The organism is Pseudomonas sp. GW821-FHT04D07, from assembly GCF_059420225.1.
Genome location: NZ_JBWKTH010000003.1, coordinates 172179 through 229849, shown reverse-complemented (window position 1 = coordinate 229849; position 57671 = coordinate 172179). Strand labels below are relative to the sequence as shown.

Genomic DNA, 57671 nt, shown 5'->3' with positions numbered 1-57671 from the left:
GCGTTTGCCCATGGGAGTCAGACCTAAAGCCGAATATCTGGTATTTGCAGCTGAGTGAAGAATCAGTCCAGTGTACTAGTGCACCAGAAATGAAAGTAAAAAAACCGTGGTGGAAAGTTTGGTAGCTCTCCAACAGACAGCCACACCATGAACCCGCTCTGTTTAAGACTATAAGATGGCACACCAACCGTTAAACTCAGTCCGCTGCAATCATCGGAGCATTTCGTGCGCAGGCACACTTGCTTGGCAGCGGGCTCAGCTCTCGCTACAGGCGTCGCCCAGCGCTAGGACTAGCGTGTGCTTCGCTGATGAGGCATTCGGTAGTTTGAGACCGATGCTTCATCTACGTTTAGTCAATTTCTACCGGGCGATAAAACGACAGCCCCAAACCGGTTGACTCAAGTAGTATCGAGTGCTAATGCTTGACGCTTACCGTCTTCATCCCGACGCTTTTTTGATTGACTCGTATCGGCCCTCATTTTTTTGCCCCGAGCGTCGCAATGTAATGAGCGACAGCTTCGGCATCGGCATCAGACAGTGAATGAGTGACCTGCTTCATCAGGGCACCACGCGGGCGCTGGTCAGTCTGTTGAAAAACCTTGATCTGGCGAATCATGTAGTAGGCATGTTGACCCGCCAGACGCGGAAACTGACCATTGCCCTGGCCGTCGGCACCGTGGCAGGAACTACACTGAGCGATGCCCAACTCAGGCAAGCCCTTGCGAAAGATCAATTCACCGCGCGCATCAGGCTTATCGTCGTCAGCCTTCATGGGGCTCTGACTGGAAAAGTAGTCGGCCAGTTCGCTGATCTGGGTCTCTGTCAAATGGGTAAACCCCCACATGTATTGAGTCCCGGTTACATCGCTGCGTGCATGGCCCTTGAAGTCCGCCAGCTGTAACTTCAGGTACTCTTTTTGCTGGCCGGCCAACTTGGGAAACATCGGCGAGATGGACTCCCCCGTCAGCCCGTGGCACATGGAACAAACCTTGTCGACCATGGCGATACCGGGCATGGGCGAGTTTTTTTCCGATGCCTGCTCGTTCGTACCAGTGCAGCCCGTGAGCGCAACCACGCAGAGGGCAAGAAAAAAACGCGATCGTTTGAAAGTACCCTTCATGCCCACTGCGTCCATGGTCTACACCCCTGCGTTCAACTGATCAAAACGCGTACCACATATAAAGATACGTGGTGTCGTTTTCACTGGCATCACGGCCATTGCCGTCATAGTTGTTCGTTGCGCCCAAATAGCGGGTGAAATAGTTGTATTGGAGCCCGACCCTCAGGTTCTGCATCGGTAACCAGAATACCTCTGGCGTCCACATTCGTGTATCGGGTGAAAAGTTGGCGCTGTCCGGGTACGCCGTGGCATCCGAGCTGCCATTGACATTGGTATACGCCAGACTCGCACCATATTTGGAACGGTACACATAACTGCCCTTCAATTTGAATGATCGCAGGGTTGCAGGTCCGTCAAAGAGGGTCTGGGTGCCATCCCTGATTTCTTCCTTGATATAGCGTATCTGTGCCGTGAAAGCATGAGGTTCCAGGAGGTACTGATACTGGCCATCGAAGCCGACGTCCCGGTACTCGGTGCTGCCCTGGCCGTGGATCGGATTGTTGGAACCATCCATGGGCAGAATTTTGGCGTTCATCGCAAAGGCTCCCACCATCACGTTTTGGGCCCCCCACTCGTAGGTATAGGCCAGTCTGGCATAAGGGCTTGAGCCATCCATGTACGTCAGCGGATGGTAGGTGTCACCCTTCTTGTTGCCCAGACTCAGAAACTGCCACGTGTCTTTGGCTGTCTGGTAGGAGGTCAACTCCAGATACAACGACTTGTTCAAATAAACATACGCACCGATACCCGCGACCTGTTGAGCCAATCCCCCCTCAATCAGGGTAGCGGTCGGGACCCCGCCGAAGGCGCCCAAGGTTGAACTGACATAGGGATAGCCCCAGGCCGGCGTGCTGTTCCAGACATCCTGAACCGTGGGGTTGTTATTCAATGTGACCCCCCAGATGACATCACTCGAGGTATCCACCCGGCGGTCCGCATAACGCAGGTCAAAGTTGTCCGAGCCCAGGTGACTGACCCAATTACCCGAAGCATCCTGGTGGTCATACGAGCTGTAGGTGAATTGGGCAAAGCCGCCGATAACGTCAGTGATTTTTCCAGCGAGGAACACACTGCCAAAATCGAGTACGAATTGCTTGTCTTTGGGTGAAATCGAGCTGCCCGCACCGTCGCTGTTGTTGCGCGTTGAGGTGAAGTCGCCGACGATCATCGCTGCCAGAGGGTTGGTTCGTACGCCATTGGTGTAACCCGTCAGTTTGAACAGGCGCCCATAAGGTGTCAGCTCGGGAAATTGCCCACCCGCATGACAGGCAACGCAGCTTTGCCCTGTCTGACGTGCAAAGGAAGGCAGGGCCTGGGCCGACTGACAGAGCACCAGGAGCACTAGCGCCCCCAACAGGGCTCCCGGTAGCCTGAACGACCTGAAAAAAAACGACCGCGCCACCGCTTTCTTCCCGCCTGCTTCGCCGTCCTTCGGATACATTTCAATTCCCTCTGGAATGAGGCTGCCAAGTGACATGACCGTCCGTGGAGCCTAGCCAGACGCTGGCCATTTACACGTTCAGTCGAGCGTTTCGTCGTTCAAGCGCTGCAACGCGCATCACGTCCATTGCGTCTGGTCATATTCAGCGGCCTGCGGGCGTGTAATGCAGACACTGTCTCCTGGGGCATTACATCCTTTGTTGACGAAACTCAAAGAATCCTCTTGTAGTGCTCAACTAATCCCGGCAGCACCAATTCAACGATGGGCTGGCACCCGCTCTGGCTGAGAAAAACTTAACGGTGTGTCCGGGATTAGTTGACCACTACATACATTCGAAAGTTGAGGGTGCTGAACATCGGTCTAAACTCTGGGCCTCAGTTGTGCTCCGCAGGGAGGCTAGCGTGCCATGCAATCCACCATCAAACTGCTCGATCAGCCCACCCAATATATGTTCTTCACTGGCAAGGGCGGGGTTGGCAAAACGTCGGTCTCCACCGCGGTATCCATCGCCTTGGCTGATGCAGACAAGAAAGTACTGCTGGTTAGCACAGACGCCGCCTCGAACCTTGATGAGATGCTTGGTGTCGAGCTGAGCAATCAGCCTGTAGCTGTGCCGGATGTGCCTGGAATGTTCGTGCTCAACATCGATCCCGGGACCGCAGCCATCGACTACCGAGCCCGGGTAGTCGAGCAAATGGGCTCCCAGGCCAGCGATCAAGATATTGCTCTGGTGCGCGAGCAACTCTCGGGGGCATGCACGACCGAAATCGCAACCTTCGATGAGTTCTCCCACCTCCTGTCAGAGGGCGGTGCGGCCTATGATCATGTCGTGTTCGATACCGCGCCCACGGGGCACACGCTCAGACTGTTGAGCCTGCCAAAAGCGTGGAGCGGATTTCTGGAAGGCAATGATCGTGGTGCGTCATGCCTGGGGCCGCACTCGGGGTTAAAAATGCAGGAGCAGCTTTTCAATCAGGCGTTGACGGCGCTCAACAATCCAGCCCTGACCACCGTCGTGCTAGTGGCTCGACCGGACAAAGGCGCGCTCGCTGAGGCCGCGCGATCATCTGACGAGCTTCGCGAATTGGGTCTGGAAAACCAACGTCTAGTGGTGAACGCTGTATTCAAACGCAGCGACTTGAATGACCCGATCGCAGCAGCCATCGAAGCCATCGGCCAGCAGGCGCTCGACGAGATGCCAGCTTCGCTGCGCCAGCTTGCAGTCGACTACATTCCGCTCAAGGCTGTGGATTCCGTTGGCTTGCCGGCACTACGCGGACTGCTTGCCCCGGAGTTTACTCGGCCAATAAGCACTTTAACCCACGAGCCCTCACGCCTCGAACATCACAAACTCTCGGAACTGGTTGCCGAGCTTGCGAATGACGAACGCGGGTTGATCATGGTCATGGGCAAAGGGGGGGTTGGCAAAACAACCATTGCCGCCGCTATCGCGCTTGGCTTGGCGCAGCACGGCAAGTCCGTGCATCTGAGCACGACGGATCCTGCGGCGCATCTGACGATGACCCTCAACGCCGATGTTCAAGGGATCAGCGTCGGCCGCATCGACCCTAAGGTCGAAACCCAAAAATACGTCGACAAGATCGTAGCTTCCCGCGCTTCGACCCTGACGGAAGATGAAATAGCCTTGCTCATTGAGGATCTGCGCTCGCCCTGCACCGAAGAGGTCGCCGTCTTCCACGCTTTCTCCCGCGTGGTTTCTCAGGCCAGAACCTCGTTCGTGGTGCTGGACACCGCTCCCACGGGTCATTCGCTGCTATTGATGGATGCCACAGGCGCCTATCACCGTCAGATGGTTAGGGAATTCAAAAGCCATGCCTCCGACCACATCGTCACGCCATTAATGCGCCTGCAAGATGCGGACTACACCAAAATCCTCCTCGTGACGCTGCCCGAAGCCACGCCAGTATCTCAGGCGGCAGCGCTGCAAGATGACTTGCGCAGGGCCAGCATCGAACCGTTTGCATGGGTGGTCAATAAGTCGCTATTGGCCACAGACACCACCGACCCGCTGCTGCGAGCGCGCCTGGATAGCGAGCAAAAACAGATGACACGAGTAGCCGACCAAACCAGCCATGTTGTCATTGTGGTGCCCTGGACAGCGAAGCCGCCTGTTGGCGTCGCTGCGCTAAAGCACCTGCTGGATTGATACGCCAGCGTTGGCTCCACGCCCTGTCTGTACTGGAGAAAGACCGTGCTAAAAACTGTCATCGTCTCAATCGCTCTCTCGGCGCTTGCTACAAGCCTTCAGGCTCAGCCCCTGGATCCTTCGAACGCCGACGCGCAACGACAAGCAGAGGTGTCGGGTCACGGTAAGGATGTAATGCCGTTCAGCCTCGCAGCGACAACCCATATCTTCACCAAGACTGCTGGAGGCGGAATTCAACAGGTCGTCGCCAAAAAACCTGAAGATGCGACCCAAGTGCAGTTGATTCGCCAGCACCTTCAAGACATTCAGCAGCGATTTCTCAAGGGAGATTTTTCAGGTCCAGCGCATGTCCATGGCCAAGACATGCCTGGCCTGGCGGACCTGAAAGCCGCCAAGCCTGGGCAGATTGCGATTAACTACAATGACATCGAAGGTGGCGCCGAATTGGTCTTCAAGGCCTCAGATCCCGCCTTGATCGCGGCGCTTCACAAGTGGTTTGACGCCCAGCTTTCCGACCATGGCAAGGACGCGATGGAAGGAGACGCACATCATGGCGATATGATGAACAAGTGAACGATTAAGTGTTCAGCAACGCCTCCTCGCAGCTCGACATCAATCCAATCCTTCTTCCTGGAGCGCCTTTTGAACCGCTGGGCGCTGACGCACCGGACAGTACAAAGCTATTTCGACGGGTCAATTTCTATTTGCTGGACTTGCCCTTACCAGACCGGGCACCAACTCCCCGTTAAATTGATACCGCTGCCAAGCGCCTAAATTCTCTCGGCGACCTATATTCCAGCGCGCTGTGCGGATACTGCTCGTTGTAATGCTCGAAGGCAATCGTCAGATTGCGCAGTTCTGTTTCTCGATCTGGCTTCTGCATGTGTGCCACGTAATCTTGTTTGATCGTCTTCACGAAACTCTCCGCCATACCGTTGCTTTGCGGAGTGCGTACCGGCGTGGTCACCGGCTGCAAGCCGATCTGGCCGACAAACTTATCAAGGACGCCATCGCCCTCTACGACATCTGGGGCGAGCCCGCCCGTATTTGAGCACATTCGGTCTGTCGTTCAGTTTCCTGCTGTCACTCGTGCCCGGCACCAATGAAACCCTGACCCGATTGCCGATCTCGCATCCGCTGGCCGATCATCCGATGGCGTCTGAAGTGCTGACCACACTAGCGGTTTGGTTAGGCCTCTTCATCATGGGACTTGCTGCGCAATGTTGGCGGATCTATTCGCATAACAAGGCTTTGGTACGTACATAAAACGGGATCACCAGGCGGCTATGCCTGCGTTCGACACCGATTGGCGGCAAGGAAAATTCGTGACGCGGTGCGGCAGCCGCGCACGAAAATCCGCAAATCGCGCCGTGCGCTACCTACGTTTATCTACGCGCCACAAGCTTTGTTGATCACGACACCGGTGTTGACACATATTGCGGCGGCCTGCTGCTTTTCATCCCAATTCAGTAGGGTGCAAAATGGCGGGAGATTCATGCAAAACCAGGCCGAGGGCCGTTCTCCGTGAATTTTCCTGCGGACTGTTATACAAAAGCAGCCGGAGTTATACAGCTGAATGGTTGTCGAAATAGATAGTCAGGCGTCAATCGAAAGGAAGGCATGAAAATGACACGCATCCGAGTTGAGGGTTTTACTATCTCGCTTGACGGATACGGAGCGGGTCCGAATCAGGACTTGAATCATCCGCTCGGCGTGGGCGGGGCAGATTTGCACCAGTGGTTAATCCCGACACGCACGTTCCAACGAATCCTATTTGGTGCCGACGGCGGCACAACGGGGATCGATGACGATTTCGCTGCGCGGGGCTTCGAGAATGTGGGTGCCTGGATTCTCGGAAGAAACATGTTCGGACCGATTCGCGGTTCCTGGCCCGACATGAACTGGAAAGGCTGGTGGGGGGACAACCCACCCTATCACGTACCAACTTTCATCCTGACTCATCACCCCCGCCCGCCCCTCCAGATGGAAGGCGGAACCACGTTCTACTTCGTCACGGGTGGTATTCACGAAGCGCTTGATCGGGCCCGCGATGCAGCCAACGGAATGGATGTGCGAATTGGCGGCGGACCCGACACCATCCAGCAATATCTGCGTATGGGCCTCATCGATGAGCTGCACATCGCTATTTCGCCGGTCCTGCTGGGCGAGGGAGAGCGACTGTTCGAGGGGATTGACGTGCGCGCTCTAGGATACGAATGCGTTCAGTTCGTTGCGTCGGAGAAAGCCACCCATGTTGTACTCCGGCGCCAAGGGCACAATGACGGCTGACAACCGATCGAATAGCCGTTTGCTGGGCGGAGCCGACGTCTGAACGTCCGGTTGACAATACCGGCGAATGCCCCTTCATGGCCGAAAGCGAGCACGAAACAATATAAATCTATCCCGTTTTCACTACATTTTACTGAATCCAACAAGCGTTGCTTTCAAATAATTAAGTTGGGCACTGGTGAAACCAAGATTATGATCTAACCCTCGATTACGGATTTCGGTGATCTGACTGTCTTTATCAATATTGCCAATTTGTGCAAAGCCCTCGCGATGCAGAGCAATGACTTGCGGATTACCTTGAACACCCGCCTCTTGGTGAGCTTTTAACACAAAGTCCACCGGCCGTCTTATATCAGCTGAAAACACCAGCTTTATGATGATGCCGCCGTCATCCGTGGAGTTTTCATTGCCAAACTCGCGCACTTTACCCAGAGAGGATGAGATCCAGTAGCGATAGTTAACTGTATTATGGTAGTCAAATACTGGCTTAAATGGGTTAGGAGCGCCATTAATAGCATTCCATTCAGCCTGGGATATTTTCCGATAATACGTATTAGGCACGCAGACGCCGGAGACCTTAAGCATTTTATCAAAATTAGATGAATTAAATAGCTTATTCCCCACCCAGAAATCTTGCAGCTCATCTCTTGTTTCTTTTAACATCCGTTTCTGGTTTTCAGCATTACGCCACTGCACGTATAGATTTTTCGGCATATGGGGATTGTGAGCAATATGGCCTTGATTATGCACCTCCGTCATAGACGGATTCCATTTCTTTGTCTTGTTACCTTCGCGCATCAGGTTCCCCTTTCAAAGTGCCGGCCATAATGAACTTTCATTTATAAAAAACTTATGAAGCTCTCATAAAATTAACCCCGCTTGACAAATTCTAGCTTCAAACGCACGGACTCGCTATGCGGTTTTTTTCTGGCTTCGCTAGCACCAGAGAGCCAGGCAGTGAGTTTCGCTGACCCAAACAGCCTTCGACTACATCGTTGGTAAATGGCGCTTTGTTGACCGCGATAGCGCGTCAGAGAACAGGTTCCGATACACCAGGGGACTCGCCCGTCCTGCCGCTTTCGAGGATGCGCTTGACACCCCAAAGCCGTCATCTACGCTCCCCAATGACCGCACCCAGGGACCGGGTGGCCCGGACGCCCTTTTAGGGCGCGGTCATCACTGCCAACCTCAAGGAGCAACAAAATGTCTGGAGCGACCCAAACCATTGACGTGCTTGTCACCGTTGATGCCGATTACCTGATCAACAACCCTGGCAATGTAGGCGGCGCAATCGCCATGCTGGTCAGCCGCGATAAAGTCGACAGCCATGCCAGCGGCAACACCGCCGACGGCGGCGACGAGCTGTGGATCGACGTCCATCCCGGCGACAACATCCGCTGGCGTGCCACCACCCTGTCGCGCAACTTCGACCGCGTCGCCCTGATCGTCAACGTCCAACAAGGCAACCCCCACCAGGGCGGTGACTATCCGGGCTCCATGTCGACCCCTATCCACTACAATATCCCGGGTATCCCGGTGCCCTATCTGGACAAAAACGCCCCCCACGGCATCGCCAAGACCGATGTGACCTACACCTTCTGGCAGGCCACTGCCGAAAACGGCGGGAAACTCTGGTACACCGTCACATTAGTCCTGCTGGACCGTAACCTGAACCAGATCGGCCCAAACTACACTTGGGACCCCTACATCACCGTCAATTGATCGCTAGCTGAACCGTTGGGATGTTGCGTACAGTCCCGGCTGGTATGCCATTCGCCTTCGACGATGGCGCCGACCGGGACTGGCCGCTGGAGCTGCTTTATAATGCCTGGCGCCTCCATCAAGCCCCACCCAACGATCAGGAACTGCAATGTCCACCCTCAGTTTTCGGAATGCCGCGCCGTCAGACGCTTCGCGCTGCTATCAAATCGAGTCTTGCGCATATGAAGGCGACGAGGCCGCAACCCTGGAAAAGATTTCAACGCGCATCGCCCAATACCCCCGGGGGTTTCTGATTCTGGAGGATGCCGGTGAGGTCATCGGCTTCATCAACAGTGGCTGTGCTCATCAGGTGGTGATGTCCGATGAGGCCTTCAAGGAACTGCTGGGGCACTCCGCCGAGGCACCGAATGTCGTGATCATGTCGGTGGTGGTCGATCCCGCACGGCAGGGTCAAGGCCATTCCACGCTGATGATGCGCGAGTTCATCCAACGCATGAAGGCGCTGGACAAGAAGACCATCCACTTGATGTGCAAGGAACAGCACGTGGCGCTGTATCAGCGCATGGGCTATCGCTACGTTCAGCCCTCGCCTTCCGACCACGGCGGCATGGTTTGGCATGAGATGGTCATGGAGCTCTAAGCTGCGCAGAGCCCCATACGGGGCCTCGTTACGAGGAGGTTGAGCAACGGGCACCTTCCCCGTTGCCGGGACCTTTCAGCAAGCCCTCAATGAAGCAACCCAAGGATATAAGCCTTAACCGCTGCCTCGGTCTTGTTGGCCGCATTCAACTTACGCATCGTATTGACCAGATGAAACTTTACGGTGCGCGCATCAATCGACAGGACACAACCAATCTCGCTGTAGGTTTTCCCGATAGCCGTCCACTTCAGCACTTCCTGCTCACGCGAGGTCAGTTCTTGAGTGGCTTCGGGCACCCACTTGGGGGTGATCAAGTGGGCCATTGCGGAATGCACATTCATCGCCACCCACATCATTTTTTCTTCATTCGACAGCATTTCCTTTTCGCTCAACCGATCGGCAGAGCGCATCAAGGACAGCAAGCCGACCGAACCAAAACCGCCATGTACCGGCATGCACCAACCGTTACATAACCCCGCCTGTTGCGCCTCCTCCCAAAACTCAGGCTGGCCAATGGGGTTGGTCGCGGACCAGATCAGCGGCGTGCTACTTCGCAAACCGTGCCGCACCGTTGGATCGATTGCAAAGTAATTATTGCCGACGTACTTCTCTTCCCAAGCTTTCGGAAAGTTCGACAAGAGATAAAAACCAGGATCGGTTATGGGAATAGGTATGCGCATCCCATAGGAGCAATGTTCAAACCCCAAATCAGAGGCTATCTGTTTCAATCCTTCAAACAGTATAAGTTCCGATTTTGATTCCGTACACAAGCTAAAAATCCTTTCGCGAAACTCGTCCAAAATTCTCATCCTGTTACATATTGGTACGAAAGTGCCATTCCAGACTCGTGACACAGTGCGTAGGATTCTCCATTGTCCCCCTTCCACTGCACCAAAAAACTTGATGGTTCATCACTTAGCTCCCATCCTTGTGAGTAGTGCGATCATTTCGCAACCTATAGATATCAATCGAGAACGACTATGCTGACTCCAGACGGATACATTCGCATGACATTCAGCGATTTCTGCACCCTGTCGCTGAAGCAGGATATTGCCTGGCCTGACCCCTCATTGCTGGAAGAACTTCGAGGCCTGGGTGTCAGCGTCGAATCGGCCGGGTACTGCGAGTGGGCCGGGGACCGCACGATACCACGGGTCAGTCTAGGCTGGGGGTGGCTGCGGCACGCCAATACCGCCGCTCCCGTATTAGCCCCCGGCGGCATCAGCTCCAACGTCATGTTGCGCACCCCCAACGGCTATGATCTGGGCGCCAAATTGACTGAAGAACTGCTCGCTTCCTGGCTCCACAGCCAACCCTGGCAAGGTGGCGTCCCTCAGCCCTGCTGAACGCACCCTGCCCAAAAGGGCAGCTTATCCTGATCAACCTCTTGTGACTAACTAAGGGTTCACTTTCAACCGTCCGAGAGTCGCATGCTACAGACCATAACCGGTACAGCCACGGAGCTAGGCTCTCGCGTAGAGATGGCACTGGCATCATATCGCCATAAGATCTTCCTCGAAAAACTAGGTTGGCCGCTCCCCTCGAAAAATGGAGAGGAAGTGGACCAGTTTGATCGAACCGACACTGTTTACGTTGTTGCAAAGAATCAACAGGGTGATATTTGCGGGTGCGCCCGCCTACTGCCGACGACGCGCCCTTACCTGCTCAGCGAAGTGTTCCCCGAACTAATGGGAGACATTCCCCTGCCACACGCCGCGGATACCTGGGAGCTCTCTCGTTTTTCCGCAACAGCGCTTAACGAACCCAACAGCAATACACTCCAATCCTGGAGAAACACTTGCACCCTGGTGGCGGAAACTGTCTCAGCAGCCATCCAACTCGGGGCCACACGTTTAATCGCCTTCTCCGCAGTGGGCAACGAACGCCTCTTGCGACGCATGGGTGTCAGCGTTCACCGGGTGTCGACACCGCAATTGATCGATGGCAAACCAGTACTGGCATTCTGGATTGAAATTGATGAGCAAACGAAAAGCGCGCTCAATATAACCTGCCACCCCACCACGCCCCCGATTAAAACAAACTCATAGCGTTCACTGAAAGTACGTATTTCGTTTGTCGCACGCCACAGACTCGTTCCTGGTCATATCGCAACGTCCCAGCTGGCCGTCTATCAAGCTGTTCAAGTCAACAACTAGAGATCACAAATTCGCCTTTTTTCAGTGTTGACGATATCGACTTAAACCGCGCAGGAAGCCTTTGAAGAATGAATAGTCATCATCACCCGCTTGTGACCCCCCTCCCTTTATCCACTGCCCAGCGCGGGGTGTGGGTAGCACAGCGCATAGACCCGAGTAACCCTCGCTATAACTGTGCAGGGTACCTTGAGATTGTGGGTCCTGTTGATGTTGAGCTTTTTCAGCAGGCAATCGCCCTTGCCTTACAGGAGACAGAAGCGCTACGGGTACGATTCGTTGAGGAACAGGGTGAGCCCTGGCAGGTCATCGAACCACACGGCACTCAGCCACTGACGGTGATTGACCTGAGCGAACAGGCCGACGCTCAGCAAGCGGCCCAGTCCTGGATGAAGCGAGACCTGGGCACTGCCCAGGACCTCACTCACTCGCAACTGCACTTGCATGCGCTGTTCAAGCTGGGGCCCGAGCGCTCATTCTTTTACCTGCGCTATCACCATATCCTGATGGATGGCTACGGCCAGACGCTCTATTGGCGGCGGATCGGCGAAATATACAGTGCATTGTCGGCACAAAAGGAATGCCCCGTTTCCAACGCCTGCCCCTTGTCCGTGATCCTTGCAGACGAAGCCCAATATGAGGCGAGCGCCAAGCATGAAGAAGATCGACAGGCGTGGCTGGACAAACTGCAGCAACCGCCGGCCCCCCTGCAACTGTCCGAGAGCGTCACACTTTCCAACCGCGGCATGCGCCGTCTGAGTACGCCACTGCCAGCGCTGCTGGAAGCAGGCTTGCAAGCCCGGGCCAAGTCCATCGGGACACGCTGGTCGGTGCTGATCATTGCGGCCATAGCGATCTATATCCGCAAGCTGAGCAGCAGCAATGACCTGCTGCTCACGCTGCCGGTTTCAGCCCGGTTGAACGCCGCGGCGCGCTCAACACCCAGCATGCTGGCCAATGAACTGCCACTGCGCCTGAACGTGACCGCCCATTCGTCCTTCAAGGACCTGGTTCACGACGTCACACGTAACCTCGGCTTCGTTCTGGCCCACCAGCGTTATCGTGGCGAAGCCCTTCACCGGGATCAACAGCGTGGCGGTGCGCGCACTCGACTGAGCGGACCGGTGATCAACGTCATTTCGTTTGACCAGGACGTTCGCTTTGGTGACTGCGTGACGGTGCCGCATTACCTGTCGACCGGCCCGGTGGAGGATCTGCTGATCGGCTGTTATGGGCGAGCCGATGGCAGCGGGCTACAACTGTTTTTCGACGCCAATCCAGAGCGCCATAGCCAAATCGACCTGAAAGCGCACCAGGATCGTTTTCTGCAAGTATTGAACGCGCTCCTGGAGGCGGAACCCGACCTGCCCGTCCATGCGATCGATGGCCTGTTACCCGCTGAACACAGCCTGTTGGCGAAGTGGAATGCGACTGAACGTCCCTACGACCTGACTCGTAGCCTTGATGAACTCTGGGACGAACAAGCGCGGCGAACGCCTGATCGCATCGCGGTCACAGCGCCTGCCGGGACGCTCACCTATAGCGAGTTGCAAAGCGCCATCAACCGTTTGGCCGCTCATCTGGTCGCCTTGGGCGTGCAGCCCGGACAGCGCGTGGGGGTCTGCGACGTTCGTTCGCTGGAGATGGTGATTTCCCTGTTCGCCGTGCTTAAAACCGGTGCTGCTTACGTCCCACTCGATCCGGAACTGCCAACCGAGCGTCTGGCCTTTCAGATCGCGGACGCGCAATTGGTCATGGTCCTGACCCGCAGCACCCTGAGCAGCACCCTCGCGGGACTGCAGGGCAGTGACTGCACGATCCTGTGCGTGGATCGAACGTTGCCTGACTTGCCCCATCCGAACGCCCCCTTGAAGCACGTCACTCGACCGGAACAAGCCGCCTATGTGATCTACACATCGGGGTCGACCGGGCAACCCAAAGGTGTCGCGGTCCCCCATCAAGGGGTGGTGAATCGCATTCTTTGGATGCAAGAACAGTACTCGCTTCAAGCCGACGATTGCGTACTGCAAAAAACCCCCTTCACCTTTGATGTCTCGGTATGGGAGTTTTTCTGGCCGCTGCTGTTCGGCTGCCAACTGGTCCTGGCCGAGCCGGGGGCCCACCGGGACCCGCGTCACATTGCCCAACTGATCCGTGACCACAGGGTGACCACCCTTCACTTCGTGCCCTCCATGCTTGATCTCTTTCTCGAAGAGCCCGACTTGTCAGATGCAAGTCCGTTACGTCGTGTGTTTTGCAGCGGCGAGGCGTTGCGCGCCGGCACCGTGAAAGCCTTCTTCGACACCTTCACGCCATCGACCGAAATCGCCTTGCACAACCTGTACGGTCCCACTGAGGCGTCCATCGACGTTACCCATTGGACCTGCTCCGCCGCCGATACGCAGGGCTCGGTACCGATTGGCTACCCCGTTGCCAATACCCAGTTGCATATCCTTGATGAAGCCAGGTGTCCAGTGCCGATCGGAACGGTGGGCGAACTGTATATCGCTGGCGTACAGGTTGCCTTGGGCTACATCAACAGGCCGGAAATGAACGCCATGCGTTTCTTGCCCGATGCCAGCGGTCAGGGCCAGATCTACCGCACCGGTGACTTGGCGCGCTATCGTCGAGATGGCGCCATCGAATTCCTTGGCCGCCTGGATGACCAGGTCAAGATCCGCGGATTTCGTATCGAGCCCGGGGAAATTGAAAGCGTCTTGATGAGTCATCCCCGCGTCGCAGTGGCCGCCGTCACAGCCTGGCAGCCGCCGCGGGGAGAGCCCCGCCTGGTGGCCTATATCGTAAATACCGCCGGTGAGCCCCCGTCGACGAAAGAACTGGTCGAGCACCTGTCACTCAGCCTGCCTGAGTACATGGTTACGCAGCATTTTGTGTTCCTCGACGCATTGCCCCTTTCGCGCAATGGCAAGCTTGACCGTAGCGCGTTGCCGGCACCGCTGATCGAGCAAGTCCGCGCCGCGTTGCCCCTCGAGACGCCCGAGGAGCACCTGCTTGGCGCTATCTGGCAAAGCCTGCTGGGCATCGACTCGCCCGATCCCGAGCTGTCATTCTTTGCGCTGGGGGGCGACTCAATGCTCGCCATTCGCGCCCGTTCACTGGCCGAGCAGCAAGGTTACAGCTTCAACGTCCAAGACGTTTTCAACTTCCCGACCCTGCGCCAACTGGCCACACGCTTGCGGCCGTTCAACAAGGAAACACCGCTCACCCGTGCCCAACCTTTCGATCTGTTGCGCCCGCAGGATCGCTCGCGACTGCCTTCCGGCCTGGTGGACGCTTATCCCTTGTCGGCGATGCAAGGCGGGATGATTTACCACGCGGAACTGGCCAGCGACAGCTCGGTCTACCGCGTGGTGACCAGCCTGCATATCGCGACCCGCCTTGATCAAGTGCTGCTGCGCAACGCCATCGACGCCACCGTGCAAAGGCATCCGGTACTCCGAACGCGCTTCGACCTTTCAACGTTCAGCGAACCGTTGCAGTTGGTGCAGGAGCACGCCACAGCGCCACTTGAAGTGATCGATACCCTGCTGGGGCAGTCTGCGGCGGCCATCGACAGGCACCTGGCAGCCTGGGTCGATAAAGCCAAACACCATCACTTCGAACTTTCCAACGCCTCGTTGATGGCCTTCACCGTTCACCTGCGCGAGCCCAATGCCTTCCAACTGTCGGTGATCGAGCACCACGTCATCCTCGACGGATGGAGCGATGCGGCGATGCTTGAGGAAATTGTCGAACGATATGCCGCGGCACTGGCAGGTCAGGACCTGTGGCTGCCTCAACTACCCTCGTCCTACCGCGACTTCGTGGCGGCCGAGCGCGAAGCCTTGCTTGACGAGTCGGCACGTGACTTCTGGCGCAGGAGCGTGGCAGGCAGCGATCCCACCCGCTTGCCACGTGCCAGTGACAAGCCCTTGGGCAAGAACGCCACTCGACACCAGGCGTTCGAAGTCAGCGTGGCGCCTGCACTGCTGGGCCAGTTGCAGCAATTGGCGCGTGCACAAGCTCTGCCCTTGAAAAGCTTGCTGGCGGCGGCGCACTTGGCGGTACAACGCCTGGTGGGCAACACCGAGCAGGTGGTTACCGGGATGGTGGTCAATGCCCGGTTGGAAGAGGATGGTGGGGATGCCGTACTGGGGGTGTTCCTCAATACGCTGCCACTGAGCGTCGATACCCGAGAGCAAAGCCTGCTCTCGTTGGCGCAGCGCGCCTTCGCTTTCGAACGCGATGCCGCCCCCTACAGGCGCTTTCCCTTTACCGAAATACAACAACTGGCCGACGGCCTGCAGCTGGATAGCTATGTCAACTTCATTGATTTTCACAGCCTATGGAAACGCCGGGACGCAAACGGGGTACTGATTCGTCACGGCATCGGCGTGGCAGAGACCAACTACCCGTTGGCAGTGAACTTCCTGATTGATCCGGTCGAAGGTCATCTGCGGGCCTGGCTGGACTGCGACCTGAGTAGCCTGGATGAGGCGTTCTGCAACCGGCTTGCCGGTTATTACGCCAAAGCACTGAGCGCTTTGGTGCAACAGGGTGACCGCCGCATCACTGAGCTGGTACTGATGGAGCCGGCGGAATACGCCACCCTCGACGGCTGGAATCAGACGGTTGTCGACTTCGACGCAAGCGCTACCGTGCACAGCCTGTTCGAGCGCCAGGTGGACCTCACACCTGATGCCATCGCACTGGCCCACCGCGATAGCGAAATCAGCTACCTGGCACTCGATGCGCAAGCCAATCGCCTGGCTCACCATCTCATTGCAGGTGGGCTCAAGCCAGGCAGCCTGGTAGGCGTCAGCCTTTACCGGGGTATCGACATGGTGATGGCCATCCTCGCCGTGCTCAAGGCGGGCTGCGCCTATGTGCCACTTGATCCTGAGTATCCCTACCAGCGTCTCGCGTTCATTGCCGAAGACTCCGGCCTGGCAGCCCTGATCACGGAACGAAGCTGCCAGATTATCGACCGGGTCCAGCACAGCGTACTGATCGACCGCGACAAAACGGCCATCTTACAGCGCCCAAGCCAGCGTCCCGACCTGGAGCTGGAAGCCGAAGCCACGGCCTATGTGATCTACACGTCCGGCTCAACCGGCTTGCCCAAGGGCACGGTCATTCGTCATCGCAACGTCAGCAACTTTTTTGCAGGCATGGATCAACGTGTCGGCTGCAAGGCGCAAGACACCGTACTGGCGCTCACCAGCATGTCCTTTGACATCTCCGTACTGGAGCTGCTGTGGCCTCTGGCGCGAGGAGCCAAGGTAGTTATTGCCGGGGAGCGGATCATCCAGAACCTGGTACCGGATCCCCAGGCCGCGGTCCGCCCGCTTGGGCTGAGCCTGTTCTTCTTTTCGGCAGGTGCCGCCGATGATCAACGCCAGGAAGGTTATCGCCTGCTGATGGAGGGCGCAAAAGCAGCAGACGCCATGGGGCTGGAGGCCATTTGGACACCGGAACGGCACTTTCACCAGTTTGGCGGGCTCTACCCCAACCCTTCGGTCATGTCCGCCGCGCTGGCGGCAGTGACCCAGAGGATCGCCATACGCTGCGGCAGCATCGTGGCGCCCTTGCACGATACGCTGCGAATGGCCGAAGAGTGGTCGCTGGTCGACAACATCTCACAGGGGCGGGTTGGATTGGCCTTCGCTTCAGGCTGGAATGCCAATGACTTTGCCTTGGCACCCCAGGCGTATGGCAATCGAAAACAGCAGATGCTTGAGCAAATCGATGAGTTCAAGCGTCTCTGGCGCGGCGAGTCGGTCGAGCGGATCAATGGCAACGGTGACCGTGTAGCCTTGCGCATTTTCCCACGGCCCGTGCAGTCGGAGCCCCCTCTGTGGCTGACCTCGGCCGGTGCTCTGGAAACCTTCGAGCGCGCGGGGGCCAGCGGCGCGAACCTGCTGACCCACCTTCTGGGTCAGGACATCGACGAACTGACGCGCAAGATCAGCACCTATCGCAACGCCCGAAAAGCGGCAGGACATGCCAGCCCCGGACACGTGACGGTCATGGTGCACACTTACCTCGACGAAGACGCCGAACTGGCCCGCAGCAGAGCCCGCGGGCCCTTCAGAGAATACCTGCGTACGTCCACCGAGCTGTGGCGACTGTTGTTTTCCAGCATGGGGGTCGAGTACCCCGAAGTCATGACCGAGGAAGACATCGACTCGGTTCTGGATATGGCGGTTGATCGCTATTTCGACCGATCAGGCCTGTTCGGCTCGCCAGAATCGGTCAGTCCCACCTTGCGCGCCCTGGCCAGTGCCGGTGCGGATGAAGTGGCGTGCCTGGTGGACTTCGGCATTGCCACCGATGACGCGCTGCTAGGCATTGCGGCGCTGGGTCGGCTCAAGCAATTACACGATGCCCAAGTGGCCGATGCCAGGCATTGCTTCGCGCAGTTGTGCCGTCGGCATGCGGTGACACTGGTGCAAGGCACGCCTTCACTGATTGCCGCGGTCTGCGCCGAACCGCAAGCACTGGCGGCCCTGGAAAGCACCCGGGCAGTGCTGGTGGGAGGGGAAGCATTTCCCGCTGGACTGGCTGATCGTTTGTTGACCGCCCTGCCCCATACACGCCTGTTCAATATGTACGGCCCTACCGAAACCACCATCTGGTCGACCGTACACGAGTTGCCGCGCAACCAGCATGGCAGCCTGATCCCGATCGGCAAACCCATCGCCAACACCGAGGTGTTGATATTGGATGCCCAGATGCAGCGCCTACCCATCGGCGTGGCGGGTGAGCTCTGGATCGCAGGCGAAGGTGTGTCCGGAGTTTACCTTGGGCGTCCGGACCTGACCGCCGAACGTTTCCCTGCCCATCCGCAGGGTCGCGGGCAGATTTATCGCACAGGTGACCGGGCCCGTTGGCGGCCGGACGGCACCCTGGAGCTGCTCGGTCGGATCGACCGTCAGGTCAAGATCCTCGGGCACCGCATTGAACCGGATGAAGTGGAAAGTGTGCTGTCCCGGCATCCGGATGTGACTGCCGTGGCGGTCGTGCCCGTTGAAACCGCTAACGGTTACGAACTGATCGCCTATCTCTCCGTGCGGGCCAATCCGGCCGACGCGCTGGCGCAAGACAACCACGTGCTTCGCTGGGGCGATATCTGGGAAGGCGCCTACGCCGATCCACAGAGCGGCGTCAGCCATGTTCCAGGGAGTGAGTTTGCAGGCTGGGCAAGCAGTTACACCGGGCTCCCCATCCCGATCGACGAGATGCAAGAGTGGTTGGATCACACCGTCGCACACGTGCGCAACCTGCACCCTCGCTCACTGATTGATGTAGGGGTCGGAGTCGGCTTGCTGCTGCGCAACCTTGCGCCGTCGGTAGAGGCCTACCTGGGTATCGATGTGTCACAAACCGCCTTGACGGCCGCCAGGCAAAGCCTGTCGACGGTTGACCATGCCCACTGTCGGGTTGAACTCATCCATGGCGACGCGGGTGAGTTGTCTTCGGTCATCACCGGGGCGGCTGACACTGTGGTCATCAACTCGGTCATTCAGTACTTCCCGGGCAGCGAATACCTGGAACGAGTAATGACCGAGGCCGCTCGAGTTGTCCGCCCTCACGGCCAGGTGTTTATCGGCGATGTACGCCATCTCGGCCTGTTGGAAGCCTTCCACGCCGCAGTCCAGTTGGAAAAGGCCGCGCCGCTGACAACCGCTGCCGAGCTGCTCAGCAACATCGCACGCCAGGTCAAGGAGGAAGGCGAGCTCTGCCTGGCGCCAAGTCACTTCATCGAACTGGCCAATCGGTTGGGTACCTTCGGCGAGACACGCATCGAGCTTAAGCGCGGTCATGCCATCAACGAACTGACCACGTTCAGATATGACGTGTCACTGATCGGTCACGCCAAACCGCAGCCGCGCGAACCGGGCATGAGCCGTGCCTGGGGCAGCTCCGCGCAGCCAGCGACCTTGGCCGCGCTGGAACAGTCGCTGTCCCGGATCGGCCAGGCGCCATTGACCATCACAGGCATCACCAATCTGCGACTGGTCAAGCCCCTGGCCCTGCTTCGCTTATTGGCCGACCTGCCGTCCAGCACCATTGCCTGGGAACTGCAGCGCCAATTGTGGCTGGTCGAGGATCCGCACGCGCTCAATCCAGAGGACATCGCCAGTCTGGCTGAACGCATGGGCCTGGAGGTCCGACTGCTGATGCACGAGCAAGAGCGGATGGATCTGTTCGATGCCCACTTCTCGCTACCCACGCCTCGCACCCAGCCCACGGAGCGAACGGATGTTCAGCCCACGGCCGTGTCCATGGAGCAAACCTCTTGAATACCTCGACACGTACAAACAACCCCCTCGCGTCCATTACTCAGTCGGCCGTGCGCACCCAGTTGCGTCAGTTTGCACGACAACACCTGCCGGCCGCGATGCTGCCCTCGCGTTTCGTACTGCTGGACGCATTACCCAAGCTGCCCAACGGCAAAGTGGATCGCAAACGCCTGCCGGCGTTCGAGCTGACCGATGATGGCCGCGCCGCTGGCGCACAGGTCTATCAGCCGCCAGGTACTGCGGATGAATTCCAACTGGTGCAGATCTGGCGCGACTTGCTGGGGGTCGACAAAATCGGCATCACCGACAGTTTTTTCGATTTAGGTGGCAACTCGCTCAGCGCGGTGCAAATGATGGCCAGGGTGCGTGAGGCCTTCGGCACCTCGCTCAGCTTGCGCCAACTGTTCGAGAAACCGACGGTGTCCGCGCTCGCCCAAATGCTTGATGTCTCGCGATCGGGAATTGCCGCATCGGCCTCCGGTGAACGCAGCATGGCCCCTTCGGCCTTGATCGAAGAAGCCCTGCTACCTGTCGATATCGTACCCGTAGCGTTCACCCCCGGCCAACCCGCAACCCCCTACAACAGGCTGCTGTTGACCGGCGGAACCGGATACACCGGGGCCTTTCTGCTACGCGAGTTGCTGGATCGTTCGCAAGCCTGCATTGATGTGCTGGTTCGTGCCGCCGATACCGAGCAAGCCAATCTGCGCATTCGACAGAACATGGCCGAATACGGCTTATGGCGTGACGCCGATGCGCCTCGCCTGCACGGTATTGCCGCCGATATCGGCCGACCATGGTTCGGCCTGGACCGCGTAAGCTACAACGCATTGGCAGAGTCGGTCGATCTGGTGATTCATAATGGGGCCCTCTCCAACTATGCGCAGTCCTATTGGCAGCTCAAGCCCGTCAACGTACTGGGCACACTGGAAGTGCTGCGCTTCGCCTGCCATTCGCGGACCAAGCCGGTTCACCACATTTCATCTCTCGCGGTATTTCCGGTGCTCAGCGGCGAGCATCACTACAGCGAAGGCCCCTTGCATAGCCCCGAACACGTGCTCGGCGGCTACCAGCAAACCAAATGGGTGGCCGACCGCCTGGTCACCCAGGCCGGCGAGCGTGGCCTGCCGGTCTGCATCTATCGACCCGGCCAGATTTGTGGCTCGCAGAGCAGCGGCGCAGCCTCCAGCGATACCTTTCTCAATGCCGTCATCAAAGGCTGTATCCAGGCCGACGCCGCCCTGCCCTTCGACATCACCCTGGAGATGGTCCCCGTCGACTTCTGTGCCGCCGCCGTGGCCCACATCGCGCTCAATGGCCAACACCACGGACGCACGTTCCACCTGACAGGCGCTCGCCGCCTGCACTGGCAGGACGTGATCGACATGATCCGTGATTGTGGCTACCCCCTGCGGGAACTCTCCTACAAGGACTGGTACCGGGCAGTGGTCGGCGCGGTGGAGCGCGGCGAAGACAATGAATTGGCCAAGTACCTGATGCTGTTTGCCGAACATGAACCGTCGGCGGATGTCGGCCAGACCGGGGCGGCCTTGAGCTTCGACACCTCGCAGTTGGACGCGGCCCTTTCAGGATCCGGGATTCAGTGCAAGCCGCTGGACAGCGCAATGATGGCTAGCTACCTGGACTACTTCCAACGCAGCGGCTTTCTGAAAACGCTATCCGCCTTGTGAAACCCAACTGTCTCTCACCGCATATGAGCCGCCCCCTGGCGCGCGACTGGAGGATCTGAACATGGTCAATTTGCAAAACACGCCAAACGTACTGGAGCTGATGCGCCACCACGCCTTGACCCGGGCGGATCATGAGGCGGTCACACTGGTACAGGACGTCGAGAACGATGACGCGGTAACACTCAGCTATCGCCAGCTGGATAGCGCCGCCCGCGAATTGGCGGGCTGGTTACAGGCACGCTTCAATAGCGGCGAACGCATCCTGCTGCTGTACCCCGTGGGCCTGGATTTCACCGTCGCGTTCATGGCTTGCGTCTACGCCGGGATGATCGCGGTCCCGGCCCCACTGCCCGGGCAATACCGGCACGAGCGCCACCGAGTGAAATCGATTGCGGTCGATGCTGGAGTGAGCGCGATATTCACCGACCAGGACAACCTGGAAAAGGTGCAGACCTGGGGCAACGAGGAAGGCCTGAGCCACTGTACTTACCTGGCCACCGATCAACCTGTCGAGGCCGATGCCAGCTGGCAGGCGCCACGAATCGATCGCCAGACGGTGCTGCTGTTGCAATACACCTCGGGGTCAACCGGCGACCCCAAGGGCGTCATGATCACCCATCAGAACCTCTTGCATAACGTAGACAGCTACCGCCAGGCGCTCGGATTCGACGAGCACACCCGCTTCGGTGGCTGGATCCCCCTGTTCCACGATATGGGGCTGATGGCGCAGTTGTTGCCCGCGCTGTTCCTCGGCAGCAGCTGCGTACTGATGACTCCCCAGGCATTTGTGCTGCGCCCCTACAGCTGGCTGCGCATGATCGACAAACACGATATTCACTATTCGGCCGCGCCAAACTTCGCTTTCGATCTTTGCTGCCGGCGCGTGACCGACGAGCAATTGAGCCGGCTCGATCTCTCCCGTTGGGCCTTTGCCACCAATGGCTCCGAACCGATCCAGGCGGCGACCCTCAAAGGCTTCAGCACGCGCTTTGCGCTTGCCGGTTTCAATGCCGAAACCTTGTGCCCCTGCTACGGCATGGCCGAAGCGACAGTCTATGTGTCCGGTTATGGAAAACGCGGCCCGTTGATCCAGAATGTGGATCTCCAGGCGCTCGCCAACAAACGCTTCGAACTCGCCCGTGATGGCCAGCCTTCACGCCAACTGGTCAGTTGTGGTGTCCCGGTGGGGTTTGACGTTCGTATCGTATGTCCGTCTTCACACGTTGCATTGGCCGCCGACCAGTTCGGTGAGATCTGGCTACGCAGCGACAGTGTTTCACCCGGGTACTGGCACAAGGACGCGGCGACGCAAGCCACCTTCAACCTCACCACGGCCGACGGTGAGCGTGGCTTCATGCGTACGGGTGATCTGGGTGTGGTCCACCAGGGTGAGCTTTACGTCTGCGGCCGCATCAAGGAAATGCTCATCGTCCGGGGGCGTAACCTGTACCCCCAGGACATTGAGTTCGAATTGCGCCGCCATCATCCAGAATTGGCCAGTCGCCTGGGCTCCGCCTTTGGTGTGATGCTGGAGGGTGGTGAAGCGCTGGTGGTCACCCACGAAGTGCGCGGCCTGCCCGACACCGAGAAACTGATCAGCCTCAGTCAGGCCATTCGCGGCACCGTCATGCGCGAATTTGGTATTTACGCCGTGGGCGTAACGTTGCTGCGCTCAGGCAGCGTAAGGCGTACCACCAGCGGCAAAATCCAGCGTGGGGCAATGCGTGAGCTGTTTCTGGCCAATGAACTGCCGGCATTGTACGAATCCCTGGATGCCACCGTACAAGAGCTGCGCCTGATGCAAGCGAAGAACGGTCTCATTGCCCAGGACCTGGCAATGGCCGGTGAGTCGGCATGACCGCGCCAACCTCTTGTGCTGAATCGCTAAGCCCGGCAGCGGTGGGCGTGCCGTCGCCGGAACCAGCCGATCAGCAACTGACCCGGTTGCTCAAGGCCTCCCAACGGGACCGAGGTGCATTTGCCAGCGACGCATTAGCCGAACTGGACAGGCAAGAAACCTTTCCATCAGCCGCGTGCCAATTGCTCGATGATTTTGGCCTGCCCGCGTATTACGTTCCCCTGCAACACGGCGGAAAGCTGAACGACATGAGCGAGTTGATGCAGCTTTGGCGTGCGATCTCCCGTCACGACCTGACGGTCGCCATTGGCCATGGAAAAACCTTCCTGGGCTGTGTCTGCTATTGGCTGGCCGGAAGCCCGGATCAACAGTCTCGGGCGGCCAACGATGTTATCAATGGCAGCGTCTATGCCTGGGGGCTGACCGAGCGGTCCCATGGCAGCGATTTATTGGCCGGTGAGCTGACGGCTACGCAGCAAGATAATGGCTGGACGCTGGAAGGTGAGAAATGGCTGATCAACAATGCCAGCCGAGGTCAGCTGATGTGCCTGCTGGCACGCACCTCGCCCACCGCAGGTTCGCGCGGGTACAGCCTGTTTGCGTTGGACAAGCGGCTGCAGCTGGGCACGGCTTTCAGCCTGTTGCCCAAGGTAAAAACCCATGGCATCCGTGGTGCGGACATCAGCGGCATAGCCCTTCACAACGCCTGGGTGCCCCGAGACGCCATGATTGGCGCCCCGGGCGCTGGTCTTGAAATCGTCCTCAAGGCCTTGCAACTGACCCGTACCGCGTGCGTCGGGCTGTCATTGGGCGCGGCGGATCAGGCATTTGAGATGACCGTGGCGTTCATGCGGACGCGTGCGCTCTACGACAGCCACCTGATCGATCTGCCTCTTGCCCGCGCCACCCTCGGCGAAGCGCTCGCCATGCATCTGTGCGCAGAACTGGTCGGGCTAACCGCCACCCGTAGCGTCCACGCATTGCCCGACGAGATGAGCGTGACCTCGGTGATCGCCAAGGCTTTTGTTCCCGGCACCGTGGAGAGCGTGATCAAGCAGTTGGGTGAAATGCTTGGGGCCAGGGCTTTTCTCGATCATGTGCATCATGACGGGATGTATCAGAAGCTTGAGCGCGATCACCGTATCGTGCCGATTTTCGATGGCAGCACGGTGGTTAATCGCAGCAGCCTGATCACTCAGTTCCCGCTCCTGGCCAGCGCCTGGAAACGGGCTCGGAACAGCCCCGCCGGTCTGGAAATCGTCTTGACCCCTGGCCTGGATCTCCCGGCGTTCAACCCCACACAGCTGCAGTTGATTGCATTGCAAGGCTGCAGTGTCCTGCAGGGACTGCCCAAGGCTGCAGCCCGGATCACCGCGCTGGCGGCGGCGAAAAAAGTGCCTCAGACCGTGGCCAGCCAATGCCAGCGCCTGCTCGCTCGCGTTGAGGCGCTGTACCGCGAGCTCGACCAGTACGCCCCTACAACCGAGGGGATTCCAGACGCCGCCTTCGAATTGGCGCGCCAGTATGAACGTTGCTTCGCCGGCGCGGCTTGCCTTCAATTCTGGTTGTTCAATCACCCCCGCGACGACGGCCCCGCACTAAGGCGCAAGCCGCAGTGGCTGCAAGCGTGCCTCACCTGGGTACTGGGCACGCTGGGCGACAGGACAGCGGAAGAACACAACGCCTTTGAAGCACTGGCAGCGCTGCTGCTGGACCACTCGACGGAGTGGCCCGTTAACGGCATCTCCTTGCTGCGTGACACGCCAGAAGAGGCTCGCCCATGAACCCGACGCTAGAACCAAACGATGTATCGCAACTCGAAGCCCTCCTGGGCGATCCATGGCAAGCCCTCAACAGCAGCGGTTTCAGTGCCATCATCGCTGCCGATGAGCGCCACGAAATGTTGGCAAGCGGAGAAACACTGCTGGATCAATACCAACTCAACGCTCAATTCGTACCGGTGGCGTTGGGTGGACGCCTGGCCAGCCTCCACCGGCTGATTGCGGTGATGCGCTGCATCTTCCGGCGAGATCCGAGCCTGGGGTTGGGATACGGTGCCAGTTCATTCCTCGCCGCCGTCAACGTGTGGACCGCTGGACACCCCACACAACAAGCCCGCGTGGCCGAGGTGCTGCTCAGCAACGGCAAGCTGGCGTGTGCTTATCATGAGCTCGAACACGGTAACGACATCTCCCGTGTCGAGTGCAGCGCCCAGCTCGGTCAGGAACGACTCACGCTTCAGGGCGGCAAGCAGGTGATCGCCAACGCCGCGAGGGCCCAGGCGCTGCTGGTCTATGCAAGGACCGCCAGCGGAACAGGCGGCAGAAGCCATTCACAAATACTGTTTGAGCGAACGGAGGCTTCAGCGGGGAGCCTGCTCGACCAGCCGCGCTACAGCACGTCAGGTATGCGCGGGATAGCGCTGGGTGGGGTCGAATTCAAGCACTGCGACCTCGCCATCGAAAACCTGGTCGGAAACCCGGGCCAAGGCTTGGAAACCACGCTCAAGGCCTTCCAACTGACCCGTGTCGCATTGCCGGGAATGTTCAGCGCCATCCTCGACACCGGCTTACGCCTGACGCTGAAACACTGTCGTGCGCGCAAGCTGTACAACAAGCCGGCCAGCGAGCTGCCACAGGTTCGCGCCCGATTGGCAGACAGTTTTGTTGATCTGCTTCTGTGCGACGCATTTGTCAGCGTTGCCGCCAATGCCGCCCATGTGGTCCCCGCAGAGCTGAATCTGTATGGCAGCGCCGTCAAGGCCCTGGTCCCTGCCGTCCTGGTCACGGCCATGGACTCATTGGCCAGTGTCCTGGGTGCGCACTCGTATGTGCGTGAAGGGGAAATGGCCATCTTTCAAAAACTGCTCCGTGATTTGCAACCGGTAGGTTTTGGGCATGCGGCGCGGATCAGTTGCCTGATGACATTGCTACCGCAACTCCCCATGCTGGCCAAGACCGGCTGGAACAATGCGGCACCTGCTCCAGAAGGGCTCTTTGAGCTCGATTGGCAGCCGGCTCCATTACGTTTTGATCACCTGGCACTCTCCAGCGGCGGGCAGGATAGCCTGCTCGGGTTCTTGCAGACGCTCGAGACCAACGAGGTGTGCAAAGATCGTTGCGAAAGCGAGATCTTTCACCTGGTACGCCTGTTTGCCGACGAACTTCAGGCCCTTCGTAAACAATGTGCAGCCCTTCCCGCCCGGGAAACAACCGCGCGTGCGAGTCCGGAAAGCTTCCGCCTGGCCAGCCGCTACAGCGTTCTGCTGTGCGCCTCGGCCTGTCTGGGCCTATGGCAAACGCAGCAAAAGAACACCACCGATCCCTTCCTTGCTCAGCCGGCCTGGATCTTGGCCGTGCTGCTGCGCTTGGCTGCGCTTTCAGGGCTGACCCGTCAACGCATGTCCGCGGCACTGACTGAAACATTGCTCGACGAACTGATGCAGCGCTACCTGTCCCGGCAAAGCTTTGATCTGGCCCGACTGCCGCTGGCCGCGACGCCAGGTTGGCACTGACACCCGACATGCCATGAGCACTGTTCATTCCTCCACCAAAAAAGGATTTTTTCGATGTTGACGCAAACATGCCCCACGTTTTCCGCAGGTGAATTGAGTCGTTGGCTGGCTACTCGGATTGCCGATTACGTCAACCTTCCCCTGGAGGCCATTGAGCCAGACGTGCCGTTGAGCGAATACGGGCTCGACTCGGTCTACGCACTGACCCTGATAGGGGAAGTCGGCACCCACCTTGGCATGGCAGTCGACCCCACCGTGATCTGGGACTTTCCGACCCTGCGCACGCTGGCTCAAGCGTTGGCCAGCAACGCGAGCAGTTGCTGATGCAACCCCTCAAGGACGCAATGGAGAACACCATGGAAGCAACGCTGCACGACATTCCGACACAACGAATCTGCCCCTTCGATCCGCCACCCGAGTACCGGCACCTGCGCGTCGAGCAACCGATACTTCGCGTGAAAACACCCCGTGGCGACAGTACCTGGCTGGTCACCCGCTACAAGGACATTCGCGCAGTCCTGAGCGACAAACGCTTCAGTTCAGATCCCCGTCGACCAGGATTTCCTTCCTATCTGACGGGAGATATCGCCCCGCCTCCCGGGTTTTTCCTGTTGATGGATGACGCTGACCACAAGCGGCTGCGCGCCCTGATCGTCGGTGAGTTCATCGGACCTCAACTGGAAGCGCTGAACCCGCTGATGCAGAGTGTGGTCGCACGAAACATGGCAGCACTGAAGTCACTGGCGCCACCACAGGACTTGATTACAACCTTCGCCCTGCCGATAGCCGCTCAGGTGATCTGTGAACTGCTGGGCGTTCCGTACGCCGACCACGGTTTTGTTCAGGAGCGCACCGATACCATCCTCGACAGAAGCCGCTCCCCGGAAGAACAAGAAGCCGCCGTGGTCGAATTGATGGGGTATTTCGACCAGCAGGTGACCCTTAAGGAAAATGCTCCCGGAAACGACCTGATCGGCCGACTGATTCAGGACCCGGCACGCTACAGCCAAGTCAGTCACGATGAACTGGTCGGCCTGGCGGCGTTGCTCCTGCTCAGCGCCTACGACACGATGGCGCAAGTGATCGGGCTGGGGACCGTGGTCCTGCTTCAACAACCGGAGCAGTTGAACACGTTCCTGGAAGAACCGGCCTTGGCGGATAACTTCATTGACGAAATGGTCCGCTATCTCTCGGTCAACCATACCGGTCTGCCCCGGGTAGCGACCGCTGACGTCGAAATCGGCGGCCAGCTTATCCGGGCGGGCGAAGGCGTCGTGGTCATGCTCAACTCAGGTAATCGGGACGAACTGATCTACACCCAGCCCGACCAGATCGATATCCACCGCAAAGCCAGGAATCACCTGGGCTTTGGTCATGGTCTGCATAAGTGTATCGGCGCCCATTTCGCCCGTGCCGAGCTGAAAATCGTCTTTCGCAGCCTGTTCAAGCAGTTGCCGACCCTCGCATTGACCTGCCCCATCGACGCCCTGCCGTTTCGCCACGAAATGGTCCTGTATGGCCTGAAGCAACTGCCGATCACCTGGACCGATGGCGCTACCCGGCAACCGCCCACCGAGCCCGTCCATGGCTCATCTGCCCAGGTGCCGCCGAACGAAGCAACCCGGCGAGGCTGCCCCTACACCGGGAGCCCACTATGATCCATGTTCTGGCATTGTCCGGGAGTTTACGTGCCGCCTCGGTGAACACCGCACTGCTGCGCGCATGCGCTCGGCTTACCCCGACGGACATGAGCGTCACCTTGTTCGAGGCCATGGAGCAAATACCCTTGTTCAATCCGGACAATGAGGGACATGAAGGCGCGGCCGTGTTGTCACTGCGTGAAGCGCTGAAAAATGCCGATGCGGTCATTATTGCCAGTCCTGAATATGCCCATGGCGTAACCGGTGTCATCAAGAACGCGCTGGACTGGATCGTGGGCAGCGGCGAACTCGAGGCAAAACCCCTCGCCCTGCTCAACGCCTCGAAACGCCCTATTCATGCGCCCGCGGCGTTGCGGGAAACCCTGACCATCATGGGTGCGCAGGTGCTGGACTCAGGCTCCCCGACGTTATCACTCGCCAGCAATCAGGTGAGTGAGGAACAGGCCCTGGCCATGCCCGACGTCACCACGGCACTGCAAGACATGCTCTCGGCCCTGGCCCAAGCCATCGAGGCCAGGGTGCTTGAGTGCAACGCCCTCTGAGTGCCCCTGGCCCTCTTCGATCACTTCTGGTTCACCCAAGAGATAATGACCATGAGTCTCTCCACACAGACACCGTTACACACTAGACAGTCACGCCCGGCCTTGATGCTGCTGGCCATTCTGCTGGCAATCTTTGTCATCCCGACGTCGATTTCCGGCACGGCCGTCGCATTGCCGAATATCGCCATGCAACTCAAGCCCGAATTAACCACCTTGCAATGGGTGGTGACGGCATTCAACCTGACATTTGCCTGCTTCACGCTCGCCTGGGGCGCCGTGGCCGACATTATCGGGCGTAAATTAGCCTTTACGCTGGGGGCCCTTATTTATGCCGCGGGCGCGCTGATCAGCGCCACGGCGACAGACATCCTGGTCCTGGATTGCGCCCGCGCTGTTGCCGGTATCGGTGCCGCGGCGATTTTTGCCGCGGGTAGTGCCATATTGGCAACGGAATTCGACGCCGCCGCTCGACTGAAAGCGTTTGCCATGGCCGGCGCCGCGGTAGGGATCGGAGTGGGTATCGGCCCGACGCTCTCCGGGTTGCTGGTGGAGAACATTGGGTGGCGCGCCATTTTCTACGTGCATGCGGGCATCATTGGCGTAGTGATCGCCATTATTCCTGCGATGCGCCTGCAGGCCCCTCATTTCAGTAACGCACGCATCGACTACATCGGCATCGCGCTGTTTGTCCTGAGTGCATTGCTACTCGTCACCGGCATTGTGCAAGGCTCCCAGTGGGGCTGGAGCAGTCGCGAGACCCTTGGGTTGTTTGTCTTGTCCGTGGTTTCGTTCGCGGTCTTTATCCTCGTCGAGCGCTACCAGCGCCAGCCCATGCTGGATCTGTCGATTCTGCGTAACCGGCAGTTCGTTGGCTGGTGCCTGGCCACCGTCACCCCATCCTTCGGATTTTTCACCTTGCTCACCTACTTGCCCAGCTACTTGAGCTCGGTCGCTGGATACAGCGCGGGGACAACGGGCTTGGCCATGTTGTTACTGGCCTTGCCGTTGTTTATCTGCCCGGTGATTTCGGCAAAGCTGGTAGAGGCCGGCACCAAGGCCAAGAGCGTATTATTCGTGAGCCTTGGCGTTTTGATCCTGGGTGATATTTGCCTTCTATTCATCAGCACCGGCGCATCACTCCTTGCATTTGCCGGCCCCATGTTGCTCGTCGGCGCGGGAACCGGTCTGTGCGCAGGCTTGGCCGACGGCCAGGCATTAGGCAATGTCGCAGCGGAGAAGTCCGGCCTGGCGGCTGGTTTCTTGAACACGCTTCGCCTTGGCAGTGAAACCATCGCCATTGCCTTTTACGGCTCCTTGCTGGCGACCAATCTGCATAACGTCATGAGCGCTGATTTGCCGGATTTTGCGACAGCACTGGATATCAAGCGACTGGCCAACACGGTTGCCACAGGCAATCTGACAACGCCGCTGCAGATGGTCGATGCCAGCCACGCCGAGCTGTTCCGCAGCTTCATGGACTCGAGTTACAACGCCTCCTTCCACAACGTTATGCTGGTGCTCATCGGCATCTGCATCCTCCTGTCCATCGTCATTATCAAACTCCTCAGCCCAGCAGAAAACACTAAGCCTCGCTTGGCCGCAGTGTCTGATCAAGCCTAGGATACTGTCCCCATGGTTTGCTTGCAGAATGCGTACGCTGATGCTCATTCAAACGCCCTGTCTCGTCCTGAATCATGCCGCACAGGACGTCGGCGCGATGCCTTCGAAGCCGGGTTTCCACGGCATCTGCAGCAACGATTGATTACGGCGCAATACCGAACTGCACATCGTTCTCCACACCGCTAAGCATCGAGGCGGCAACGTTCGCGTTGCCAGCCTCTTTGATTTCCAAAAACTCAAAACTCACCACCCCTGCCCCTCAAACCGATATTTCTGCGCGGTCGATATGCGGCCCCCACTGAGGCGATTGGTAGGGAGCTGTCGCTTGACAGAAAACCAACCTACTAGTAGGTTTACCCCATCTCACGGCCTGTTGGCTGACTCAAACCCCTCTCACGGGGCCGAGTATATCCAGCGTTGCTCGGCAACTTTAATGGAATTGTTTATGAACACAGAACTGTCTCCGAAGGCAACCGAGATTGCCGAGTATGCCCAGTCATTGCTGGCAGTCGGGGGCTACAACAGCTTCAGTTATGCTGATATCGCTGATCGGGTGCGTATCACCAAGGCGACCATTCATCACCATTTTCCCAACAAGGCTGAGCTGGTTCGAGTGGTGGTCGCGCGGTATCGCGAGCAAGCGCGGGAAAGCTTGGCGGCGCTCAACCGACAGATCGCCGATCCATTGGCACAGCTCAATACCTATGTCGATTACTGGTCCACGTGTATCCGTAGTGGCAGCTCGCCGTTCTGTATTTGCGCGATGCTGGCCGTCGAACTGCCGACGCTTCCTGAAGAAGTCGCGGCCGAAGTTCGCGGGCATTTTCAGGACCTGACTAATTGGCTCACATCGGTCCTCGAAAAGGGCGCCGCCACGGGGCAGTTTCAATTGCAGGGCAGCCCCACTATCGAGGCAAAGGCTTTCATGGCTAGCGTGCATGGAGCAATGCTGGCCGCGCGAGGGTTCGGTGATCCCGATACCTTCAAGACGCTTGTTCAATTGTCCATCAGCAGGCTGACTTCGGCTCGCTGAGCCGTATTGAGAAGACCGGTGCAGACCGGTCTTTTTTTCACCTTCACAACCAACCAACTAGTAGAGAGATATTCCATGACTCACCCTATATCGCCTTTAGGCGCGATCCATACCGTTATCAGCCTGGTCCCCTTGATTGCTGGCGCCTACAGTTTTATCCGCTACTACAAGATCGACCCGAAGACGCGCTCCGGCAGTGTCTACCTGATCAGTTTGATGCTCTCGGTCGCCACGTCCTTCGGGGTCTCCAGCACCGGTGGCTTAAATGCCGGGCATGGGTTTGGCCTTTTTGTACTTTTTGCCGCCTTCGCAGGTGCATACGCGCCAGCCTTGAGTTTCCTGGGGCGAGCCCGCCCGTATTTGAGTGCATTCGGGCTGTCGTTCAGTTTCTTGTTGTCATTCGTGCCTGGCACCAATGAAACCCTGACCCGATTGCCCATCTCGCAGCCGCTGGCCGATCATCCGATGGCGCCTGTGGTGCTGACCACACTAGCGGTTTGGTTAGGCCTCTTCATCGTGGGATTTTCCGCGCAATGTTGGCGGATCTATTCGCATAACAAGGCTTTGGTACGTACATAAACCGGGATCACCAGGCGGTTATGCCTGCGTTCGACACCGATTGGCGGCAAGGAAAATTCGTGACGCGGTGCGGCAGCCGCGCACGAAGATCGGCAAATCGCGTCGTGCGCTGCCTACGTTTATCTACGCGCAAAAAGCATCGCCATTTCCTACAATTAGCCCGGAAGCAACTGGCTATCTCACCCCATTGAGAAGGAGACACCATAAGTAGATCAATAGCTGTGTTTGACGCTCTGTCAGCCATCGACGCGTCGCCGGAAAAAACCAGAGCCGCTTAGAGGCTTGGGAGGCCGAAGTGCAAAACCTGGCATCAAAATCCGCTCTGACACGAACAGAGAAACAACGGGTCCAAAAGACCGAAGATCTGGGTCGAGAGCTGCGGGGCTCGATCAGGGACCTGCGCACTGAAATCAAAGATCTCAGCGACTCGGTCAAAGCCCAAAGTGCACAGATAAGCGCTCTAGGCCTAGCCTCTGCTAATCAGGGAAACGAGCTGCGTACTGAAATCAGAGAGCAAGGCAATGAATTTCGCTCGGCGATGGAAAAGCAAAGCAACGAGCTTCGTAGCAAAATAGGAGAGCAAGGCAACGAATTTCGCTCGGCAATGGAAAAACAAAGCAACGAGCTACGTGCCGAAATAAGAGAGCAAGGCAACGAATTTCGCTCGGCGATGGAAAAACAAAGCAATGAGCTTCGTGCCGAAATAAGAGAGCAAGGCAGCGAATTTCGCCTTGCAATGGAAAAACAGAGCCATGAGTTCTGGATGGCGATGGAAAAGCAAAGCAATGCGCTTCGTAGCGAAACCAAGACCCAGGGCGTCGAGCTACGGGTTGCAATCAAAGAGCAGGAAACTGCGTTGAATAAAATGGGGGAGAAACATGACAATGCTCTCCAACTGCTCGCCGTCAAACTAGAAGCTTCCAACAAAGAGGTCGAATCGAAATTCAAGCTCGTGTACTGGCAGCTCGGTATTATCCTCGTCACTGTGGCGCTTCCACTGACCAAAACAGCCTTCGACTACATCGTAGGCAAATAGCGTTTGTTGATCGCACCAGCGTGTCAGAACAAAAACGTATTGCGCTAGCCTGACCCTTGCCTGCAAGCGCCACTGCGATGCAGGCACAAATAGAAGCCCTCCTCCACGACCTACGAAACCCGTCAAGCCATGCAGCGTGCGCTCATGCGCTCTTCAGGGACCTGAGCGCCCCCTCTCCTGGCGCCTGGCAAAAATGATCGATTCACGCAAAAACACAAAAATTACCATTCACTAAAAATTCCATTAATGATTTTTTCAGTCATTACCCCTTGCCAATTACGATCACTTCAATCACTCTCGTGCCAATTACAACAAAACGAGAGACCCTCTTCATGAAATTCCACGGCATCGTTCCCGCCTTAGTCACCCCGTTTACCGCAGACCAGCGTTTGGACGAAAAGGCCCTGCGCGGCCTGGTCGAAAGCCTGATCGACGCCGGAGTTCATGGCCTGTTCGTGCTGGGCACCAACGGCGAATTTTTTGCCCTGTCCGATGAAGAAAAACTCGAAATCGTCCGCATCACCCTCGACGCCTCGGCGGGCCGTCTGCCGGTCATGGTCGGTACCGGGGCGTTCAGCACCCGCGAAGTGATTGAAATGAACAAACGCGTCGAAGGCATGGGCGCCGACGCGTTGTCCGTCATCACCCCGTACTTCAATGCCGTCAGCCAAGCGGAACTGATCAAGCACTACGAGGCCATCGGCGACGCCACCTCGTTGCCGGTGATGATGTATAACATTCCGGCCAAGACCGGCATGTCCATCGGCATCGGTGCCGTGGCCACTCTGTCCCGCCACCCACAGATCAAAGGCATCAAGGACAGCGCCGGCAACTTCGACAACCTGGTGCAGATGATCAAATATCGCAGTGACGACTTCGCGGTATTCGCCGGCACCGACTCCTTGATCTACTGGAACCTGCTCGCCGGCGGCGACGGGGCCGTGGCCGCCACCGCCAACGCCGTGCCCCATGTGGTCATGTCCATCTGGAACCACTTCCAGGCCGGCAACCATGAAGCCGCCAAAGCCGCCCAGGAACTGCTGCGTCCGCTGCGCGATGCCTTCGCCCTGGGCACCATGCCCTCGGTGCTGAAAAAAGCCACCGAGCTGCTGAACGTGCCGGTCGGCCCTTGCCGCGCCCCGGTTGCGCCCCTCGATGCGGCGACCTCGCAAAAACTCGAAGAGATCCTGGCTGTTTACCGCCAAAACGCCTGAGGGGCTGACATGTCCGCGATCTATCACTTCCAGACCGTCAAGAACATCATCCACGGCCCCGGTAGCCTGGAGCAGTTGGGCGACAAGCTGTATCTGCTGGATACCCCGCTCAAGCAGGTGGTGCTGGTCACCCAGCAAGCCATGCACCGCCTCGGTGTCACCGCGAAGATCAAAGAGCAGTTCGCCAGGCGCGACATCACCGTGCATATAATCGATAACGTCGAAATCGAGCCGACCCTGGAAAATATCGAACGGGTCTTTCACGAGCAGGTCGCCCCCTTTGCACCGGACGCGTTGATCGCCGTGGGCGGCGGCAGCGTGCTCGATGCCGCCAAGCTGTTCGCCGTGATGCTGACCAACGACACTCCGCTCAAGGAGCTGCTCGGGATCGATAAAGTCGGTAACCCCGGCAAGCCGATGGTGCTGATCCCGACCACCTCGGGCACCGGCTCCGAAGTCACGCCCAACGCCATCGTCACCCTGCCCGACGAAGAGTTGAAGATCGGTGTCGTCAGCCGTCACCTGCTGCCGACCCTGGTGATCCTCGACCCCTTGCTGACCCTGAGCCTGCCCAAGGCAATCACGGCCGCTACCGGCATGGATGCATTTACCCATTCGCTGGAATCGTTCATTTCCACCAAGGCCAATCCCATCAGCGACACCTTTGCCCTGGAGTCCATGCGTCTGATCGCCGGCAGCATCGTCGAGGCCTATCAACAGCCCGACTCGGTGCGGGCCCGTGGCGATATGCTGCTGGGTTCGATGTATGGCGGCCTGGCACTGACCGGAGCCGGCACCGCCGCCGTGCATGCCCTGGCCTATCCGCTGGGCGGCAAGTTCCATGTCACCCATGGCGTCGCCAATGCGATGCTGCTGCCCCATGTCATGGCCTTCAACCTGGATAGCTGCGCCGGCCGCCTCAAGCGTGCCGCCTGTGTCTGTGGCGTGGCCCTGGAAAGCGATAGCGACGAAGCGGCCGCCGGCAAACTGATCGAACAGATCAGCGAGTGGACAGCGATCCTGAACATCCCGCAGAACCTGCGCGAATTCGGCGTGGCCGAAGAGCATCTGGCCGACATGGCGGTGGCCGCGTCGAAAGTGACGCGCTTGATGGCCAACAATCCCAAAGTCCTCAGCCTCGACGATATCCAGCAGCTTTATCGCTGCCTGCTGCCATGAGCCTCCCCCTCGTGCCGCGCCTGCTGATCATTGCCGATGACCTCTCCGGGGCAGCTGACTGCGCCGCCGATTTCGCCAGGCGCATGGTCACTCAGGTGATTCTCAGCCACGTCGGGCTGGAGGTCGGTGCGTCGCTGAACACGGAGGTGATCGCCCTCGACCTCGACTCTCGACGCCTCGGTGCGCAAGCCGCCGCCGCGGCCCATCGCGATGTGTTGGCGATGGCGCAGGTGGGCAAGTTGCCGCTGTACAAAAAGATCGACTCCACTCTGCGCGGCAATGTGGCGAGCGAAGTGGCCGCGTTGCAAGCCCTTCGCGGCATGGCCTTGGTGGCGCCGGCCTTTCCGCTGATGGGCAGGACCACCGTGGGCGGGGTTCAACACCTCGATGGCGTCCCCGTCGATCAAACCGATGTCTGGCGCAATGAGCGCCTCGCGGGCACGGCCAATCTGCTGGAGCGGTTGAAGGCGCAAGGTCTGCGCTGTGCGGCGCTGTCTCTCGATGCCGTACGTGACACGGAGCGATTGCCGGCAGACCTGCTCAGGCATCTGGCCGACGGTGTACAGGCACTGGTGTGTGATGCGCAAACCGAGACGGACCTGGCGAATATCGCCCAGGCATCGGCGACGCTGCATACGCGGTTGTTCTGGGTCGGCTCCGCCGGGCTGGCCCGACACCTGCCGCAGGCGTTGGGATTTCCGCCTGTATCACCTCGGTTGGATGCGCCGATCAACGGACCGGTGTTGACCGTGGTGGGCAGTATGTCCCGACACTCCCAGGCGCAAGCCAACTACCTGGCTGAACACAGCGATCAACTGCGCGTGCGCCTTGCCCCCACCACCTTGTGCGCGGGACCGGCGACGGCCGAATGGCAGTCCATCGCCGCCACAATCGAGACGGCCCAGCAACAGGGTCGGCATGTACTGGTCAGCCTGCAACAGGAGCAACGCGATCCCGGCCAGGCCGCGCAGTTGAGTACGGCCCTGGCCCAATTGCTCCAGCCCGCCCTGCTCCGCTCGGGCGCGCTGATCGCCACCGGCGGCGAAACCGCCCGCGCCATGCTCGGGGCCGCCGGCATCCAGCGCCTGGACCTTCAGGGTGACCTGGCCCCCGGTGTGGTCTTCTCCCGCGCCCGCTGGCGTGGGCGTGAGCTGGCCGTCGTCACCAAAGCTGGCGGCTTCGGCCAGCCGAGCAGCCTTTTCGATGCCTGGCGGCAACTGACCGCCACGCCGCACCCCTAACAAAGGAAGAGCACTATGTCTGAGCGTCCCGTTATCGGCATCACCATGGGCGATGCCACCGGCGTCGGTCCGGAAATCATCATGAAATGCCTGGCCCACGCCGCGCTATACGAAACCTGCCGGCCGCTGGTGATCGGCGATGCCGCCCGACTGGCCGACGCCAACCGCATTGTCGGTGGCAACCTGCAAGTGAACAGCATTGAATGCCCGGCTCAGGCACGCTTTCAACACGGCATCGTCGATTGCATCGACCTGGGGCTGATCCCCGCCGATCTGCCCTACGGCAAGCTGTCGGCTATCGCCGGCGATGCCGCCTTCCGCTACATTGAGCGCACGGTGCAACTGACCGAAGCCGGTGAACTGGACGCCATTTGCACCGCGCCGCTGAACAAGGAAGCGTTGCATGCGGGCGGCCATATTTTCCCCGGCCACACCGAGATGCTGGCGCACCTGACCGGCATCGAAGAGGTTTCGATGATGCTGATGACGCCGACGCTGCGGGTGATTCATGTCACCACCCATATGGGCATTATCGATGCCATCGCCAAGATCGAGCCCGGCTTGGTGAAACGCACGATTGAGCGCGCCCGCGAGACCCTCGTGCGCGCCGGCATCGAAGACCCACTGATCGCGGTCTGTGGCATCAACCCCCATGCCGGGGAGAACGGCTTGTTCGGTTACGGCGAGGAAGCCACCAAGATTCAGCCCGCCATCGACGAACTGCATGCACGGGGCTGGCGTGTGGAAGGACCGCTGCCGGCGGACACCCTGTTCTTCCGCGCCGGACGCGGTGATTTCGATGCGGTGGTCGCGATGTATCACGACCAGGGCCATGGCCCGGTAAAAGTCATGGGCCTCGAAGCCGGGGTGAATGTCACCGTTGGCCTGCCGGTGATCCGCACCTCCGTCGACCATGGCACCGCCTTCGACATTGCCGGCAAGGGGATCGCCGACGAACGCAGCCTGACCGAGGCGATGCGCCAGGCCGTGGAGCTGGCCGCCCACAAGCGCAGCAGTACGGCGGCCTGATTACCCGCGAACGCCTGAGTCAGCAAAACCTATAAAAACAATATGAGGACATCACCATGAAAATCGTCTGCACCTCGCCGTCTTTTGCCAAGTATTCGACAGCCCCCCTGACACTACTAGGCGAGCAGGCCATCGAATGCATCAACCTGCCGGCCGATATCGGCGAAGACGAGTTCATTGCCCAGGCCAAAGGCGCACAGGCGGCAATCGTCGCCTTCAACAACATCAACGCCCGCGTGCTCGATGCGCTGCCCGAGCTGCGTATCGTCTGCAAACACGGCGTCGGCGTGGATAACATCGACCTGCCCGCCGCCCGTGAACGCAAGGTGTGGGTCTGCAATGTGCCGGACTCCAACAAGCATGCGGTGGCCGATTACACCTTTGCCCTGCTGCTGGCCTCGGCCCGAAAGATCGCGCTGGCCGATCAGCAGACCAAAGCCGGCGAATGGCCGCGCTTGTTCGGCGCCGATGTCCACGGCAAGACCCTGGGCATCATCGGCCTGGGCAATATCGGCAAGGAAGTCGCGCGGCGCGCAGCGGGCTTCTCGATGCAGGTGATCGCCCATGACCCCTACCCGGACCTGGCCTTTGCCGAGGCCAACGGTATTCGTCTGCTGGCCTTGGATGCGCTGTTGGCCGAGGCCGATTACGTCACGCTGCATATCGGCCTGAACGACGCGACCCACCATCTTATCGGTGCCGAACGCCTGGCCTTGATGCAGCCGCACGCTCACCTGATCAATGCCGCACGGGGCGGCATTATCGATGAACACGCCTTGTTTACCGCGCTGCAAAACGGTCGACTCGGCGGTGCCGCGCTGGACGTTTTCGAAGAGGAACCGGCCACCCGTCACCCGCTCTATGCTCTGCCAAACGTGATTGCCTCACCGCATATCGCCGGCTACACGCCGGGGGCACTGGACATCCTGAGCCTGACTTGCGTGCGCAACATTGTCGCGGTGCTGAAGGCCAATGCACGCCCCGAACACGTGGTGAACGGCCTCTAGCTCGCCCGCGCCCCAGACTTCAAGCCACTCAATAGGTAGGCCAACCGGCCTGCCGTGGGCGCGATCACGCTTTTGCCGAACACCCCCGAACACCGAACCCGGAGTTGCAACCATGCATAACAATAATAAGGCTTCCTCGGTACGTTGGCTGATCGCCGGATTGATGTGGACCGCCATTGCGGTCAATTACATCGACCGTGTCGTGCTGTCCGCCGCCGCCCCTATCATCAGCAAAGAGTTCGCCCTGAATACCGCGGAAATGGGCCTGATCATGTCGGCGTTTTTCTGGTCCTACGCCCTGCTGCAGTTGCCGGCCGGTTGGTTGGCCGACCGTTTCGGCCAGAAACTCACCCTCGGCGGCGCGGTGTTGTGGTGGTCGGTGGCCACCGCCATGACCGGCCTGGCAAGCGGCTTCAATTCCTTGTTCGCGCTGCGGGTCGGCCTGGGCGTGGGCGAAGCGGCGGCCTATCCGAGTAACGCCGGGATCGCCTCGCGCTGGTTTCCGGACAAGGAGCGCGCCACTGTCGCAGGCATCTTCGACAGCGGCTCGAAATTCGGCGGCGCGATCGCCATGCCTTTGATCGTCTGGCTGATCGCCCTGGTCGGCTGGAAGATGACGTTTGTCCTGAGCGGTTCCATCGGCATCGTCTGGGCACTGGTCTGGTTTGCTTTTTACAAAAACGATCCCGAACAGCACAGCGGGGTCAACGCGGCAGAGCTGAAGTACATCCGCGAAGGCCAGCGACGCAAGGAAGGCACCGGCGACAAGCCAACCATGCGCTGGTACGACCTGCTGCGCTACCGCAACGTCTGGGCCATGTGCCTGGGGTTTTTCTTCATCAATTACAACTCGTACTTCTTTATCACCTGGCTGCCTACCTATCTGGTGAAAGAACGTGGCATGGACCTGATCTCCATGGGCTTCGTTGCGGCGCTGCCGTTGCTGATCGCCATGCTGGTGGAAATCTTTGCCGGCTGGCTGTCCGACCGTATCTACCGCCAAGGGCGCTGGTCATTGACACGGATTCGCAAGACGTTCCTGGTGGTCGGCCTGTTGATGGCCTCCTGCATCGGTTTCGCGGCATTCGCCGAGTCGTCCTGGCTGGCCATTGTCCTGCTGTGCATTGCCAAATCCGGCACCACGGTCGCGGCCACTCAAGTCTGGGCCCTGCCCGGCGATGTGGCGCCACGGGGCATGACCTCGATGCTGGCCGGCCTGCAGAACACCGTGTCGAATATGGGCGGCGTGGTCGGTCCGATCATCACCGGGTTTATCGTCGCCGCCACGGGCTCATTCATTCCTGCCCTGTTGTTTTCCGCCGGATTGATTGTCGTGGCCATTGTCAATTATCTGTTTCTGCTGGGTGATGTCGAACCGATCCAGGAGCAGTCGCAAACCCCGAGCACACAACCCGCCTGAACCGTTGACCGATAAAACGCTCGAACACTCAGGGCGTTTTACCCGCTGACTTCCCCGGGCGACCTTTTACTACCTCGTTGAAAAACCGTATAAAGGCGCTCGGGCCAGATCTCCAGGACATCCATGAAAGTTGCCACACGCCGCCAAGCCATTCTCAATCTCGTGCTGTCAGGCACTGCGAACGTCGAGGAGTTGTGCCTGCATTTCGGCGTCTCCGAAGCCACGATGCGCCGGGACCTCACCGCCTTGGCGGAAGAAGGCCTGATCTTGCGCACCTATGGCGGAGCCGCCCATGTCGGCCTGCGTGAGCCGGAGACCTCCGTCGAAGAACGGCGCTCTCAACACAGCCAGGAAAAGCTCGCCATCGCCCGTGCGGCGCTGGCCCATGTGCGGGACAACGACACCCTGTTGCTCGATGGCGGCACCACGACCTGCGCCTTGGCGGAGCTATTGGTGGCGCGGCGCGGTCTGCATGTGATCACCAACAATATCCTCGCACTGCCGGCCTTGGCTCGGCTCCCGGAGGCCAAGATTACTTTGCTCGGTGGCGAACTGCGGGCCTCCAGCATGTCGACCTTCGGTGCCGCCGCGCAGGCAACCCTGGAACACTTGAGTGCCGACAAGATCTTTCTCAGCGCCGATGGCGTTGTGGCCGAGTTGGGGCTCTGCGAAGCCAGTGCCGATCAGGCTTACCTCAAAACCAATATGATCGGGCGCGCGGCCCAGACCTTCGTGCTGGCCGACGCGACAAAACTGGGGCGCGCACTCCAGCAACATTGGTCGCCCCTGAAAGGGCCGTGGACGCTGATTACCGACTCGCTGGCGGATGAATCGCTGCTGGCGTCGTTCCGGGTCAACAAACTGATCAGCATTGAAATAGCCAACGACTGACTGTTTCTACAACAAGGCTGTCGCCGACGCATTAAGCTCAGAACGAGGCGGATCCACTCATGGCCGGCTGAGGTTGTCCGCTATCGCACTCATCACCATCCCGCCCACGTCCGCATAGTGCTCCGTCTCACCCGCCATGACCCATTGCGCGAACGCCTCGCACGGCAGCGGGATCGAGAACAAATAGCCTTGCCCAACCTCATAACCCTGGGCCATGAGGATGTCGCGCTGGGCGGCGTGTTCAATGCCTTCGGCCACCACGTGCAAGCCAAGCCCCTTGCCGATCCCAATAACCGACTCGCTCAGGGCGCGACAGGAGGCGTCGCGTTCCAGGTCATCGACGAAGCTCTTGTCCAGTTTCAACTCACTGATCGGCAGGCGCCGCAAATACCCCAAGCTGGAGTAACCGGTGCCAAAGTCATCAATAGCCAGGCGTACCCCCAAGGCGTGCAAATCGCGGATGGTTTGCTCGGTGCCTGCGCTATTGGACAACAAGACACCCTCGGTCACCTCCACGCACAGGTCGCTGGGCTGTAAGCCACAATATTGCAATTGCCGGGCAATCATCTCCGCCAGATTACGATTGTGGAAGTTGATCGGCGATAGGTTGATCGATAAGGAGGGAACCCCCAAACCTTGTCGACGCCAGCGCGCCAATTGCTCGCAAGCCTGCTGCAGCACCCATTGGCTGAGCGCATTGATCAGCCCGCACTCCTCGGCCAGAGGAATGAATCGACAAGGCGCAATATGGCCGAGCGTCGGATGCACCCAGCGCGCCAGCACTTCGGCCCCCACCAGACGGTCGGTGCGTAGATCGATCTGCGGCTGATACACCAGATGCAGTCCATCACCGGCCAGGGCCTTACGCAAGTCCGTCTCCAGCATCAAGCGCTCCTGGGCGGTCTTGTTCATCTCCTCGAGAAAAAAACTGAAGCTGCCGCGTTCGACGCGCTTGGCCTGGTACATGGCGATATCGGCACAATGCAGCAGGCTTTCCATATCCTGCCCGTCCCTCGGGAACATACTGATGCCAATGCTGGCCGACAACACCACGGAAGTCCCGGCAACGGTTGCCGGAACACTCAGGGTCATCATCAGCCGTTCAAGAAAGAACGTGACCTGGGTGGCACTCATTCGCGGCAGCACCAGCACGAACTCATCCCCAGACAAACGCCCGACAATGTCCGACTCCTTTAGCACGCTGCGCAACCGTTGCCCCATGGCTTGCAGCAGCTCATCCCCGGAGGCGTGCCCCAGGGCATCGTTGATCTGCTTGAAACGATCCAGGTCGACAAACAATACCGCCAGTTCGCTCTGTTCTTCAGCGACTTCAAGCAGGATCCGCTCGGCCTGGGCCATGAGGAAATTGCGATTGGGCAGACCGGTCAAGGCATCATAAAAGGCCATTCGGAGAATGGACTGCCGGGCCTCTTCCCGCTCCAGCGCCAACAGGCACAGGTGGATCCCCGCCGACACCAGATGCATATGGAGCGGGTCAGGTCCACGACACTCCCTGAAGTAGAGCGCAAATGTCGCCGCGACCCGTCCCGCGCCGTTGTGTACCGGAACCGACCAGCAGGCCTGAAAACCCGACTGTTGTGCCAGGTCCTTGTATTCGGCCCAGAGCGGATCGTGAAAAATGTCCGTCACCATGACCGGCTCACCCCGGTAGGCTGCCGTGCCGCAGGAGCCATTGGAGGGGCCGGCTGACAGCCCCTCGAGAGCCCTGGAGTAATCCGTCGGCAAGCCCGGGCTGGCCAAGGGGTGCAATATGCCTTCCTTGTCCACACTGAGGATCGACACCGCGACCTCGGGGGCGATGTGTTCAATTTCCTGGCACAGCAAGGTCAACACGCTCTCCAGCGACGCCTCTTTCAGCAGCGCGCCAATGATTTTGTCCTGCAACACCTCATGCAGCTTGGTCCGGGTAATGTCGGTCAACACAATCACGCTGTTTTCGACCTTGCCCTGAGCCGCAAACACCGGCGTCGAGGAAACATGCAGCCACAGCCGTTGGCCATTACGCTTGCTGATCAGCGCGCTGCTCTCATTCGATTGACCCGCGAGGAGTCTTTCCAGCCGCTGCTGCGCATACGCTTTGGCTCGAGTATCCGGGGCAAAGAACATAAGCGGTGACTGTCCGATCACCTCTTCACGGGAATAGCCCAGCAATCGAACAAAGCCGTCGTTGACATAAATGAGGTGCCCATCGGTGTCGACGATACAGGTGGCCGAACGGGTGGCATTGACCGACATCGAAAGCAAGCGGTGCTCGATGTCCTTCAAGCGCGCCTGGGTGATGTCCTTGAGAAAGGCGGCGTAAAGAATACGACCCTGCAAGGTGATTTTCGAGATGGACATCGAGCCCCAACGCTCTTCACCATCCTTGCGCACAATACGTAAATCCCGACTGCTCCCAACAATTTTGTTGACCCCCGTTTCCCGGTTGGCGCCAATAAAACCGTCATGCTGGGCGTAAATAGCCTGGGGAACCAGCGTATTGACGTTGTGGCCAAGCACCTCGCTTCGCCGGCATCCCCAAAGTTGCTCGGCCGCCCCATTGAAGAACACCACACAGTTGTGATCATCAATGACCACCACGGCATCAATAGCCTGCTCCAGTGTCTGCACGAAAAAAGGCTCCGCTTCTTCGCCACTGATCAACCCGACGCTAGAGTCCATTTTTTTTACCACTGTATGCCTGCAATCACCGTCCTACGGCCCTTGAGAGCACGTGAGGTACCAGAAACGTGACCCTGTCCTTACAACCGAGTGTGTGGTTCTCTCACCCCAAGCACCTCGTGTCAGGTAATGCGATGAAAACAAGCTAAACGGACACAAGCCGTTCTCGCTATGTCAGTTTAACGGCTTCGTGTGCTTACGCTGTAAAAACGCCCGAGCTTTTTTGCAAAAAAACAGGGAAAGCCTCCAGACAAGGAAGCGTAGGCCATCATCACGTTGTTTGACGATCAGGTGTCAGCGTACTGTCCTCAGTTCACCTGAATGATCGCGTGCTCTAGCGTGATCATAGGGAGCGGATCAGAAAATCGACAGGACTCAAGCCAGATTCTGGTGGCGACCACGTTGAAATGCTGATTTTCAACCTGCATCGCTTCAAGCAAGCACTTCGCCACCCGATAAAGTCCGCACTCGGGACAGTGATACTCTTCCCACACACCTATCGAACAGGAATAGGCCTGCTGGTCTCCGCAAACCAGGCACGCTGAATGGTGCAGGTTGGCAGACATATCAGAGGCGCCTGTGAAGCTGTACCACGCGGTCCTGGCCGACTTTCAACTCAGACCTGAGTGCCTCGACGAAGCGGGAAATCCCATGGCCACCCTTGAGCTCGTCGCGAGGCAGGCCCTGCAAAATGAGTTCCAATCTACTGTTGTAAGGATCGTAAATTCTGAGCGTCAACAACCCCTCGCCCTCCTCAGTACAACAGCACACGAGGGGCAGGCAGCTGTTTTCTATGAGGCGGCGAATCTCTAGAACAGAAATCATGGCTGAGTCTCGACAGCAACAGGTTGTCCCAGAGGGGCCCTATTCAGAAACTCATACAATATAGTACCAACTTGAACCTTTTTACGACCTGAGCACACGCAACCCGTCGCTTCGTCGTTGCAGAAACTTGCACCGAGCTCAAGTCGGTGATGATCCGCTACTGATGGCGCTTGGACTGCGGCCCGTGCCCCGGGCCGCAACGGCGCGTGCGTCAGTGCACCAGCAGACTCGCCTCAGGCTTGATTGCGAAGACTTTGCTCGGCAGCAACAGCCAGGCCAATGCCGGCAGCAGGATCAAGGCACCGAGCATGTTCACCAGGAACATGAAGGCCAGCAGGATGCCCATGTCGGCCTGGAACTTGATCGGCGAGAAGGCCCAGGTCGACACCGCCACCGCCAGGGTCATACCGGTCAGCAGCACCACCTTGCCGGTGAACAGCAGCGCCTGGTAATAAGCCTGGGCCAGGCTGTCACCGGCGCGCATCCGCGCCAGGATCACGCTCAAGACATAGAGCGCATAGTCGATGCCGATACCCACGCCGAGGGCGATCACCGGCAGTGTCGCCACTTTCACCCCCATTCCCAGCGCGACCATCAGCGCCTCGCATAGAATCGAGGTGAGCATCAGCGGCAGCATCGCACAGAGGGTAGCCCGCCAACTGCGGAAGGTCAGCAGGCACAACAGGCCGACCGCGCCATACACCCAGAACAACATCTCGTGCATGGATTTTTTCACCACGATATTGGTCGCGGCTTCGATACCGGCGCTGCCGGCGGCCAACATGAACTTGACCTCCGGTACCGGGTGTTCGCCGATAAACTGCTCGCTGGCCGCCACTACCCGACTCAAGGTATCAGCCTTGTGATCGGCCAGGTACACGTACAGCGAGAGCATCGAACAGCCCTGGTTGAACAGTTCCCGCGGAGCCCGGGTCTGCACCGCCCCCAGCGCGCCGTCATTGGGGATCAGCTCATACCATTTGAAGTTACCTTCGTTGTAACCGACCGTGGCGATCTTGCTCAACGCCGCCATCGAGGTGGTCGACTCCACGCCGGGCAGTTGCTCCAGCCGCCAGGCCAGTTCGTCCACCGCAGCCAGACTGGCGTAGCGCGTGCACTGATCTTCCGGAGTCTTGATCATGACCACGAAGATATCCGAACTGGCGGCATAGTTGCCGGTCATGAACTGCGCGTCACGGTTGTAGCGCGAATCGACCCGCAACTCCGGGGCGCCGGGATCGAGATCGCCGATTTTCAGCTGCAGGCTCACGGCAAAACCGCCCGCCGCCAGCAACAGGCCACCGAGCATGGCGCCAATGGCCCAGCGCCGCTTCGTGAACAAGTCGAGAAAACGCCACAGCGGATGTTTGATGCGCGCCTGCAGCTCGGCGGCTTCCGAGCTCAGGCTACGTTGCGCTGCCGCCGGGCTGACACCAACATAGCTGAGCAGGATCGGCAGCAGGATCAGGTTGGTGAAGATCAGCACCGCCACGCCGAGGCAGGCGGTGATCGCCAGGTCCTGGATCACCCGGATATTGATCAGCAGCAACACCGCGAACCCCACCGCATCGCAGAGCAGCGCGGTCATGCCGGCGGCGAACAGGCGGCGGAAGGTGTAACGCGCGGCGACCACCCGGTGGGTGCCGCGACCGACATCCTGCATGATGCCGTTCATCTTCTGTGCGCCATGGCTCATACCGATGGCGAACACCAGAAACGGCACCAGCGCCGAGTAGGGGTCCAGCTCGTAACCGAGGATGGCCAGCAAGCCCAGTTGCCAGAGCACCGCCACCAACGAACAGGTCACCACCAGCAGGGTGCTGCGCGCGCAACGGGTGTAGCCATAGAGCACCACCACGGTTACCAGCACCGCCACCACGAAGAACAGCAGGACCTGGGTCAACCCCTCGATCAGGTCGCCGGCGATTTTGGTGAAGCCGGTGATGTGGATTCGCAGGTCATCGGTCTGGTACTTGTGACGCAGGGCTTCCAGTTGCCGGGAAAACTCGCCGTAGTCCAGGGCCTTGCCGGTCTGTGGGCTGATTTCGAGCAAGGGCACGAAGATCACACTGGACTTGAAGTTGCCAGCCACCAACTGCCCGACCTCACCGGAGCGGCCGACATTGGTGCGCACCTGTTCGATACTGGCCGCCGAACCGTCATAGTCATCGGGGATCACGGTACCGCCATCGAGGCCCTCCTCCGTCACGGCGGTCCAGCGCGTGGTCGGGGTCCATAGCGATTTCATGTACGGGCGGTCCACGCCCGGCAGCAAATAGAGTTCGTCGTTGAGCTTGGCCAGCGTGTCGAGGTAGTCCTTGGTGAAGATGCTGCCCTGCCTGACCTCCACGGCAATCCGCAACGAGTTGCCCAGGCCGCTCAGCTCGCTGCGATTGTTCAGGAAGTTGGCGACATAGGGATGGCCGCTGGGAATGGTTTTCTCATAGCTGGCGTTGATGCCGATGCGTGTCGCCTGCCAGCCAAGCACCAGGGTCACCAGCAGGCACAGCAGGATCACCAGCGGTCGATGGTTGAAGATCGCCCGTTCGGCGAAATTCCCCGAAGCCTGGTCGAAGTCCTCCAGGCGGCCAATCACGGTTTGGGTTTTGTCGTCTTTCAAGTCTGACTCCTGTTGCACGGGCCATGGCCCGCTAGCGCTACACCGTGAAGTTTCAAGGTTTGCCGGATGCTCGCGAATCCTGGTCAGCGGCCACGCCACTCAAACCGACACTGGCCAGGCTGCCGTCGGCCGCCTGTTGCACGGCCGCGACCGTCGCGCCGTTGCGGCTCTGACGTTTATCGAAGCTGTGCCCCTGGTCATGGCTGAGCAGCAGTTCACCGCCCTGGCTGGCCAGCAGCAGGCTGCCGTCATGCAGTTCGGTGGCGCTCGCCAGCGTTGACTCGATGCCGGTGTCAAGGCGCCGCCAACTGCTGCCACGGTCATCCGACCACCAGGCATTGCCGCGCAAACCATAGGCAATCCAGGCGCCCTCACGGGTACCGAGCAGACCGAAAAAGCTGCCTTCATAGGGTGATCTCAAGGCCTGGAACGAGTCCCCGGCATCGCTCGAACGCAACAGCAAACCGCGCTCCCCCACCAGCAGCAGATCGTTGCCCACCCCACGAATGCCATACAGGTTCAGGCCTTGTGGGTTGTCCAGATGCCCCATCCAGGGCCGCCAGCTTTGCCCACCGTCGTCGGTCCGATAGATCTGGTTGTAGGCACCGACGATGTAACCGTGCAGCCGATCCCTGAAGTACAGGTCGAGAAACGGCTTGTCCGGTCCGTCAGCCAGCCAATGCCGCGCCTGCGCCAGTTTGCCGGCGGCCCCCGGCTGCCCGGCCTCACGCTGCGCCGCCTGCAATGCCAGCGCGGCGGCAGCTTCGCCGTCGAGCTGCTTGTGCCAGGTTTCACCGCCGTCCGCGCTGTGCAACACCACCCCCAGATGGCCAACGGCCCAGCCCTGCTCGGCATCGACGAACTGCACCGCCGTCAGGCTGACGCTGACCGGCACGCTGGCCTGGCGCCAGGTCGTGCCCGAATCATCCGAGAGCAGCACGATGCCGCGCTCACCGACCGCCACCAAACGCTCCCCGGCCCGGGCCAAGCCGAGCAATACCGCACGCGGGGCCTTGGCGGTGGGCAGTGCCGGCTGCAGCAGTACCGCGAACGTCGCGGCCTGCGCAGCAGTGGAGAGGCTCGCCAACAGGCACAACGCCAGGGCGCAGGGGCCCCATCGCCGGCCAAAACGCGCAAAGATTCTTTCAAGGTTCATGTCTTTATCCTGCTTGGAAAGTCACTGGCGACCGTGACGAGCTGCTCGCCCGCCACGGCCGCCCATGGTTCAACGCATGTTTTCGTTGGCCATGGCATCCGGCGTGAAAAAGGAGGCCGAAGGTTTCGCGACTTTCTGGTACTGAACCGCCAGGTCATTGCTCGAGGAGTTGAGGAAGTAGGCGCCGGTGTCGAGGTTGTAGCTGCCCCACATGACCTGCGCGGTAAGCGCCGGCAGGTCCGGCGCCAGCAGCGTCAGCGAATACATCTGGCGCCCCAGTTTGCCCTGGGCGTCATACCCGTCGACCATCAGGATCTGCCAGGAATCCTCGTCGATGTAGTAAGTCCGGCGCGGTACCACATGGCGCTTGCCGGATTTGAGCGTGGCCTCGACCACCCAGACCCGATGCTTCTCCCAGCGCACCAGGTCGGGATTGAGGAAGTTCTGTTTGACCAGATCATCGCTCTTGGCCAGACCCGCGCGATTATTGTTGTAAGCGACGACCAGTTCTTTCTTGCCCATCAGCTTGAGGTCGAAGCGGTCGGTCGGCCCGAACAGCATAAAGGCTTCGTCGAACAGACCGACACCGGAGGTGACGAAGTCCGGGGTGTCATAGGCAATATTCGGTGCCCGGCGCACCCGGCGCTGACCGACCAGGTACTGCCAGGCCGCACGGTTGGCCGGGTCCAGGTCCCAATGGGTCATCAGGCCTTCGCCGGCCTTGGATGACGGCAGCTCGGTGAACATTTTGCCCATCAGGTATTTGCCGGAGAAGTTTTCCGGGCTGCCGCTTTCGATGTAATAAGGAAACTGGTAGGTGTACAGCGCCCGGGTAGCCTGGACCTTCTTGCCGCCCGCGGTCATCAGCCAGGTGTCGAAAGGTGAACTGATGGTGTCCCCCCCCTGCCAGGACAACCGGTAGTTCCACAGGACCTGCGCACCGTTGTCCGGAATCGGGAACGGAATACCGCCATAGGCCCCGGTCACTTTCTCGCTCTCGATGTCCAGTGTGGCACGGCTGGCATTCTTTGCGGTGTTGTCGTACACCCATTGCGGGGCGGCGGCCGAGCGGTGGGTCGGATACACGTCCAGACGATAGTCCGGGTATTTCTTCAACAGGATCTTGGTGCCCTCGGCCAGTTCGCTGGCGTACTGCGTCATATTCGAGGCTTTGATCGAGTACAGCGGTTTCTCGCCGGCGAATGGATCGGGACGTTTGTCTCCCGGTTTGTAGCCCGGCGCGACCTGGGTGTAGCCGCCATTCCAGGCCGGGATGCTGCCATCAGCGTTGCCGGCACGCTCGCCGCCCAGGGGTGTCAACTCGGACTTCAAGCGTGCGGCCTGTTCAGGCGACACCGCCGCCTGCGCCAGGCTCATGCCGGCAAGGGCCAGGGTGAGGATGCAAGTGTTGAGAAAAGTTTGGTTCTGCATGACAAATCCACCTTATTAGAATGAGGTTTTCACGTAGAGCGAGACGAAGTCACGGTCGGCCAGCGATTGCCCGAAACTGAAATTGCCGTCCTCGCGCAGCCCGGCTTTCGGCGCGCCGAAGAAGTTCACGTAGTTCAGGCCGACATCCCAGCGCTGCAGATACGTAGCCTTGAGCCCGACACTCCAGTCTCCGGAGTGGGTATTACCGAAACCCGACTTGTTGACCGCCGATGAGCGCCCGTCGAGCACCACGCCCATACCGATCGGCACGGTCAGGTCGATCCCGTCGACAATCTGGAAATACGCCGGCTCCACCAGCACCCGTAGCGCCGTGGCATCGCGGGTCGTGTTGGAGTCCAGGGCCGCGGCGTTCTCGGTGATGCTCAGGGTGCGGTTCCAGGCCAGTTCGGCCAGGGCCGAACCGCCGTCCCAGAAGGCCGTCGGCGACAACAGATAAATCGCCGACAGGTTGGCGTGGGCAGTTTTGCCTCGGGCAAACAGCGAGTGGTCACCACCGTCCGCCAACATGCCCGGGGTCACCACTTGCAGATTGCTCACCAGCGGCGCATTCCAGCGCACCGATGTTTCACCGGCGAAGTTGAAGGGGCCCTGGGCGGTGGAGAAGCTGATGCCGGCCGTTCGGATATCTTCGGCGTAGACCTGACGATAAGCGCTCAGGATCGGCAATCCGCTGGCCGCCGCAGCCGGGCCGTCGAGATAGGCGTACAGGCCGATCGGGGTCTTGTCGTGATATTGCGCGGCGTAAAAACCCAGTTCCAGCTCGGTACCGGCCGGTTTGAAGCGAATCTGCATGCCGCCCTGCCCCGAGTTTCTCGGTTTCAGGTCGCCCGCATTCACCGTGTCGTTGCCGAACACCTCATGCAGCGAACCACTGCCGTAGCCGATGGCGTCGGTATCGCTCAGGTAGCTGCCGGCACCGGGCAGGTTGGAGCGCTCCCACTCGAACTGGTAGTAGGCGCCCACCGACAACTGCGGGTTGATCTGCAACTGCCCGGAGATCTGGTTGACCGGGCGTAGAATCTCCTTGAACTGGGTTCCCGGCACGCTGAGCAACTTGACCACATCGGTCGGGCCCTGGGCATTAGCGATGCCGTTGCCGCCGTAGAACAGGCTTTCACCGTAGACCAGGCTGTGCCGCCCCACACGCACCACACCCTGGGAGTCTTCACCGAGGTCACCGCGCAGGAACACGAAGGCATCGAGGATTTCGGCGTCGCGGCCATTGAGCTTGCGGGTGTCACTGAGGAAGTGCGGTTGCTCGCTGCTGTCGGTGCTCTTGTTGTAGATATCGTCGTACCAGGCCGCGCCGCTCACCCGCAGCCCGTAGTTCTGCCGGCTGAGGTCCATTTCGGAAAACAGGTCCAGGCGGTTGGAAACCAGACCGGTGCTGAAATTCTTATCGCCCTGGCTCTGGATCGAGGGGTACAGGCCGTTGGCGGTCGGCGCATGGGTCAAGCGGCTGTCCTGCCCCTGCAAACGCCAGGCCTGGCTGTACTTGATGGTGTTGTCCCAGCGCAGTTTCCAATCGGAATCACCGAGGTCCAGTTGCATGGCCTCGGCCCTCTCGACCATCGCACCTACACCGCATAACGCCAGGAAAAGGGCGCAATGCTTGAAACGAAAGCCACCTATAACGTTGTCCATGGACGCTCCTCATTATTTTTATTTTTGGCATGGCTTTGCACGCATGGCGCCAGCCAACACTCTCGGTCAGCGGCTTGCGCCGCTGTTTACGGGTTTGCGTTTCAGATGTAGGTGCAGGCCAATCCGCCATCGACCGCCAGGTTGACGCCGTTGATCCAACGCGACTCGTCGGCACACAGGAAAGCGATCACCGCCGCCACCTCATCGGCATAACCGGGGCGCTTCATGCGATGGGCATCGGCCTGGGTCCTGGCCTCGCCGAGCATGCTCACGAAGTCGCCGAGGATGGGGGTGAACACCGGGCCCGGCGCCACGCTGTTCATGCGCACCGAATGTTCGAGAAACCAGGGCTGGGCCTGCAGATAGTTCCAGACGATCAAGGCTTCCTTGAAATACTGGTAGCAGGTCTGGTCCGGTACCGGGTGTGCGGCCAGCCAGACTTGCGCGGCGGCAAAACCCTCGATACGCGCCAGTTCCTTGTGCAGTTCCAGGCGCAGCGGCCACTCGGCGCCGAGGATCGAGGCGATATTGACGATGCTGCCGCCCGCCGTGATACGCGGCAGCAGTGCACTGCTCAGGTGTCGCAAGCCGAGGTAGTTGACCCGCGCCAACAGTTGCGGGTCGGCGGTACCCGGGACGCCGGCGATATTGCACAGGCTATCGATCCGTGCGGGTAGCTGCGGCAACAGCCGGTCGATGCTCTCGGCGCTGCTCAGGTCGCCCTGGACAAAGCCGTCCAGGGTCATGTGCGGAGCCTTCAGATCCACGCCGATCACCTGGGCGCCGTGGCTGCGCAGCAGGCTTGCCGTGGCGGCGCCGATACCCGAGGAGACCCCGGTCACCAGCACAATCTTGTTGTCGAGCTTCATGTTGTGTCCTCTTATTGTTTTTGTGGGTTCAGCTGGCTGGCCGACCGCTCGCGTCGGCCGGTCTTTCTCAGAACGGGTAGCGCGGCGCGGTGTCCTTGACCGTCACCCATTGCCATTGGGTGTATTCGTCCCAGTCGGCCGGACCACCCACGCTGCCGGCATTTCCCGAACTGCCACGCCCGCCGAATGGATTGATGCACTCATCGGCCACCGTCTGGTCATTGATATGCAGCAGACCGCAATTGAGTCGCTCGCCCATCGCCATCGCACGCCCGAGCGAAGGCGAGATGATCCCCGCGGACAAGCCGTACTCGGTGCGATTGGCCAATTCGATGGCCTCCTCGTCGTTGGCGAAACTCACCACCGTGGCCACCGGGCCGAAGATCTCCTCGTCGAACGCGCGCATGCCCGGACGCACGCCGGAAAGCACCGTGGGTTGGTAGAAGAGCTGGTCAAACTCACCGCCCGCCTCCAGTCTTGCCCCCGCCCTCAAACTGTCCGTGACGATTTCATGCACGCGTTGCAACTGGCGCTTGTTGATCAAAGGCCCCAGCACCGCCTCGCCGCGAGCGGCATTGCCAACCGTGATCGTCCGGGCTTTCTCGGCCAATCGGCGAACCAGTTCTGCAGCGATCGACTCATGGGCCAGGATGCGTCCGGTGGCCATGCAGATTTGCCCCTGATGCAACCAGGCGCCCCAGGCGGCATTGCTGGCCGCCAGGTCGAGGTCGGCGTCTTCGAGCACGATCAGCGAGTTTTTCCCACCCAACTCCAGGGCCACTTTCTTCAGATGACGACCCGCCACCTCCGCGACCTTGCGGCCTGCGGCAGTAGAACCGGTGAACGCGATCATCCGCACATGCGGGTCGCGGCACAGCGCCTCACCTGCCGCAGCAGCGCCAGGCAAGACCTGTAACAGCCCCTTGGGCAGACCGGCGGCCTCGAACAGCCGGGCAATGATGAAGCCGCCACTGACCGGGGTCTGCGGATCGGGCTTGAGCACCACGGCGTTGCCGGCCGCCAACGCCGGCGCCACCGAGCGCAGCGAGAGCACCAGGGGGAAGTTGAACGGCGAGATCACCCCGACCACGCCGTGGGGCAAGCGGCGGGCGTAGGACAAGCGCCCCGCCTCGCTGGGAAGCACCAGGCCATGGGGTTGCGACAGCAGACCGGCCGCCTGATGCAGCAAGACAATCGCCTCCCGGACCTCGTGTTCCCCCTTGAACAGACTGCCGCCGCTTTCCCGGGCGACATACAGTGCCAGCTCGGCAAAGTGTTGCTGGGCCAGTGCGGCGGCCTTGCGGAAGATCTCTGCACGGTCCCGTGGCCCCAATGCCGCCCAGGCCGGCTGCACGCGGGCTGCGGTGAGGCCGGCAAAGGCGATATCCGCCGCATCGGCCAGTCCGGTCACCGTCAGCACCTCACCGGTGGCCGGCTCACGTACGCTATTGCTGCCACCCAACGGGCGTATCCAGTCACCGCTGAAAATACGTTCACACCACAACTCGTCCTGCAGGAAATCAGAGGGTTCATTTACCGCCATTTCGGCCTCCCGGCTCTTGTGTTTGTCATCGCCCGACGCAGCCTTGCTGAAGCGCTGAAGTCGTCTGCGTGGTGAAAGCACTAGAGCAAGGGCCATGCCGATTTCCCTCATTCCGCCGCGCTTTGGGCAGCGAAGGCTCTGGCTTGAGGGTTCGAGAGAAGGGTCCGCGGATTGAGCTGCCGCCCCGGCACGCGCCCGACACGGCGGCACTTGTTCAAATGATAAAGTTATGTTTAATAACTATTTCGAAGTTGATCATTTCGATCAGTCAACGCGCTCAGGGGCATAACAATGAACAATCCCCATTCGCTGTTCCCGGATCTCACGGTGCTGGAGGAGCATTTTTCACCCCGGGGGGACAGTACCCAACTGGTCGAGGGCAACTCACCAACCCTGGCCGAGCTGACCGAATGCCTGTTTTTCTCTCCGGTCGATGGCCGCATCTGGCTCAATGATCAGCGCATGCTGCTCTTGCACAGTTCATCCTTCGGCGCGCTACGTCGGGAGATCATCGATCGCCAGGGGTTGGAACAAACCCGTGGCCTGTTTACCCGCACCGGCTACCTGTCCGGCGCACGGGATGCCCGACTGATCCGCGAGCGCTGGCCGGATGCCGATGCGGCGGCGATTTTCTCCGCTGGCACGCGCCTGCATACCCTCGAAGGCATGACCAAGGTCGAACCCCTGCACTTCAAGTTCGATGCCGACTCCGGCTTCTATGAAGGCGAGTTCCTCTGGCATCACTCCTGCGAGGCCGACGAACATATCGCCGCCTACGGGATCGGCCAGGACCCGGTGTGCTGGACCGAACTGGGCTATGCCATCGGCTATGTCAGCGGGCTGTTCGGGCGCCTGGTGATCTTCCGGGAAACCGAATGCCGGGGCATGGGCCACGAGACCTGCCGAGTCGTTGGCAAAACCGCCGAACAATGGGGCGATGTCGAACAAGACTTGAGTTATCTCACCGCCTCACCGAACAACGCCCCCTTCAGGCAGCGCCAAGCCCCGGCACCCGCCCCCCAGGACGACGGCGAACTGCCTGGCGGACCCAAGCCCATTGGCGCCAGCGCCGCCTTCAATGCCGCCACCCTCGCCTTGCAACGCGTGGCGCCGACCCCGGCGACGGTGTTGTTCAGCGGCGAATCGGGGGTTGGCAAGGAGCTGTTTGCCCGTCAGTTGCATCAGTACAGCCCACGCCACCAGGCGCCTTTCGTCGCCCTCAACTGCGCCGCAATCCCGGACAATCTGATCGAGGCGGAGCTGTTCGGCGTCGAACGCGGCGCCTATACCGGCGCGACCCATTCGCGTCCAGGACGCTTCGAACGGGCCCACGGCGGCACCCTGTTTCTCGATGAAATCGCCAGCCTCAGCCTGCCCGGACAAGGCAAGCTACTGCGTGCCTTGCAGGAGCGTGAGATCGAACGCGTCGGTGGCGGTCAGTCGATCAAGGTCGATGTGCGGGTAGTGGCAGCCACCAACGTCGACCTGCGCAAAGCGGTTGCAGCGGGCGACTTTCGCGAAGACCTGTTCTACCGCCTGAACGTCTTCCCCATCACCCTGCCGCCCCTGCGCGAGCGACGCGACGACATCCCGTTACTGATCAATGCGTTCCTGCGGCGCTTCTGCCAGGACTACGCGCGCAAGCCCGCCGGGCTGACCATGCGCGCGCTCAAGGCGCTGCTGCGCTACGACTTCCCCGGCAACGTGCGGGAACTGCAGAACCTGGTGGAGCGCGGCCTGATCGCCAGCGAAGATGGCCAGGCCATTGACCTGGTCCACCTGTTTCGCAATGAACCCATACCCCAGGAGCTGTATTCCCTCGACGATAACGGCAGCCTCGCGGCCATCGACCAGAGCCCCTCCAGCCCACAACCGCGTGCGGCCTTGCTGGAAACCTTGACCCGGCTGGAGCAAGGTTTCTCCATCGAAGGGCTGGAATCGCGCCTGATCGAGGAAGCGCTGCAACACAGCGCAGGCAATCTGGCGGCGGCGGCACGCCTGCTGGGATTGAGTCGTGCGCAGTTTGCCTATCGCCTGAAGAAGTACCAACAGGCATCGGCCTGATTCGGGCGCGCGCGCCTACGGGCAACCACGTAAGACCTGTGACGCGGTCATTTCCTCGCTTGCGTCGGCTGCGCTTCGGGCATCGCCGAAATTTGGCAGATGGCGCCCAGCCGCGCTAACACGGTTTAATACCTGATGGAGCAACTGCTGGTGCGCGAAGGGCTGACCAACGTCCTGAGCAGCACCCAACCACTGCGAACCCTGGACCTGTTCAACAGCTTCGAACCCGACCTGGTCATTCTCGACTTGCACATGCCGGAGATTGTTGCGTCAGCTCGGGCCGCTACCGGCAAGCTAGCGGTCTGTGGCCTTCGTGTTGCCGATACGTAAAACAGGCTTGAGAACCCGTCCGGAGACGGCGTCATCGACGGCTTCGTTGATCTGCGCAAAGTCGTAGAACGTGATCAACCGATCGAATGGAAATCGGCCCTGACGCCACATCTCGATCAGCTGCGGGATGAATATCTTCGGGATACCGTTGCCCCCCACGACGCCACCAATTGTCTGGCCGAAGAACAGCGCCCCGGCGGGCAGTACCAAATGGGTCTCCGGCGGATACACACCGACAATTGCGCACCGGCCCAACGGTGCGAGACTGGCGACCGCCTGCGCCGCTACGGCTGCAACGCCCGTTGCATCGACCACATAGTCGGCGCCACGGCCACCTGAAGCCGCACGCACTTGGGCGACAATGTCGCCCCCGCTCCGGGCATTGACGACGTGTGTGGCTCCCAGCTCCCTGGCAAGGTCCAGTCGGTTATCATGGATGTCGATCGCAACGATGGTTGCACAGCCGGTCAACTTGGCGGCCATGATCGCAGCCAAGCCGACAGCGCCCGCGCCGAATACCGCAAGATGGCTGCCGAAGCTGGGCCGCAGTGCGTTTATCACCGTGCCGGCGCCTGTCTGGATGCCGCAGCCGAGTGGCCCAAGCAACTCCAGGGGTACGTCTTTGGGGACGCGGATGGCATTACGCTGATGAGTGAGCGCATGGGTGGCGAAGGACGATTGGCCAAAGAAACTGCCATGCACATCCCTCTCCTCTGTCCGAATCGTAACGCTGCCATCACCGCGGCAGCCTGCGAAGTTCAGTGGAAATGCTTGCTCGCAATAGTTCGGCAGACCGCGCAGGCAGTTCGGGCAGGTCCCGCAGTAGTCGAAACACATCACGACATGGTCACCCACGGACAGATCCCGTACGTTTTCGCCGATTCGCTCCACAATGCCCGCGCCTTCGTGGCCGAGCACGGCAGGCAGCGGCATAGGGAGATGCTGCTCGCGCACGCTCACGTCGGTGTGGCATACGCCGGTGGCCACGACGCGTACCAATACTTCATCAGGCCGTGGTTCGTCCAACAGTGCCGGGGTCAGCGTCCAGTGCGCGCCACAACAAGGCGTCAGTGCTGCAGTGATCGGGATCATGGGGCGTCTCCTGTTCAAATTCTCAGACATCAGGCGTTTGC

Annotated in this window: 43 protein-coding genes and 2 pseudogenes (2 of these 45 cut by a window edge); 29 read left to right on the top strand and 16 right to left on the bottom strand. The window is 59.7% G+C overall.

Going from position 1 to position 57671, the window contains the following annotated elements; all coding sequences use genetic code 11:
- Positions 1-125, top strand: the end of a protein-coding gene (locus tag AC07T0_RS07010) for a hypothetical protein (protein WP_495000467.1). 559 nt of this gene lie to the left of the window's left edge; only the last 125 of its 684 coding nucleotides appear in the window; its start codon lies off the left edge, out of view; its stop codon occupies positions 123-125.
- Positions 126-475: 350 nt separating this feature from the next.
- On the opposite strand, the gene AC07T0_RS07005 is transcribed toward AC07T0_RS07010, so the two are convergent.
- Positions 476-1135 carry a c-type cytochrome gene (locus AC07T0_RS07005; RefSeq protein ID WP_495000466.1) on the bottom strand — a complete coding sequence of 220 codons (660 nt, stop codon included), beginning with the start codon at positions 1133-1135 and terminating at the stop codon, positions 476-478.
- 25 nt (positions 1136-1160) lie between these two features.
- A complete protein-coding gene (locus tag AC07T0_RS07000) occupies positions 1161-2597 on the bottom strand; it encodes a cytochrome C (RefSeq protein WP_495000465.1) in 1437 nt (478 codons plus the stop codon).
- 370 nt (positions 2598-2967) lie between these two features.
- On the opposite strand from AC07T0_RS07000, the gene arsA reads away from it, so the two are divergent.
- Both arsA and AC07T0_RS06990 read left to right on the top strand, forming a co-directional pair.
- On the top strand, positions 2968-4728 hold the full coding sequence (gene arsA, locus AC07T0_RS06995; protein ID WP_495000464.1) for an arsenical pump-driving ATPase: 1761 nt from the start codon (positions 2968-2970) through the stop codon (positions 4726-4728).
- Between the two features lie 45 nt (positions 4729-4773).
- Positions 4774-5301 carry an aspartate carbamoyltransferase gene (locus AC07T0_RS06990; protein WP_495000463.1) on the top strand — a complete coding sequence of 176 codons (528 nt, stop codon included), beginning with the start codon at positions 4774-4776 and terminating at the stop codon, positions 5299-5301.
- A 172-nt stretch (positions 5302-5473) separates the two neighbouring features.
- Here the strand turns inward: AC07T0_RS06990 and AC07T0_RS06985 are convergent.
- Positions 5474-5722, bottom strand: a pseudogene (locus tag AC07T0_RS06985) (integrase core domain-containing protein); the annotation flags it as partial.
- A 626-nt stretch (positions 5723-6348) separates the two neighbouring features.
- Here AC07T0_RS06985 and AC07T0_RS06980 point away from each other — a divergent pair.
- Positions 6349-7017, top strand: a complete 669-nt coding sequence (locus AC07T0_RS06980) for a dihydrofolate reductase family protein (protein WP_495000462.1) — start codon at positions 6349-6351, stop codon at positions 7015-7017.
- 123 nt (positions 7018-7140) lie between these two features.
- Here AC07T0_RS06980 and AC07T0_RS06975 read toward each other — a convergent pair whose 3' ends face one another.
- Positions 7141-7815 carry a hypothetical protein gene (locus tag AC07T0_RS06975; protein WP_495000461.1) on the bottom strand — a complete coding sequence of 225 codons (675 nt, stop codon included), beginning with the start codon at positions 7813-7815 and terminating at the stop codon, positions 7141-7143.
- A 405-nt stretch (positions 7816-8220) separates the two neighbouring features.
- Between AC07T0_RS06975 and AC07T0_RS06970 the strand changes: the two genes are divergently transcribed.
- Both AC07T0_RS06970 and AC07T0_RS06965 read left to right on the top strand, forming a co-directional pair.
- Positions 8221-8739 (top strand): AidA/PixA family protein, encoded by a 519-nt coding sequence (locus tag AC07T0_RS06970; RefSeq protein WP_495000460.1) that lies wholly within the window; start codon positions 8221-8223, stop codon positions 8737-8739.
- Positions 8740-8887: 148 nt separating this feature from the next.
- Positions 8888-9379, top strand: a complete 492-nt coding sequence (locus tag AC07T0_RS06965; RefSeq protein ID WP_495000459.1) for a GNAT family N-acetyltransferase — start codon at positions 8888-8890, stop codon at positions 9377-9379.
- Between the two features lie 86 nt (positions 9380-9465).
- Here the strand turns inward: AC07T0_RS06965 and AC07T0_RS06960 are convergent, their stop codons facing one another.
- The gene (locus tag AC07T0_RS06960; protein WP_495000458.1) at positions 9466-10179 is read right to left on the bottom strand and encodes a LuxR family transcriptional regulator; all 714 of its coding nucleotides are present in this window, start codon (positions 10177-10179) and stop codon (positions 9466-9468) included.
- Positions 10180-10359: 180 nt separating this feature from the next.
- On the opposite strand from AC07T0_RS06960, the gene AC07T0_RS06955 reads away from it, so the two are divergent.
- The 21 genes from AC07T0_RS06955 (at position 10360) to AC07T0_RS06855 (ending at position 41353) form a co-directional block, all read left to right on the top strand.
- Positions 10360-10725, top strand: a complete 366-nt coding sequence (locus AC07T0_RS06955) for a DUF4902 domain-containing protein (protein ID WP_495000457.1) — start codon at positions 10360-10362, stop codon at positions 10723-10725.
- A gap of 84 nt (positions 10726-10809) precedes the next feature.
- A complete protein-coding gene (locus tag AC07T0_RS06950) occupies positions 10810-11427 on the top strand; it encodes an acyl-homoserine-lactone synthase (protein WP_495000456.1) in 618 nt (205 codons plus the stop codon).
- Positions 11428-11603: 176 nt separating this feature from the next.
- Positions 11604-19838: an amino acid adenylation domain-containing protein gene (locus AC07T0_RS06945; RefSeq protein WP_495000455.1), complete on the top strand. Its 8235-nt coding sequence runs from the start codon at positions 11604-11606 to the stop codon at positions 19836-19838.
- Positions 19835-21529: a thioester reductase domain-containing protein gene (locus tag AC07T0_RS06940; protein ID WP_495000454.1), complete on the top strand. Its 1695-nt coding sequence runs from the start codon at positions 19835-19837 to the stop codon at positions 21527-21529. The genes AC07T0_RS06945 and AC07T0_RS06940 overlap by 4 nt, the downstream gene beginning before the upstream one ends.
- A gap of 61 nt (positions 21530-21590) precedes the next feature.
- Positions 21591-23387, top strand: coding sequence for a fatty acyl-AMP ligase (locus AC07T0_RS06935; RefSeq protein ID WP_495000453.1), 1797 nt, complete (start codon positions 21591-21593; stop codon positions 23385-23387).
- Positions 23388-23473: 86 nt separating this feature from the next.
- Complete coding sequence (locus AC07T0_RS06930; protein ID WP_495000452.1) at positions 23474-25171, top strand: acyl-CoA dehydrogenase family protein; 1698 nt, start codon at positions 23474-23476, stop codon at positions 25169-25171.
- The gene (locus AC07T0_RS06925) at positions 25168-26901 is read left to right on the top strand and encodes an acyl-CoA dehydrogenase family protein (RefSeq protein WP_495000451.1); all 1734 of its coding nucleotides are present in this window, start codon (positions 25168-25170) and stop codon (positions 26899-26901) included. The genes AC07T0_RS06930 and AC07T0_RS06925 overlap by 4 nt, the downstream gene beginning before the upstream one ends.
- A 54-nt stretch (positions 26902-26955) precedes the next feature.
- On the top strand, positions 26956-27225 hold the full coding sequence (locus AC07T0_RS06920) for an acyl carrier protein (protein ID WP_495000450.1): 270 nt from the start codon (positions 26956-26958) through the stop codon (positions 27223-27225).
- A gap of 32 nt (positions 27226-27257) precedes the next feature.
- Positions 27258-28559: a cytochrome P450 gene (locus AC07T0_RS06915; protein ID WP_495000449.1), complete on the top strand. Its 1302-nt coding sequence runs from the start codon at positions 27258-27260 to the stop codon at positions 28557-28559.
- Positions 28556-29104, top strand: a complete 549-nt coding sequence (locus tag AC07T0_RS06910; RefSeq protein ID WP_495000448.1) for an NADPH-dependent FMN reductase — start codon at positions 28556-28558, stop codon at positions 29102-29104. The genes AC07T0_RS06915 and AC07T0_RS06910 overlap by 4 nt, the downstream gene beginning before the upstream one ends.
- A gap of 105 nt (positions 29105-29209) precedes the next feature.
- Complete coding sequence (locus AC07T0_RS06905; RefSeq protein ID WP_495000447.1) at positions 29210-30724, top strand: MFS transporter; 1515 nt, start codon at positions 29210-29212, stop codon at positions 30722-30724.
- Positions 30725-31169: 445 nt separating this feature from the next.
- The gene (locus tag AC07T0_RS06900; RefSeq protein ID WP_495000446.1) at positions 31170-31757 is read left to right on the top strand and encodes a TetR/AcrR family transcriptional regulator; all 588 of its coding nucleotides are present in this window, start codon (positions 31170-31172) and stop codon (positions 31755-31757) included.
- A gap of 75 nt (positions 31758-31832) precedes the next feature.
- On the top strand, positions 31833-32336 hold the full coding sequence (locus AC07T0_RS06895; protein WP_495000445.1) for a hypothetical protein: 504 nt from the start codon (positions 31833-31835) through the stop codon (positions 32334-32336).
- Positions 32337-32631: 295 nt separating this feature from the next.
- Complete coding sequence (locus AC07T0_RS06890) at positions 32632-33372, top strand: hypothetical protein (protein ID WP_495000444.1); 741 nt, start codon at positions 32632-32634, stop codon at positions 33370-33372.
- A gap of 332 nt (positions 33373-33704) precedes the next feature.
- Entirely contained in the window at positions 33705-34586 is an 882-nt protein-coding gene (dapA, locus tag AC07T0_RS06885; RefSeq protein ID WP_495000443.1) for a 4-hydroxy-tetrahydrodipicolinate synthase, read from the top strand.
- A 9-nt stretch (positions 34587-34595) separates the two neighbouring features.
- The gene (locus AC07T0_RS06880; RefSeq protein ID WP_495000442.1) at positions 34596-35765 is read left to right on the top strand and encodes an iron-containing alcohol dehydrogenase; all 1170 of its coding nucleotides are present in this window, start codon (positions 34596-34598) and stop codon (positions 35763-35765) included.
- Complete coding sequence (locus tag AC07T0_RS06875; RefSeq protein ID WP_495000441.1) at positions 35762-37006, top strand: four-carbon acid sugar kinase family protein; 1245 nt, start codon at positions 35762-35764, stop codon at positions 37004-37006. The genes AC07T0_RS06880 and AC07T0_RS06875 overlap by 4 nt, the downstream gene beginning before the upstream one ends.
- Positions 37007-37021: 15 nt before the next feature.
- Positions 37022-38035 carry a 4-hydroxythreonine-4-phosphate dehydrogenase PdxA gene (pdxA, locus tag AC07T0_RS06870; RefSeq protein ID WP_495000440.1) on the top strand — a complete coding sequence of 338 codons (1014 nt, stop codon included), beginning with the start codon at positions 37022-37024 and terminating at the stop codon, positions 38033-38035.
- Positions 38036-38091: 56 nt separating this feature from the next.
- The gene (locus tag AC07T0_RS06865) at positions 38092-39042 is read left to right on the top strand and encodes a phosphoglycerate dehydrogenase (RefSeq protein ID WP_495000439.1); all 951 of its coding nucleotides are present in this window, start codon (positions 38092-38094) and stop codon (positions 39040-39042) included.
- Positions 39043-39154: 112 nt separating this feature from the next.
- A complete protein-coding gene (locus AC07T0_RS06860) occupies positions 39155-40462 on the top strand; it encodes an MFS transporter (protein WP_495000438.1) in 1308 nt (435 codons plus the stop codon).
- A gap of 123 nt (positions 40463-40585) precedes the next feature.
- The gene (locus tag AC07T0_RS06855; RefSeq protein ID WP_495000437.1) at positions 40586-41353 is read left to right on the top strand and encodes a DeoR/GlpR family DNA-binding transcription regulator; all 768 of its coding nucleotides are present in this window, start codon (positions 40586-40588) and stop codon (positions 41351-41353) included.
- Between the two features lie 57 nt (positions 41354-41410).
- Here the strand turns inward: AC07T0_RS06855 and AC07T0_RS06850 are convergent, their stop codons facing one another.
- The 9 genes from AC07T0_RS06850 to AC07T0_RS06810 form a co-directional block, all read right to left on the bottom strand.
- Complete coding sequence (locus tag AC07T0_RS06850; protein WP_495000436.1) at positions 41411-44035, bottom strand: EAL domain-containing protein; 2625 nt, start codon at positions 44033-44035, stop codon at positions 41411-41413.
- Between the two features lie 308 nt (positions 44036-44343).
- The gene (locus tag AC07T0_RS06845; RefSeq protein ID WP_495000435.1) at positions 44344-44601 is read right to left on the bottom strand and encodes a hypothetical protein; all 258 of its coding nucleotides are present in this window, start codon (positions 44599-44601) and stop codon (positions 44344-44346) included.
- A gap of 1 nt (position 44602) precedes the next feature.
- Entirely contained in the window at positions 44603-44860 is a 258-nt protein-coding gene (locus tag AC07T0_RS06840) for a DUF1652 domain-containing protein (protein WP_495000434.1), read from the bottom strand.
- A 211-nt stretch (positions 44861-45071) separates the two neighbouring features.
- Positions 45072-47480 (bottom strand): efflux RND transporter permease subunit, encoded by a 2409-nt coding sequence (locus tag AC07T0_RS06835; protein WP_495000433.1) that lies wholly within the window; start codon positions 47478-47480, stop codon positions 45072-45074.
- A 52-nt stretch (positions 47481-47532) separates the two neighbouring features.
- The gene (locus tag AC07T0_RS06830; protein ID WP_495000432.1) at positions 47533-48636 is read right to left on the bottom strand and encodes a WD40/YVTN/BNR-like repeat-containing protein; all 1104 of its coding nucleotides are present in this window, start codon (positions 48634-48636) and stop codon (positions 47533-47535) included.
- Positions 48637-48705: 69 nt separating this feature from the next.
- Positions 48706-50067 carry a DUF1329 domain-containing protein gene (locus tag AC07T0_RS06825; RefSeq protein WP_495000431.1) on the bottom strand — a complete coding sequence of 454 codons (1362 nt, stop codon included), beginning with the start codon at positions 50065-50067 and terminating at the stop codon, positions 48706-48708.
- A gap of 15 nt (positions 50068-50082) precedes the next feature.
- Positions 50083-51732, bottom strand: a complete 1650-nt coding sequence (locus AC07T0_RS06820; RefSeq protein WP_495000430.1) for a DUF1302 domain-containing protein — start codon at positions 51730-51732, stop codon at positions 50083-50085.
- A gap of 101 nt (positions 51733-51833) precedes the next feature.
- On the bottom strand, positions 51834-52601 hold the full coding sequence (locus AC07T0_RS06815; RefSeq protein ID WP_495000429.1) for a coniferyl-alcohol dehydrogenase: 768 nt from the start codon (positions 52599-52601) through the stop codon (positions 51834-51836).
- A gap of 67 nt (positions 52602-52668) precedes the next feature.
- On the bottom strand, positions 52669-54144 hold the full coding sequence (locus AC07T0_RS06810; protein ID WP_495000428.1) for a benzaldehyde dehydrogenase: 1476 nt from the start codon (positions 54142-54144) through the stop codon (positions 52669-52671).
- Between the two features lie 291 nt (positions 54145-54435).
- Here AC07T0_RS06810 and AC07T0_RS06805 point away from each other — a divergent pair, with 291 nt between their 5' ends.
- A complete protein-coding gene (locus AC07T0_RS06805; protein ID WP_495000427.1) occupies positions 54436-56208 on the top strand; it encodes a sigma 54-interacting transcriptional regulator in 1773 nt (590 codons plus the stop codon).
- A 135-nt stretch (positions 56209-56343) separates the two neighbouring features.
- Positions 56344-56469 (top strand): annotated as a pseudogene (locus AC07T0_RS06800) (response regulator); the annotation flags it as partial.
- A 33-nt stretch (positions 56470-56502) separates the two neighbouring features.
- Here the strand turns inward: AC07T0_RS06800 and AC07T0_RS06795 are convergent.
- Together AC07T0_RS06795 and AC07T0_RS06790 are read right to left on the bottom strand one after the other, a co-directional pair.
- The gene (locus AC07T0_RS06795) at positions 56503-57630 is read right to left on the bottom strand and encodes an NAD(P)-dependent alcohol dehydrogenase (RefSeq protein ID WP_495000426.1); all 1128 of its coding nucleotides are present in this window, start codon (positions 57628-57630) and stop codon (positions 56503-56505) included.
- Between the two features lie 22 nt (positions 57631-57652).
- Positions 57653-57671, bottom strand: partial view of a GFA family protein gene (locus AC07T0_RS06790; protein WP_495000551.1) — the final stretch only. Its footprint extends 398 nt past the window's final position; 19 of the gene's 417 nt are visible here — the last part of the coding sequence; the start codon falls outside the window, past its right edge; the stop codon is at positions 57653-57655.

What these genes read in the sequence shown, in the direction of transcription:
- AC07T0_RS06815 (WP_495000429.1), bottom strand. Translation starts at nt 52,601, where the DNA reads ATGAAGCTCGACAACAAGATTGTGCTGGTGACCGGGGTCTCCTCGGGT.
- AC07T0_RS06825 (WP_495000431.1), bottom strand. Translation starts at nt 50,067, where the DNA reads ATGCAGAACCAAACTTTTCTCAACACTTGCATCCTCACCCTGGCCCTT.
- AC07T0_RS06955 (WP_495000457.1), top strand. Translation starts at nt 10,360, where the DNA reads ATGCTGACTCCAGACGGATACATTCGCATGACATTCAGCGATTTCTGC.
- AC07T0_RS06880 (WP_495000442.1), top strand. Translation starts at nt 34,596, where the DNA reads ATGTCCGCGATCTATCACTTCCAGACCGTCAAGAACATCATCCACGGC.
- AC07T0_RS07000 (WP_495000465.1), bottom strand. Translation starts at nt 2,597, where the DNA reads ATGTCACTTGGCAGCCTCATTCCAGAGGGAATTGAAATGTATCCGAAG.
- AC07T0_RS06935 (WP_495000453.1), top strand. Translation starts at nt 21,591, where the DNA reads ATGGTCAATTTGCAAAACACGCCAAACGTACTGGAGCTGATGCGCCAC.
- AC07T0_RS06865 (WP_495000439.1), top strand. Translation starts at nt 38,092, where the DNA reads ATGAAAATCGTCTGCACCTCGCCGTCTTTTGCCAAGTATTCGACAGCC.
- AC07T0_RS06820 (WP_495000430.1), bottom strand. Translation starts at nt 51,732, where the DNA reads ATGGACAACGTTATAGGTGGCTTTCGTTTCAAGCATTGCGCCCTTTTC.
- AC07T0_RS06845 (WP_495000435.1), bottom strand. Translation starts at nt 44,601, where the DNA reads ATGTCTGCCAACCTGCACCATTCAGCGTGCCTGGTTTGCGGAGACCAG.
- arsA (WP_495000464.1), top strand. Translation starts at nt 2,968, where the DNA reads ATGCAATCCACCATCAAACTGCTCGATCAGCCCACCCAATATATGTTC.
- AC07T0_RS06975 (WP_495000461.1), bottom strand. Translation starts at nt 7,815, where the DNA reads ATGCGCGAAGGTAACAAGACAAAGAAATGGAATCCGTCTATGACGGAG.
- AC07T0_RS06945 (WP_495000455.1), top strand. Translation starts at nt 11,604, where the DNA reads ATGAATAGTCATCATCACCCGCTTGTGACCCCCCTCCCTTTATCCACT.
- AC07T0_RS06905 (WP_495000447.1), top strand. Translation starts at nt 29,210, where the DNA reads ATGCTGCTGGCCATTCTGCTGGCAATCTTTGTCATCCCGACGTCGATT.
- AC07T0_RS06810 (WP_495000428.1), bottom strand. Translation starts at nt 54,144, where the DNA reads ATGGCGGTAAATGAACCCTCTGATTTCCTGCAGGACGAGTTGTGGTGT.
- AC07T0_RS06980 (WP_495000462.1), top strand. Translation starts at nt 6,349, where the DNA reads ATGAAAATGACACGCATCCGAGTTGAGGGTTTTACTATCTCGCTTGAC.
- AC07T0_RS06925 (WP_495000451.1), top strand. Translation starts at nt 25,168, where the DNA reads ATGAACCCGACGCTAGAACCAAACGATGTATCGCAACTCGAAGCCCTC.
- AC07T0_RS06830 (WP_495000432.1), bottom strand. Translation starts at nt 48,636, where the DNA reads ATGAACCTTGAAAGAATCTTTGCGCGTTTTGGCCGGCGATGGGGCCCC.
- AC07T0_RS06915 (WP_495000449.1), top strand. Translation starts at nt 27,258, where the DNA reads ATGGAAGCAACGCTGCACGACATTCCGACACAACGAATCTGCCCCTTC.
- AC07T0_RS06850 (WP_495000436.1), bottom strand. Translation starts at nt 44,035, where the DNA reads ATGGACTCTAGCGTCGGGTTGATCAGTGGCGAAGAAGCGGAGCCTTTT.
- pdxA (WP_495000440.1), top strand. Translation starts at nt 37,022, where the DNA reads ATGTCTGAGCGTCCCGTTATCGGCATCACCATGGGCGATGCCACCGGC.
- AC07T0_RS07005 (WP_495000466.1), bottom strand. Translation starts at nt 1,135, where the DNA reads ATGGACGCAGTGGGCATGAAGGGTACTTTCAAACGATCGCGTTTTTTT.
- AC07T0_RS06970 (WP_495000460.1), top strand. Translation starts at nt 8,221, where the DNA reads ATGTCTGGAGCGACCCAAACCATTGACGTGCTTGTCACCGTTGATGCC.
- AC07T0_RS06860 (WP_495000438.1), top strand. Translation starts at nt 39,155, where the DNA reads ATGCATAACAATAATAAGGCTTCCTCGGTACGTTGGCTGATCGCCGGA.
- AC07T0_RS06950 (WP_495000456.1), top strand. Translation starts at nt 10,810, where the DNA reads ATGCTACAGACCATAACCGGTACAGCCACGGAGCTAGGCTCTCGCGTA.
- AC07T0_RS06965 (WP_495000459.1), top strand. Translation starts at nt 8,888, where the DNA reads ATGTCCACCCTCAGTTTTCGGAATGCCGCGCCGTCAGACGCTTCGCGC.
- AC07T0_RS06875 (WP_495000441.1), top strand. Translation starts at nt 35,762, where the DNA reads ATGAGCCTCCCCCTCGTGCCGCGCCTGCTGATCATTGCCGATGACCTC.
- AC07T0_RS06920 (WP_495000450.1), top strand. Translation starts at nt 26,956, where the DNA reads ATGTTGACGCAAACATGCCCCACGTTTTCCGCAGGTGAATTGAGTCGT.
- AC07T0_RS06795 (WP_495000426.1), bottom strand. Translation starts at nt 57,630, where the DNA reads ATGATCCCGATCACTGCAGCACTGACGCCTTGTTGTGGCGCGCACTGG.
- AC07T0_RS06910 (WP_495000448.1), top strand. Translation starts at nt 28,556, where the DNA reads ATGATCCATGTTCTGGCATTGTCCGGGAGTTTACGTGCCGCCTCGGTG.
- AC07T0_RS06900 (WP_495000446.1), top strand. Translation starts at nt 31,170, where the DNA reads ATGAACACAGAACTGTCTCCGAAGGCAACCGAGATTGCCGAGTATGCC.
- AC07T0_RS06840 (WP_495000434.1), bottom strand. Translation starts at nt 44,860, where the DNA reads ATGATTTCTGTTCTAGAGATTCGCCGCCTCATAGAAAACAGCTGCCTG.
- AC07T0_RS06805 (WP_495000427.1), top strand. Translation starts at nt 54,436, where the DNA reads ATGAACAATCCCCATTCGCTGTTCCCGGATCTCACGGTGCTGGAGGAG.
- dapA (WP_495000443.1), top strand. Translation starts at nt 33,705, where the DNA reads ATGAAATTCCACGGCATCGTTCCCGCCTTAGTCACCCCGTTTACCGCA.
- AC07T0_RS06855 (WP_495000437.1), top strand. Translation starts at nt 40,586, where the DNA reads ATGAAAGTTGCCACACGCCGCCAAGCCATTCTCAATCTCGTGCTGTCA.
- AC07T0_RS06895 (WP_495000445.1), top strand. Translation starts at nt 31,833, where the DNA reads ATGACTCACCCTATATCGCCTTTAGGCGCGATCCATACCGTTATCAGC.